Origin of the sequence: Nocardiopsis sp. MG754419 (assembly GCF_018207095.1) — a bacterium.
Lineage (GTDB): Bacteria > Actinomycetota > Actinomycetes > Streptosporangiales > Streptosporangiaceae > Nocardiopsis.
Genome location: NZ_QOCZ01000050.1, coordinates 15144 through 66741 on the forward strand (window position 1 = coordinate 15144; position 51598 = coordinate 66741).

Genomic DNA, 51598 nt, shown 5'->3' on the forward strand with positions numbered 1-51598 from the left:
GCCCGCACACCACGGGCGTCCGAGGTGCCCGCCGCACCGTGGGTGCCCGAACACGGGCCCAATCCGGAGCGGAGGCCCCAGAGGACACAGCGGGCCCCGGAACCCCCTACTCCTGCGCCGCCTCCCAGCGGGACCGGAGGTCGGCGGTGCCCCGGTCGGTGAGGGAACCGTAGACGTGGAGACGGGACAGGCCGCCGTCGGGGAACACGTCGGTGCGCACATGGGTCACGGTCACCGGCCTTTCCAGGACGAAGCGGTGCACGCTGTCGGGCTGCAGGCGGGTGCGACCGATGATCTCGAACCAGGCGTCCGGGTCTGCGGCGTGCGTGTCCCGACCCAGGACCGTCACCCAGCCGGCGGAGTTGCCCTTGAGGTAGGCGGTGTCCAGTTCGAGCGCGCGCACGGTGGCCTGCGCGGTCAGCCGGAAACGGACCCAGTCGTGGCCGGTGTCGCGGCGGCGCCGGTTCTCCCAGCCGTCGTCCATCTTGTGCGAACGGCCCGGCGTGATGATGTTCTCCGGTGCCGAGTAGAACCGGTCCGAGGCGTCCTCCACCGTGCCGCCGTTGAGCAGCGCCGCCACGTCGAACGCGCTCTGGGCGGCCAGCCAGCCGGGGTCGGCCACGGGCTCGCCGTACACGCGCAGCCGGGCCACGCCGCCGTCGGGGAACTGCTTGAGGCGCAGGTGCGTCCAGCGGCGGGTCGCGGTGACCTCGAAACCGTTGGCGGCGTGCCCGTACACGGGCGTACGGGGTACCAGTTCGGTCCAGTCGGCCGCGAGCAGCTCCTCGGTGGTGGGGGTGCCCTCCACCTGGGCGGCCTCGACCGCGATCTCGGTGGGGTGGTTGCCACGGAAGTGCGCGGTGTCGACGTTGAGCGCGCGGACCACGCCGGGCAGGGCCAGTCGGATCAACGCCCAGTCGTGGTCGTCGGTGGTGGGGTGCGGCCGGTCGGCGTCGACACCACGGCGGCGCCGGGTCTCCCAGCCGTCCATGACCTTGCCCTTGTGTCCGAACGCGTGCGGGTCGAACTCCGCCGGTCCCGGTTTGAGGAGGTTCTCGCGGTGGGCGAAGAACTCGTCGTTGGCGGCGAGCACGCCGCCGCCCAGACGCCGGTCGGCGAGGTCGACCAGGCCGGTGAAGTCGAGCCGGGTCTCCTTGTAGTCGGCGAAGGGGTGGCCGCCGCCGTAGGGCTGCGCGTTGTAGTCACGAGGGTCGAAGGTCCTGGCCCCGCTCATGGTGCTCCTGTCGCGTCGGGTGGTGGGACCTGTTCAGGTTGGCAGGAGCGACCGGTAACTTCCAGCGAAACTTTTTGACCTATATGTTCACTTGATCTGAACGGATGAGCTGCGCAGATCCGCGGCGATCCGGTTCAGTGCGCTCAGGGCCGCGTCGATCTGGGGACGTTGCCCCGACCCCGCGCGGACCGCCCAGACCACGTGCCTGCGGGGTCGGTCCGCCCGGGGCGTCCGCAGCACCACTCCGGGCGTCTGCCCGGCCGCGGCCAGCCGGGGGATGAGCGCCACCCCCAGCCCCGCCGCCACCATGTCCAGGATGGCGCGCCAGTCCGAGGCCACGTGCCCCTGGACCGGCACGAAACCGGCCTGGGCGCAGGCGGCCAGGGTGATGTCGCGCCAGGGCCCGGAGGCCCCGAAGATCCACTGCTCCTCGGCCAGGTCGCGCAGATGGGGCGCGGGGGCGTCGGCCGACCGATGGCCCGCGGGCAGCGCCACGTCCAACGGGTCGGTGAGCAGTTCTCCACGCTCGTAGCGTCCGTCCTGGTCACCGGGGACCTGGGCGGCCAGGGACAGGACGATGTCGACCTCGCCCGCCGCCAGCAGTTCGTACACCTCGGCGGCCTCCGCCTGGTGCACCCGGGTCCGCAGGTGCGGGTGGGTGCGGCGCAGCGCGTGCAACGCGGGCACCACCAGGGTCGGGATGGCGGTCGCGAAGGAACCCACGCGTACCCGCCCGGCCTCGCCCCGCACGAACCCGTCCAGCTCGGCCTCGGCCCGCTCCAGTTGGGCCAGGACCACGTCCGTGTGGCGCAGCAGCACGTGCGCGGCGTCGGTGAGCCGGACCCGGCGCCCGTGCGCCTCCAGCAGCGCCACGCCCACTTGGTGGGACAGCGACGACAGCTGCTGGGAGACGGCGGAGGGTGTCATGGACAGTGCCTCGGCGGTCGCCCGGACGGTGCCGAGTTCCTGGAGGGTGCGGAGCACACGGAGTTTGCGCAGGTCCCAGTCGGTCATCCTCACAGACATACCATTCACCTCCGCTGAACGGAATCGCGACCGCGCACGACTCGGGCGGGCGCACGGCGACCGTGCGCCCGCCCGAGCGGGGTCGGGGCGCCGGGGGTCACCCGACGCCGTCGGTCAGGTGCGTTCGGGCCGGTCGCCCCCGTCCGTGCGGTAGGCGGCCCCGGCCTGGTCGGTGTACTTGGCCTCACCCGGGCCGGCGCTGCCGATCTCCGCGTGGTCGATCTCGTCCGGGGGTGGCGCGACCGGGCGTCCGATCACGTTGAAGCAGAGGTTGAGCAGGATGGACACCAGGGCCGCCCCGATGATGCCCGAGTGGGCGACCAGCTCCACCGACTCCGGCAGGAACATGTAGAACGTGGGGTAGGCCAGGGGGATGATCGCCACGCCGATCGAGGCCGCCACCAGGATCAGGTTGAGGTTGTCGGTGAAGTCCACCTTGGTGAGGGTCTTGATGCCGCTCGCCGCGACACTGCCGAACAGCACCAGACCGGCGCCGCCCAGGACCGGCGTGGGGATGGCCGCCATGACCCCGCCCAGGACCGGGAACATGCCCAGGGTCAGCAGGAGGGCGGCCCCGGTGGCGACCACGTAGCGGCTGCGGATCCCGGTCAGGGCCAACAACCCGATGTTCTGCGCGAACGAACTGGTCGGGGTGGCGCCGAAGATCGGGCCGATGATGGACCCGCTCACGTCGGCGCGCAGGCCGGCGGAGATGCGTCGGGCGTCCACCTTGGACCCGGTGATCTCGCCGACGGCGATGATGTGCGAGGCGCCCTCGGTGAGCACCACCAGCATGATGATGCACATGGTGATGATCGCGGTGATCTCGAACTGCGGGGCGCCGAAGTAGAACACCGAGGAGGGGTCGAACACGAGGTCGGCCTCGCCGACCCGGCTGAAGTCGGCCATGCCCAGCGGGAGCGCCACGAGCGTGCCCACGACCAGGCCGAGCAGGATCGACAGGCGCCCCCAGATTCCCGGGAAGAGCCGCGATCCGACGAGGATGACGGTGAGGGTCAGCGCGGCCAGGCCCAGGTTCCCCAGGGGGGCCGCCGGCACCACGGAGCCGTCGTCCAGGGTGCGTGTGGCGTCGTCCATGATCCAACGGGCCGCCACCGGCATCAGGCTCACCCCGATGACCGTGATGATCGTGCCCGTGACGATGGGCGGGAAGAAGCGGATGAGCTGCCCGAAGAACGGGGTGAGCAGGAGCGCGAACACCCCGGCCGCCATGGAGGCGCCGAAGGCCACGGGCAGGTTCTCGCCGTTCTGGCCCGCGGCCAGGGCGGTGATGGCGCTGACGGGAACGAACGAACAGGCCACCACGATCGGCATCTGCGCGCCGATCCGTCGGTGGCCCACGGTCTGCAGGAGTGTGGCGATCCCCGCCACCAGGAGCGCGCCGCTGACGAGGATGCCCATGGCGGCCGGATCGTTCGCGAGTCCGGCGGCGGCTCCGATGACCAGGGCCGGTGCCACCGCACCGGCGTACATGGTGAGGATGTGCTGGAGTCCGTAGACGATCAGGAGCCGCGCGGGCAACCTCTCGTCCTCGGGACGGCGGGGGGTCGTGGCGGTTGTTGTGGCCGAGTCCTTCGCGGACGGACTGTTCGACATGGCCAGTTTCCAGCCTTTGCGATCGACGGTCGTGGATGACCTGGTTGCGGATCCGTGGATCCGGTGTGTCGCTTGCGGCCCGGGCGGCCCGTTTCCGGGCACGCCGAAGGCCGGTGGGGCCCACGGTGGGGTGGGCCAGGCGAGGGGTTCCTCGGGTGGTGTCCTCGGGCGGGCGAGGCGAGCGGGATCGCGGCTCGGTCGTGGGGAACGCCGGAGGATCCGGGGCCCGGCCGCACGCGCGGGCCCCGGAGGTAGGGAGGTGCCGAGGTCGGCACCGAGGTGGGGGAGGGCCTCGGTCACCGCGGCGTTCGGTCGGAGGGTGCGGGGCGGGACCGCCCGTCGCCGCGGTTCACGAACGCGGGAGCCGTGCGGGGCCCCGGCCCGGTCCCCTGGGTCCGACGTGCGCACCCCCCTCACGCGGGCGCGGTACGGGGAGGGGCGTGACCGAACGGCGTCCTCGGCGGGCCGCTAGACGAAGCCCGGGACGGACTTCCAGGCGTCCCCGGCCTCGGGTGCGTCGTCACGTTCGACGACGGCCTCGATCTTGCCGTAGGGACGGTCGGCGGCGAAGAAGACCTCGTTGGGGTTGTCCAGACCGAACGGGGACAGATCCACGAGGAAGTGGTGCTTGTTCGGCATGGAGAAGCGGATCTCCGCGATCTCCGGGTGGTTCTCCAGGACGGCCCGGCCCATCGCGTACAGCGTCTGCTGCAGGGCGAGGCTGTGCGTTTCGGCGAAGGCCTCCAGGCACAGGGCGCGGACGGAGGCGTAGGCCTTGTCGAAGTCGTGCTCGGCGCCGACGTAGCGCCAGCGGGCGGTGACGTCGGTGGCCAGGATGCGGTCGGTGGTCTCGGCCAGCGTGGTGTACCGCGTCCTCGGGTAGCCGTGGAACTCCGACCCGGTGGACTTCAGGACGGTCAGGCCCTCGAACCCGGAGACCACCCACTCCCGGTCGCCGTCCTTGGTCACGACGGTGGTGCGGGTCTCGGCACCGTTGCGGGAGAACGCGTGGTCGTGGGGGCCGCCGGAGGTGGTGATGCGGTCCCAGGAGTACTCGTGGATCTCCTGGCGGGCGCCGTGGACGTACTCGTGCTCGTCCACGAAGTGCCGGGCCAGCCGCAGGGCGAAGTCCTCGATCGCGCCGACACCGCCCCACTCGCGGGCCTTGGCGTAGACGGTGTTCTTCTGGGTGTCGGTGGGCAGGCACTTGGCGTTGTCGCCGACCGTGTGGACCTCCTCCAGGTCACCGCGCAGCTGGGAGGTGACGTTGACGTCCTTGATCCGGTGGACGTCGGTGTCGCGGTTGACGTGGACGAGGCGGACCTCCGCCTTGCCGTACTGGTTGTCTCCGAGTCTGATGCCCATCAGGGTGAACTCCATCCGTGTGGATCGGTTTCATCGCGTGCGCCGGTGCGCCGTGCGTATGAGGGAGGACCGCTGTGGTCATGCGGAAGGACCTGTCACGCATTCGAGGATCGAGGTGTCGCGGGTGGCGTGGGTCGGGCGGAGGGCCTCCTCGGGGCGTGGGTCGGGTGCGTCGGGGCGGACGGGTTCCGGTGCGGGGGCTCTCCCGCGGTCGGTGCCCTGACGTGGGACTAGGAGCCGCGGTAGGTCGAGTAGGAGAACGGGCTCAGCAGGAGCGGCACGTGGTAGTGGGCGTCCTCGTCGGCGAGGTCGAACACGATGGCGACCTCGGGATAGAAGCCCTTCTGCGCGGTCGCGGCGAAGTACGCCTCGGTGTCGAACACGACCCGGTAGTACCCGGCGGGCAACCGCTCGGGTCCGAAGTCGGGGACGCGTCCGTCGTCGTTCGTGCGCGCCTCGGTGACCGGCTTCCAGGAGGTGCGCGCGGCGTCGACCGCGGCCTCCAGCCGCACGGGCACGTTCCTCGCGGGCGATCCCAGCGCCGCGTCGAGGACGTGGGTGGTCACGTGGCTCATGTGGCCTCCAACAGTTTGACCAGTCGCAGTCCGGCGATCCCGCGCAGCTCGTCGCCGACCACGGCCAGTTCGGTCTCGGGGTCGTTGTCCAGGCGGGCGACCAGGTCGGCGAGGAGCTCACGACCGGTGCGTCCGCTGGCGCAGACCAGGTAGATCTGCCCGAAACGACCCTCGTACTCACCTTGTGCGTAGGTGAAGATCCGTTGGACGCGTGTGGAGGCGTCGTCGGTGTCGGCGGCGAACGCGGACTGTTCCCCCCGTGACCAGGACGCCTCGGTGTCCTCGCCCTCGGCCTTCTCTCCGATGCGCGGGTGGCGGGCCAGAGCGGTGGCCACCTCGTCGGCGGTGACGGCGCGGGCCAGCTCGTCGGCGCGGGCCAGCAGACGCGCGCGGTCGTCGAAGGGCGCCTCGTCGGCGAGGGTCCGCACCCAGCGGTCGACGTCGAGGCACTGCGCGAGTTCGGTGCGCAGTTCCTCCGGCGACAGACGGTTCAGGCGGGCCAGTCCCGGGTCGGGGATGCTCCCCGACGGGTCCGGGGTGGTCTCGGGCATGTGTTCTCCCTGGGCCGGTCCGGTGGTCCTCCCCGAGGCGGGGCGGCTGTCCCGCACCGTAGGAAGGTCTGCGGCATCGGCCTTGCTTTCGTAGAGCAGATAGCTGATTCCGTATTACGGATTGGAGGGACTCTAGTTGATGGCGGTGTGACCTTGTCAACACTGGCTGGGGGTAATCCGCGAAAATCTCCGCGATCCGTGCCCGCCCGGTAAGAGGCCCAGGAATTGCGTGGACTTCGATGGCGTGGGTGCGCCGGGAGTGCCCGGGGATCGCGCCCGGAGGTCGCGTTCGGTGGCCGGATGGTCGCCGAGTGGTCGTGGGCCGAGTGTTCGGGGAGGAGAGTGGTTGACAAGCCGCGGTGGAGCGCTGCACACTCAAATCATTCCTTAAAGCGAAAACTAGTTTCCGAAATGTGGAAGTAGCTTCTGGAGGTCGCACATGAGCCACACACTCGGGTACACGGTGAACTGCTCCCTGTTGTTCACCGAACTCCCCGTCAACGAACGCCCCCAGGCCGCCCGGGACGCGGGCTTCCACGCCGTCGAGTTCTGGTGGCCCTTCGAGACCGCCACCCCCGACCAGGCCGACGTCGACGCCTTCGTCGCCGCGATCGACACCGCCGGCGTGCGCCTGACCGGTCTCAACTTCTTCGCCGGCCGGTTGCCCGGCCCCGACCGCGGCGTGCTCTCCCACCCCGACCGCGCCGCCGAGTTCCGCGCCAACGTCGACGTGGTCGTCCAGATCGGTGAACGCACCGGGGCCACCGGCTTCAACGCCCTCTACGGGCTGCGTCAGGACGGCGTCGACCCGGCCGAGCAGGACCGCGTCGCCCTGGAGAACACCCTCGCCGCGGCCGAGGCCGTCGCCAAGGTCGGTGGCACCGTCCTGGTCGAACCCCTCAGCGGGTCCGAGGCCTATCCGCTCAGGACCGCGGCCGAGGGTCTGGCCTTCGTCGCGCGCGCCCGGGAGGCCGGCGCCGACAACGTCGCCCTCCTCGCCGACCTCTTCCACCTGGCCGTCAACGGCGACGACGTCTCCGCCGTGGTGCGCGACCACGCCGCCGCCTTCGGGCACGTCCAGATCGCCGACGCCCCCGGACGGGGTGAGCCGGGGACCGGCACCCTCCCGCTCGACGCACTCCTGACGGCCGCCCAGGCCGGCGGCTACCGGGGTCTGGTGGGATTGGAGTACAAGCCCACCGTTCCCACCACCGACAGCTTCGGCTGGCTCCACTAGCCGGCGACCGCAGCGACCGGTCGCGCTCCACCCGGACCACGTGCGCCGCGCGCCCCGGGCACCACCGACCCCGTGTCGGAGGGGCCGCACGGTCACCCGTCCGCCACCACAGCCTCCGCGCCCCACGAGTGACGCCACACCGGGCGCACCGACAGACAAGGACCCACCATGTCCGCCCAGAAGATCGCCTTCATCGGCCTCGGCATCATGGGCCTGCCGATGGCCGTCAACCTCGTCCGTGCCGGCCACACCGTCACCGGCCACAACCGCAGCCCACAGCGCGTCGACGCCCTGGTCGACCAGGGCGGCCTGCGCGGCGGCAGCGTCGCCGAGGCCGTCGCCGACGCCGACGTCGTCATCACGATGGTCCCCGACTCCCCGGACGTCGAGGCGGTTCTGACCGGTGAGGGCGGCGTGTACGACCACGCCAAGCCCGGCACCCTCGTCATCGACATGAGCACCATCCGGCCCGACGTCGCCCGCGCCCTGGCCGCCACCGGCGCCGAGCGCGGCCTCCGGGTCCTGGACGCCCCGGTCAGCGGCGGCGAGGCCGGTGCCGTGGAGGCCAAGCTGTCCATCATGGTCGGCGGCGCACCGGAGGACTTCGCGGCGGCCCGGCCGATCTTCGACGTCCTGGGCACCACCCCCGTCCTGGTCGGCCCCAGCGGTTCGGGACAGACCGTGAAGGCCGCCAACCAGCTCATCGTGGCCGGCAACATCCAGCTCCTGGCCGAGGCCCTGGTGTTCCTGGAGGCGCACGGCGTGGACACCGAGTCCGGCCTGGAGGTCCTGGGCGGCGGGCTGGCCGGCAGCACCGTCCTGCAGCGCAAGGGCCCGGCCATGCGCGAGAGGAACTTCGCCCCCGGCTTCCGTGTCGCCCTGCACGACAAGGACATGCGCATCATCACCGACTCCGCGAGCGCCGCCGGTGTGGCGATCCCCCTGGGGTCCCAGGTGGCGCAGTACGTCGCCGCGCTCAAGAACCAGGGGCACGGCGGCCTCGACCACTCCGCGCTGCTGAAGATCGTCGAGCAGCTCTCCGGCCGCGACGACTAGTCGTGTTCCCCGAGGGCCTCCGCCCGCGCCCGTGATCGGGCGCCCGACGACGAGCGGCGCGGTGGAGGCCCCGAGAACACGACCCCGACACCCCGCCCCATCCCGGCCCCCGGGACGGGTCGGGGACGCCCCACCGAGGAACCGTGGAACGCGGGCGACGCCGTCGCCCCCGGGTGTTGGCCCACCCGGGATCAGCGCGACGGCACCGCCCCGCCCCTGGCACTGCTCCGGCCCTCGGCACCGGGACCGCCCGCCCTCACCGGGCGGTCCCGGCACACCCCAGCCACCCCAGCACTGAAGGGTTCGCAATCATGGCGAAAATGCCCGCGATGAACGCCGTCGTGGAGGTTCTCAAGGACGAGGGCGTGGACACCGCCTTCGGCTGCCCCGGCGCGGCGATCCTCCCGCTCTACAAGGCCCTGGAGGAGGTGGGCGGGATCGAGCACCTGACCGTCCGCCACGAGGAGGGCGCCACCCACATGGCCGACGGATGGTCGCGCACCACCGGCAGGGTCGGTGTGGCCATCGGCACCTCCGGACCGGCCGGCACCAACATGATCACCGGCCTGTACACGGCCATCGCCGACTCCGTCCCGATCGTGTGCATCACCGGCCAGCAGCGCACCGACCTCCTCGACAAGGAAGGGTTCCAGGCGGTCGACATCGTCGAGATCGCCAAGCCCGTCACCAAGTGGGCCGTGCAGATCAAGGAGGCGGCCACCGCCCCCTGGATCTTCCGCGAGGCCTTCCGCGTCGCCCAGGAGGGGCGCCCGGGGCCCGTGCTCATCGACATCCCGGTGGACGTCGCCCAGAAGGTCATCGAATACGACCCGGCCCTGGACAGCGCGCTCAAGCTCACCACCGTCGAGCCGCACCAGCCGCGCGTGGAGAAGGCCCTGGACCTGTTGCTGGAGGCGGAACGTCCGCTCATCCTCGCGGGTGGGGGCGTGATCCTGGCCGAGGCCTCCGACGACCTCCGCCGGCTGGCCGAGTACCTCCAGGTGCCCGTCCAGGTCACGCTCATGGGCAAGGGCTCCTTCGACGAGGACTCCCCGCTGTACTCCGGGATGACCGGCGTGCAGACCTCCCAGCGGTACGGCAACGCCTCCTTCCTGGAGTCCGACCTGGTCCTGGCGGTGGGCGCGCGCTTCGCCGATCGCCACACCGGACAGATCGACGTGTACCGGGGCGAGCGCCGGTTCATCCACGTCGACATCGAGGCCACCCAGATCGGCCGGGTCTTCGAGCCCGACCTGGGCGTGGTCTCCGACGCGCGGCTCTTCCTCCGGGAACTGCTCAAGGCCGCCCAACGCCGAGAGGCGAGGGCACGGGTGGGGGAGTGGATCGCCCGCGTCGCCGAGCTCCGGAACACCCTGACCCGCCGTGAGGACTTCGACGCCGTCCCGGTCAAGGCACCGCGCGTCTACAAGGAGATCAACGAGGTCTTCGACGCCGACACCTACTTCGTCACCGCCATCGGCCTCTACCAGATCTGGGGCGGCCAGCACCAGAAGGCGTACAAGCCGCGCCGCTACCAGATCTGCGGCCAGGCCGGCCCGCTCGGCTGGGAGATCCCCGCCGCCATCGGCGTGAAGAAGGCGCTCAAGCACACCGCGCCCGACGCCGAGGTCGTCGGCATCGTCGGTGACTACGGCTTCCAGTACATGGTCGAGGAACTCGCCGTCGCCGCCCAGTACCACGTGCCGTACGTGATCATCATGCTGAACAACGAGTACCTGGGCCTGATCCGCCAGGCCTCCATCCCGTTCGACATGAACTACCAGGTGGACATCCACTACGACGAGTACGGCACCGACAACGTCAAGCTCATGGAGGCCTACGGGTGCTCCGGGCGGCGCGTGTGGGAACCGGGCGAGATCCGCGACTCCCTGGAGTGGGCCCGCAAGGAGGCCAAGGCGACCTCCCGTCCGGTCCTCGTGGAGATCATGATCGAGCGCGAGGCCAACACCCCGCACGGCCCGGCGATCGACGCGGTCAAGGAGTTCGAGCCGCTGCCGGGAGCCTGACCCACGGACCGCCTCGGACCGGAACCTGCACCCCGACCCGAGGCACGGCCCCCGCCGTGACCGGCCGGCGGGGGCCGATCATCTCGTCGCGAGCCGCGCCCCGGGCCGGCCCTGGTCGTGGAGGGCGCTCGGTGGGTGGATCGCCGGCCGCATGTGGCCGACTCGGCACACCCGGCCCCCGGTGGGGCCGGGGCCCGACCTCACGCGCGGCGGGCGCCCTCCGGCCAGATCACCTCGACCGGAAGACCCTGCCCCCGCGCCGCGACCACGGCGTCGGCGGTACCCCCGCGGCCGTCGGACGGGCACCCGTCCCAGACCGCGAAGAGCCGTTCCACCTCCGCCAGCACGGCACGGTTGGCGTCCTCGTAGGCGGCGCGGTCGGCGTGCATGTGGGGCATGTACCGCACGGTGGAGGCACGGATCAGGAGGCCGTCGAAGTTCGCGCGGTCGTGCGGCTTCACCTTGCTCTCGCGATAGTCCGCGGAGGGGAGCACGACCTCGACCCGGCCGCCGGCGCGCAGGACGGCCTCGGCGAACAGCTGGTCGGCCCCGCGTGCCAGACAGGAGATGCCGACCAGGGTCTCGTCCCGGTACGGAGCCAGGGCCGCACCGAGGGCGTGGACGACCGCCTCTCGGCTCTCCTCTGCCAGGTTGGAGTGCCCGGTGATCCCAATCCGTGTCATCATGCCCCTTTTGTCATCTATGGCGTTGGCAGCAGCGTAAGGGAGAGTTCGTCACGTATCGCCGCCGTGTCCGGCTGCCGGTGCAGCGCCGACGATTCGACGTACCAATCGCGCAGACGCCTTCGCACTCGTCCGGACGCCATCCCCGGCCCCGACTCCAGGGCCGCCCGGACCGCCCGTGCCGACTCCACCCCGTCGCCCAGGGCCGCGTACGTGCGACCCAGCCCGATGAGGTCGAAGGTCCGGCCGCGCCCCGACCGCCGACGCGCCAGCGCGGACGTGATGTACTCCGCCGACCTCAGGGCGAGACGTTCGGCCTCGCGCCCCTCCACCGTTCGGCTCAGGTCGCGGTAGCGCGCGCCCACCACGCCGGCCAGTTCGGCCTCGTCCAGCCCGTGGGACCACTCGGGTCGGGTCCCCTCGTCCCCGGCCAGGAGGTCCTCGGCCTGGCCGACCGTGCGCTCGAACGAGGCCGTGCGTCCCATGTGCGCGTACGACCACCCCTCGCGCGTGCGTAACAGGGCGCGTACCGCGGGCGGTGCCCCCAGGGAGGCCGCCTGGTCCAGGGCCAGGCGCGTGATGTCGAGCGCGTCCTCGGGGTGGTGGAGATCGAGCATCTGGCGGGCCATGTCGGCCAACACCCGGATGCCGAAGGGCGCGTGTTCGGGCCCCGCGTACCGGACCGCCCGCAGGGAGAGCGTGTAGTAACGCTGCGCGGTGCTGTGGTCGCCCGTGTCGAAGGACATCGCCGCCACGATCCGCGCCAGCTCGGCCATCACGGCGAACAGTCGCTGCTGCACGTCCGGGCTCTGCCGGTGCTCGACGAGCTCGGAGACCTCCGAGAGCTGGCCGATCACCGCCTTGCGGCGGGTGCCCATCCGCCAGCGGTCGTCCCAGTGCCGCAGACACACGGTCGCCGCCTCGATCCCTTCCAACTCCATCGCGCCGATCGTCGCCCCGCCCCAGGGGGCGCCCCGCGGCCCCGGGGCCGCCCACCGTTCCACGAGTTCCGTCAGCGCCGCCCCGGCCAGGATCGTGCCGCCGATCGCGAATGCATCTCTGCGTTTCATGAGGTCCCTCAGTGTGTTGTCGGCAATCTCCCGAGCCGTATCGGCCGAGGGGGATAAGTCGCCATTACGCACAGAGGATTCTGTCCAGGACATCTCTCTTTCATTCTCGGACTTCGAGGCGGCCAGCCCCAGAACGGTCCTGGCCTGAGTGGGCATGGCCAGACCGTCGGCCACGCGGAGCCAGGTGTCGAGCGCGGTGACCGATCGACGCCCGCTCATGATCGCGCTCACGTGAGGCTGGGCCATGTCGACCGCCGAGCCGATCGTCTGCTGGCTCGCTCCGGTGTACTGGCGCACGAGTCCGAACAGGGCGCCCGCGTCCCTTCGCGCCAGGCAGACGCGAACGTCATTTCGGTTCCAGAACGGACCCGGGGGGTGTGCCCTGGGCGAGAGCTGCGATTTCGCCATACATATCACCGGTGTATATCTGCGAAGGATTCCGCGCCGACGGGGAAACGGGGTTTGCTCACCCTGTTCATCCTTACCCGGATTCGGTGGCCGCGTAATGGACCGAAGACCCTGATCGGTCGCTGCACCGGCCACGCTCGGAGGCCTGCCATGTCCAGCGCACCGTCGTCAGTCGTCCGACCCACCGCCGAGCGGCCCAGACCGGTGTCCGCGGGCCCGGGCGGGCCGCCCACCCACGCGGGGGAGGTGGAGCCGTGAACCGGGCCCATCGGAGGATGGTCGACCGCCTCCGTGAGGAGGTGGGCGTGGGCCCCGCATGGGAGCTCGCCTTCACCGACATCCCACGCCACCTGTTCCTGCCCGGTCGCTTCGTCCTGGACGACGGTCGGGGCGAGGTCGACCGGTGGGACGACGAGGAGCGCTGGCTGGAGGCCGCCTACGCCGACGAGGGGGTCACGGTCGGACACCACCCCGGTGCCGGACGCGGCGGCGCCCGTGCGACCGGCCCCGTGTGTTCGCCCTCCCGGGCGGCCGATCTCCTGGTCCGCGCCGACCTCACGCGCGGCATGCAGGTGTTGGAGATCGGGACGGGGAGCGGTTACTGCACCGCCCTGCTCAGTGGATTCCTGGGCGAGGAGGCGGTGACCTCGGTCGAGATCGACATCGAACGCGCGGAGCACGCGCGCGTCAACCTCCTCGGGGCGGGCTTCGCCCCCTCGGTGGTGGGCGGCGACGGCGCGGTCGGCCGGGCGGCCCGGGCCCCCTTCGACCGGGTGCTCTCCTCGGTGCCGATCGTGCGCGTACCGAGCGCGTGGGCGGCCCAGTGTCTGCCCGGGGGGCGCATCCTCACCCGCTGGGGGTGGTCCTTCTCCCGGGACCTCGTGGCCGACCTCCGGGTGGGCGTCGACGGCCGGGCCCGGGGCCGCTTCGCGATCGCGCGACCGTGCGGGCCCACGCTCTCCGGCTACCACGAGGCCGCCCTCATCTCCCGGTTCGTGCGGCCGGGCACGGAGGAGCGGACCCGCACCTGCGCCCTCGACGCACGGGACCTGACGGACGAGTCGAGCGCGTTGTGCTGTGGACTCGCCCTGCCGGGCGTGCACCGCATCGTGCGGCCGGCCATGCTGGGGTCGGACCTGCGTGTGGCGGTCTACCTCATCGATCCGGTGTCCGGTTCCTGGGCCCTGGGGTCCACCGGCGCGGAGGCGCCCGGGGGGATCCTCACCAGGCAACGTGGTCCGCGCATGCTCTTCGACGAGTGGGAGCGCGTGCATCGTTGCTGGCAGGAGGCCGGACGGCCGGTGCTCTCGCGCTTCGGAGTGACGGCCACGCCGGTGGGCCAGACCATCTGGCTGGACGATGAGACGTCCGTGTGGGCGGTGACGGAATGACGCCGCGCGAAGGTACGACCGGGACACGCGGACACACGGGGCTCCCCCTGTTGCAGGTCCCGCGTCCGTCGGGCCCGTGCCCGCCCACGTCCCGCCGCTACCCCCAGGACGTCAGGGCCCTGGCCAGGGCCCGACACGAGTCGGCCCGCGATCTGCGAAGGGTCACCGACATCGGGCCCTCGCGACGGGCCGCCGTGATCCTCTGTGTGAGCGAGATGCTCGCGATGACCATGCGACGCGCGCTCAGCGGCGGACGTCGCACGGAAGTGGTGCGCGTGCTCTCCGTGGGGCGGGCCGGCGACGCGACCGTCCTGCGTCTCATCGTCACCGAACGGCCGTTGGGCGTAGACACGGACTCCGTGGCCCACCCGTGGACGGGTGAACACGACACCGACGGTCGGCGGCTGGAGATGGTCGACCAGCTCAGTGATCGTTGGGGCACGCGCAGACTGCGCTGGGAGCGCGGGGAACCGGTCACCATGCTCTGGGCCGAGTTCGTGCTCGCACCCGAACCGGAGGAGCGGTCCGCGCCGAGATGAAGAAGAAGGAGGTCCGTCGGCGGTACCGGCCTCGCGGTGGCAGGGCTCACCTGCCGACCGGAGCCTCGGGTGTTGGCCGCACCCTGGGTCCCGCCGACGGACTCCGTGTGACCCCCTAGCACTGAAGGGTTCCCTTCCAGGGTAACCGGCCACGTCTCTATCTTGAAGTCGAGGTACCCGATTTCGAAGATCGTCCGAAATCCACACAGGTCGCACGAGAACACACGGTTCACGGCGCTGGCATCTCAACATGTGAGCATCGGGTACCGGATTCTCGCGGCCGTCTGCTAGCGTGACCTTCGTTATGTTGCGCGAGCTGCTCCTCCTTAGTGGCCGCGGCGGGGATCGTTAAAAGGTCGGCCCCTCGCCGCGGGACTTCGGCATGCCGTGTCGGCCGTTACATCACGTGCCACGAGATCTCCCGAGGAGCAACACCACCATGGTGCCGCAGCAGAAGCCCAGCCCGATGCCGTTCCAGCGCTACCAGGCGTTCACGCCGGTGGACCTGCCGGACCGCACCTGGCCTTCCACGACCATCACCGAGGCGCCCCGCTGGCTGTCCACCGACCTGCGCGACGGCAACCAGGCGCTCATCGAGCCGATGGACCCCGCCCGCAAGCACGAGATCTTTCGGCTGCTGGTCGCGATGGGCTACAAGGAGATCGAGGTCGGCTTCCCGTCCGCCAGCCAGACCGACTTCGACTTCGTCCGGTCGCTGATCGAGGACGGCCTGATCCCGGACGACGTACAGATCTCCGTGCTGACCCAGGCCCGCGAGGACCTCATCGAGCGCACCGTGCAGAGCCTGGTCGGCGCCAAGCGCGCCACCGTGCACCTGTACAACGCCACCGCGCCCACCTTCCGCCGCGTCGTCTTCCGGGTCGACCGCGAGGCCTGCAAGAACATCGCGGTCGAGGGCACCCGCCACGTCATGCGCTTCGCCGAGCAGTACCTGGGCGAGACCGAGTACTTCGGCTACCAGTACTCGCCGGAGATCTTCGTCGACACCGAGCTGGACTTCGCCCTGGAGGTCTGTGAGGCCGTCATGGACGTCTGGCGACCCGGCCCGGGCCGCGAGATCATCCTGAACCTGCCCGCCACGGTCGAGCGCTCCACGCCCAACGTCTACGCCGACCAGATCGAGTGGATGAGCCGGAACCTGTCCCGGCGTGAGCACGTGGTCCTGTCCGTGCACCCGCACAACGACCGCGGCACCGGGGTGGCCTCCGCCGAACTGGCCGTCATGGGCGGCGCCGACCGCGTCGAGGGCTGCCTGTTCGGTCACGGCGAGCGCACCGGCAACGTCTGCCTGGTCACCCTGGGCATGAACCTGTTCAGCCAGGGCGTGGACCCCAAGATCGACTTCTCCGACATCGACGAGATCCGCCGCACGGTCGAGCACTGCACCCAGCTGCCGGTCGCGCCCCGCCACCCGTACGGCGGCGACCTGGTCTACACGGCCTTCTCCGGCTCCCACCAGGACGCCATCAAGAAGGGCTTCACCGACCTGGAGGCCCGCGCCGAGGAGGCGGGCACCCCGGTCGAGGAGTACCCCTGGGACGTGCCGTACCTGCCCATCGATCCCAAGGACGTGGGCCGCAACTACGAGGCGGTCATCCGGGTCAACAGCCAGTCCGGCAAGGGCGGCGTCTCCTACATCATGCAGCGCGACCACTCGCTGGACCTGCCGCGCCGCCTGCAGATCGAGTTCTCCCAGGTCATCCAGGGCTTCATGGACGCCGAGGGCGGCGAGTTCCCCGCCGACCGGATCTGGGACATCTTCTCCGAGACCTACCTGGCCGACACCGGCCCGGTGGCGGTCTTGGCGCACCGCTCCAGCACCGCCGAGGACGGCACCTACACGATCGAGGCCGACGCCCGGGTCAACGGTGAGATCCGCGAACTGCGGGGCACCGGCAACGGCCCCATCTCCGCCTTCGGCGACGCGCTGGCGGACGTGGACGTCAAGGTCCGCGTGACCGACTACATCGAGCACTCCATGGGCGAGGACGGCAACGCCCGCGCCGCCGCCTACGTGGAGGCCGAGATCGACGGCCGGACCGTGTGGGGCGTGGGCATTCACAGCAGCATCACCACGGCCTCGCTCAAGGCCATGTGCAGCGCCATCGCCCGCGCCTGACCCACCACGCCTCCGACGCACGGAATCGACACGCTCCCGGACGGGGCCCGCGACACACGTCGCGGGCCCCGTCCCGTTCACAGGTACGGGGAGAACCCGCCGCCCTCCCCGGGGCTGAAACCGCAGGAGCGGTAGAACGTGTGCGTGTAGGCGTCCTCGGCGGAGTAGAACCGGATCTTGTAGCGGCCCTCCCGCTCGGCGATGCGTCGGACCTCGGACAGGAGCAGGCGGCCGACGCCGCGGCGGCGGTGGTACCCGGAGACCATCAGGTTCTCCATGAGCGGGCGCGGACGCCCGGCCCGGCTCAGGTTCGGCGCGACCACGCAGTCGACCGTGCCCAGCAGTCCCGCGGCTCCGTCGTCCGCCACCAGCAGTGATCTTCCGGCCTGCGCCTCGACCTCCGCCCGGCCTCGGGCCGCCGGCACTTCCGAGAGCACGGGGTCCTCCGGGTACATCTCGCCGAGGAGACGCAGGACGCCGGGAAGGTCGGCGCCGGTCGCGGGCCGGATCCGGATGCTCACCCGTGGCACCCTCACGGACGCGGCGCGGTCGGACCAGGCCCCGCGCACCGCACGGGTCCGCTACGTGGGCCTGGAGCGCCCCGAAGGGCCGCCCGAGGGGTGGAGGTCGGCACCCAGGCGGATGTGCCCGGTCTCCTCGGCGATACCACCTCGGCTTCGGACCGGGCCTCGGTCTCGGACCGCGACCCGAGAAGCACGTGACCGCCCGGTGGAGGCGCGCCGGCCTCCTCCGTACGGGACGAGGCACCCCGGCGGTCTCCTTCTCCACCGCCGCTCCGGGGCGGAACCCTGATGACCGACCGTCGTACCCACCTCTCCCGGTGGGCACCGTTCCGGCTTCCTTCCGCCACCCGAAGCCATCAGCCGGAACACGCTCCCACCGGACGTGTTCGGCGAACGCGAACGGACCGCACCCCTCGGGGTGCGGCCCGTTCCCGTGTCCCGGTCGGTCCGTTCCGGCCATCGCCGAGGCCCGCGCCGGAGAGCTCTCCCCGGCTACTGGTAGCCGAACTTCTGCGTCCAGGCCCGGTCGGCCTCGCCGACACCGATGGCCTTCAGGTCGCAGTTGAGGATGTTCCTGCGGTGGCCGTCGCTGTTCATCCAGGCGTCCATCACCTGTGCGGCGGACTGCTGGCCCTTGGCGACGTTCTCCGCGCCCCAGGAGTCGTAGCCGTGGCGCGCGGCCCGATCACCCGGGCCCTCGCCCTCGGGGCTCTCGTGGGCCATGTAGTCGCGGGCGGCCATGTCCTCGCTGTGTTCCTGCGCCGCCGACGCCAGGCGGTCGTTCACCTGGACCGGATCGCATCCGTGCGAGGAACGTTCGCTGTTGACCAGGGTCACGACCTGGGTGGCCATCGGACCACCGATGGTGGGGGAGTCGCCTCCACCACTGCCACCGCCGCTGCCGCCGCCGGTCCCGCCACCACCTCCGCCCCCGCCGGTCCCGCCGTCCTCACGGTCGGTCTCCTCGGTGTCCTCCGGAGAGTAGGAGGCGGTGGCCTGGGCGGTGCGTGTACCGCTGTCCCCGGAGGGCTCGGCGGGCTCGCTCCGGTCGGTGGATTCGACGAAGAAGTCATCGTCCTCCTCGGCGTCGGGGATCAGGGAGTCGTCGGCGACGGCCCCCTCTCCGATCTGGCCGGCGGCGGACGTGCCGTCCGCGGCCTCGGAGGTGTTCCCCCCGGCCGTGTTCAGGACCAGGGCTCCGGCCAGGGTGAGCCCGACCGGGACGGCGGCCACACCGACCATGAGGGGCACGATGCGGCGCTTCCTCCGACCTTCGGAGCCACGTCCCTCGGACCGGGAGAACGCGTCCTCATCGGCGTACGTGTCGTCCGTGTCGTACTCGTCGTCGTATCGATCGTCGTACTCCGGAGGTCGGTTCCTGCGGAGCGAGCGCTGTTCGCGAGCGCTCATCCTGCGCCTGCCTCGGCGACCTCGCGCCATAATCGCGTACCTTCCGTGCCGGGATGGGGATCATGCGGGCACCCCCCGCGGGGTGGTCGGGTCCGGGACCCGCCGGGCTCCACCGCCCGGGGATGATCTTCCCCGGACCGGCTCTTCCCGTGCCCATGGCCACGTGTGCAAACGGTGGCCTGCCTCAGACGGAGCTCGTGGGACGCCTGGGCGGTACGGAGCCGCGAGGGATGGGCGGCACGCCCGGGAATCGAGCTCCCTAGCGCGTGAGAGTAGAGCAAATATCCGCAAAAGGGAATCCAAACCGTAATAAACCAGTTCAGGGTGGTCGGCGTCGTGGGGGTCGCCCCGAGAGTCGGACACATCCGCGACAATGGGTGTGTGAGCCTCTACCGAGACGAGGGTGTCGTCCTGCGCAACCAGAAGCTGGGCGAGGCCGACCGCATCATCACCCTCCTGACCCGACGCACCGGACTGGTGCGCGCCGTCGGCAAGGGCGTACGTCGCACCAAGTCGCGCTTCGGCGCCCGCCTGGAACCGTGCACCCACGTCGACGTCCAGTTGCACACCGGACGCACCCTCGACGTGATCACCCAGGCCGAGACCGTCCGTTCCTACGGCGCCGCGCTGGTCCACGACTACTCCCGCTACACCGCGGCCACGGCGATGCTGGAGACCGCGGAGAAGATCGTCGCGGTGGAGAAGGATCCGGCGCTGCGCCAGTTCCTCCTGCTCATCGGCGCACTGCGCACACTGGGTGAGGGAAGTCATGACTCCCGGCTCGTCCTGGACGCCTACCTTCTGCGGTCCCTGGCCGTGGCCGGGTACGCCCCGGCCCTGACCGAGTGCGCCCGATGCGGGACCCAGGGGGAGCACCGTGCGTTCGCGGTGCACGCCGGCGGTATGGTCTGCTCGGTGTGCCGTCCGCACGGCTCCGTGTACCCCGCACCCGAAACGGTCCGACTCATGTTCGACCTGCTCGGAGGCGACTGGGACAGCGCGGACGCCAGCGACGGCAGGCACCGCTCCGAGTGCAGTGGGATGGTCGCGGCCTACCTACAGTGGCACCTGGAGAACGGAATTCGATCACTGCGCCATGTGGAGCGTTCTTGAGTCTGTTCAGCTTCGACAACGGTGGGCGGAGCCGGCGGGAGTACACCGCGTCCGACCCGCACCCCAGTGGGGTACGCCCCCCACAGCTGCCCGCCGAACTGGTGCCCCGCCACGTCGCCGTGGTCATGGACGGCAACGGCCGTTGGGCCAAGGAACGCGGTCTGCCGCGCACCGAGGGCCACAAGGCCGGGGAGTCCTCCCTCTTCGACGTGATCGAGGGGGCCCTGGAGTTGGGCGTCCCCAACCTGTCCGCCTACGCCTTCTCCACCGAGAACTGGAAGCGTTCGCCCGACGAGGTGCGCTTCCTCATGGGCTTCAACCGCGACGTCATCCGCCGGCGCCGTGACGAGCTGCACGCCCGCGGTGTACGCGTCAAGTGGGCCGGGCGCTCCGGGATGCTCTGGAAGAGCGTCATCAAGGAGCTCCAAGAGGCCGAGGAGATGACCAAGGACAACACGGCGCTGACCCTGCAGTTCTGCGTGAACTACGGAGGCCAGGCCGAGATCGTCGACGCCGCCCGCGTGCTGGCCCGCCAGGCCGCCGAAGGGCTGATCTCCCCGGACAAGATCACCGAGGAGACCCTCGCCCGGCACCTGTACGCCCCGGACGTCCCCCCGGTGGACCTGTTCGTGCGGTCCTCGGGCGAGCAGCGACTGTCCAACTTCCTGCTCTGGCAGAGCGCCTACGCCGAGTTCGTCTTCCTGGAGACGCTCTGGCCCGACTTCGACCGCCGCGACCTGTGGCGGGCCTGTGAGATCTACGCGAGCCGGGACCGACGTTACGGCGGTGCGGTACCCAACCCGGTCGAGGGGGAGGCGAAGTGAAGAACGGCGAAGGTTCGTCGCTCAGGTCCGGGATGTCGCTGGTGGCGATGGGGGACAGCTTCACCGAGGGTGTCGGTGACCCCTATCCGGACGGCTCCGGGGTCTTCCGGGGTTGGTCGGACCGGTGGGCCGAGCACCTGGCCGACCACGTCGGTGAGATCCGGTACGCCAACCTTGCCGTGCGCGGCAAGCTCATCCGGCAGATCGTCACCGACCAGCTGCAGCCCACCCTGGACATGACCCCGGACGTGGTCACCCTGTGCGCGGGCGGCAACGACCTGCTGCGCCCCGCCGGCGACCCCGAGCGTCTGGCGCGCATCCTGGAGCACACCGTGTCCCGCCTGCGCGCGGGCGGCAGCGAGGTCGTCCTCTTCACCGGCGTGAACGTCGCGACCGGATACATGCGCGGTGCCATCGGCCTGTTCGCCCGGTACTACATGAACGTGCGCGCCATCGCCGACGCCCACGGCTGCCACCTGGTGGACCAGTGGTCCATGGACGTGCTCACCGACTCCCGCGCCTGGGACGAGGACCGACTGCACATGTCGCCAGAGGGGCACCGCCGTCTGGCGCTGCGCGTGGCCGAGGTCCTGGGCGTCCCCACCGCCGAGCGCTGGGACGAGCCCTGGCCCGAGGTCGAGCCGGTCGGGTGGGCCGAGGCGCGCCGTGAGGACCTGCACTGGGTGAAGGAGTCCCTGGGGCCCTGGATCGGTCGACGTCTGACCGGGCGGTCCTCGGGTGACACGGTGAGCGCCAAGCGGCCCGAGCTGACACCGCTGACCAAGGACCGCTGACCTCGGTCCGTCCGGAGCGACGACGGTCGCTCCGTGCGTCCTCCGGCACACCGCCCGTGGTGTGAGCTCCACCCCAAAACGTGACGAAGCATCAACCTACTGTCGCGTAACCCAGGGGTCGGGTTGCATCATCGAACACCATGAGCGGTGTGCCGACCGGATTCCCCGGTGACCTGATGAGCAAGGAAATCCTGTCCTACGTGGCCCTCGGCGACAGCTTCACCGAGGGCATGAGCGACCCCTACCCGGACAGCCGCGGCGCGCCCCACGGCCGCTATCGGGGCTGGGCCGATCGTGTGGCCGAGCACCTCGCCGAGCACGTGCCCGAGGTCCGCTACGCCAACCTGGCCATCCGTGGCCGCCTCATCGGCCGGATCCGGGAGGAGCAGGTGCCGCGCGCGGTCGAGATGAAGCCCGACCTCATCACGCTGTGCGCGGGCGGCAACGACATCATCCGCCCCGGAAGCGACCCCGACCAGGTCGTGGAGATCTTCGAGTCCATGGTGGCCGAGCTGCGCGCCACCGGTGCCCGCGTGGTCGTCTTCACCGGCTTCGACACCCACTGGCAGCCGGTCATGCGTCACCTGCGCGGCAAGATCGCCACGTACAACATGCACATGCGGGCCGTCGCCGACAAGTACGGCTGCGACGTCGTGGACGTGTGGAGCATGCGCGCCCTCGACGACAACCGCGCCTGGAACTGGGACCGACTGCACCTGTCCTCGGAGGGCCATCGTCGGCTGGCCCTGCGCGTGTGCGAGGTCCTGGACGTGCCGGTCGAGGGCGACTGGAACGAGCCGTGGCCGCCGCCGGAGCCCCGCGACTGGCGCACCGCCCGCCAGGAGGACCTGCACTGGGCGCGCGAGTTCCTCGTTCCCTGGATCCACCGCCGGCTGACCGGACGCTCCTCCGGCGACGGCGTGAGCGCCAAGCGCCCCAGCCTCCAACGGTGCGAACCCGCGCGCCACGGCGACTGACGCCGGAACCGGCGCGAAGCGCCGGGCGCGCGGCCTCCGACGGCGACCCACCGACATCGCGTGGTGCGACGGCCACGGCAACGCCCCATCGGCGCACTGGCCGGGACGGCGCCCCGTGGGCCCGAACGGCGTGCCCTCGCCATAAGCCCGGGCCCGGCGAGAGCGCCTCGGCGGGGCGCCCCTGGACACACGGCCGAAGGCAGGCTCCGTGAGCGTCGGCGGGCCCGGGTTCCGGTCACCGGGGGCCGTGCGCACCCTGCGCGACCGTGCTCACCGGCGGCCGGGAACCGGAGCCCGGCCGCACGGTCCCGACACGAAGAAACCCCGCCACGGGGGCGGGGTTCGGAAACGGTGCGCGGTCGGTCAGGCGCGGGAGCACTCGGCGCAGGTACCGAACACCTCGACGGTGTGCGTGACCCCGGTGAACCCGTGTTGGGCGCCGACCTCGGCGGCCCAGCGCTCCACGGTGGGACCTTCGATCTCCACGGCGGTGGAGCACACCCGGCACACCAGGTGATGGTGGTGGCTCTCGGTGTCGCACGCCCGGTAGACGGCCTCGCCCTCGTCGGTGCGCAGCACGTCCACCTCGCCCGCGTCGCTCAGCGCCTGGAGGGCGCGGTAGACGGTGGTCAGGCCGATCTTGGAGCCGTCGGCGCGCAGGTCCGCGTACAGGTCCTGGGCGCTGCGGAAACCGGAGGACGTCGTCAGTGCCTCTCGCACGGCCTCGCGTCGTGTACTCATGGTGTCACCTTCCCCCGATCGGTCTGGAGCATCGTATCCGTGGGGCCTGCCGACGCCGGTGGGCGGGGGGCGGCCCCTCTGCGTCTGGTGGCCCTGCGCAGCACGCTCCCCACGACCACCGCCACGCAGTACACCACCAGGGCCAGCAGGACGATGGTCGCGCCCGGTGCCAGGTCCGAGTAGAACGCCGTGGTCAGTCCGCCCAGTGAGGACACCAGGCCGATGAGCACGGCCAGTCCCATGGTCACACGGAAACTCCGGCTGAGTTGCTGCGCCGCGGCGACGGGAACGATCATCAGCGCGCTCACCATCAGCACGCCCACCACGCGCATCGCGATCACCACGGTCAGCGCCGCGGTCACGGCCAACAGGATGCTCAGGAAGCGGACCGGCAGGCCGTGGGCCCGCGCCACCTCCTCGTCCTGGCACAGCACGAACAGCTCCCGGCCGAACACCGCGAGAACGCCGAGCACGCCCAGGGCGAGGACACCGACGATCCAGATGTCCTCCTCGGCGACCGTGCTCACCGAACCGAACAGGAACGAGGTCAGGGTGGCGTTGCTCGCCCCCGGGGTCAACCCGATGAGGAGGACGCCGCCGGCGATGCCGCCGTAGAACAGCAGGGCCAGCGCCACGTCACCGCTCGTCCGTGTGCGCACCCGCACCAGTTCCATGAGGACGGCGCCCACGGTCGCCACCACCGCCGCGGTCACCACGGGGGAGGTGCTCGTGAGCAGGCCCAACGCCACACCGGTCAGCGCCACGTGGCCGATGCCATCGCCCAACAGCGCCAGACGCCGCTGGACGAGGAAGGTGCCGATCACCGGGGTGACCAGACCCACCAGCACCGCGGCGATCAGCGCGCGTCGCATGAACTCGTAGTGGAGCAGCTCAGTCACGGTGGGGCACCTCGAGTCGGACGATCTCCGCGTGCGCGTCGGTGGGGGCGACCCGCGGGTCGGGGTCGTTGGGGTCGGGATGGGGGTGCTGGTGCTCGTGCCCGGGGCGCGCGCAGTCCCCGGTGGCCTCGGGCGGCGCGCCGTCGTGCACCACACGGCCGTGCTCCAGCACCACCGCGCGTTCGATGACGGTCTCCAGCGGGCCGAGTTCGTGCAGGACCAGCACCACGGTGCTGCCCTGGTCGCGCAGACGGCCGATGGCGTGGGCCAACGCCCGCTGGTTCTCGGCGTCCACGCCCGCCATGGGCTCGTCCATGACGAAGGTGTCGGGACGTCCGGCCAGGGCCCGGGCGATGAGGACCCGCTGTTGCTGCCCGCCGGAGAGCTCCCGGACGGCGTCACCGGCCCGGTCGCTCAGGTCGACGGCGGCCAGGGCCTCGTCGACGGCGGCGCGGTCGGCGCGGGTGGGCAGGGACAGGCGGCGGCGTCGGGCGACCTGTCCGGAGGCGACGATCTCGCGGACCGTGGCGGGCACGGCGCCCCCGGCGGTGAGTCGCTGGGGCACGTAGCCGATGCGCTTCCAGTCGCGGAACCGACGCAGGGCCGTCCCGTGGACGCGGATCTCACCCGAGGTGAGGGGAACGATGCCGAGCATCGCGCGCATGAGCGTCGACTTGCCCGAACCGTTGGGGCCGAGGACGGCCATGGTCTGACCCGAGGGAATGCGAAGGTCCACGCCGTCGAGGACGGGGACGCCGTCGTAGGCGGCGTGCGCGCCGATGGCCTGGAAGGCGGGTGGGGTGTCGGGGGTCGGTTCCCCCGCCCCGGTGAACTGGGCAGACACCCCCACATTATGGCGAAAACGAAAATGGTTGTCAAAATTCTGAAGGGTGTCCGTCCGGGGGCGCCCGTGCCCCCTCAGTAGCCCAGGGCCCGCGCCACCGCCAACACCAGCACCACCAGGATCATCACCACGCGAGGCGTCCGTTGCCGCCGGTCCAGCGTCGGCCAGGTCAGGAACGCCAACCACGTGAAGAACACCGCCACCAGGGCCAGGCACAGGGCGCCCACCACACCCGGGGCCAGCAGACCCGCGATGAACAGCGCGCCCAGCACGACCGGGGCCAGGGCTCGCGGGCGACGGTGCAACCACACCAGGGGGACCGCGCTGCGCCGCTCCACCTCCCGGCGCCACCGCCCCGCGCCCGGGGTGAACAGAGAGTCCCCCGGCGGAAGCGGTCGTCTCGATCCGCCCGGGTCGCCCCGACCCCGGCCGCTCCGCCGCCGCTCGTCCTCGTGTTCGGGAGAGGCCATCGCCGCCCGTTCCCCCTTCGTCCGTGTCCGGCTACCGCCCGAGGCCCCGTACACCCGTGTCCGCCGGGACGTCTCGTCCCGAGCCCCTGGTAGATTCGCTGATGTTCGAGGCAGGCGAACGGACACGCGCGGGAAGGCGATCCGTGCCTGCCGTGCTCCGCTGCGAGAACATGGTGAAGCCTCGCAGTCGGGGCGTGCGGCCTCAGGGCCACCATGTCAGTCAAGCAGGAACCGACCGCCGCCGCGAGGCGTGCGGCGCCACCCGAACCACTCCGGGTGCAGACCCCGGCGAGGGAGGAAAGCCGAGATCGTGGGTCAGACCCTGCTCAAGGGCACCGCGGCGTAGGGACGGGCATCGTCGCCCGCCCACGCAGCCCCTCTCCCCCCGGTTCCGGCTGTCCGGGGCTCGGTGCACGAAGGGTCGAGTACCTTCTACATTCAGTCATCGACCGCCTGATCAGCGCGGACCGTCCGCACTACGGTGCCCGCACGTCGTTCAGCGACGAACCCTCCGGAGGGTGTCAACTTCCGTGCCCGAACCCACAGTCATCGTGACGTTCGACGTCACCGAGCCTCATCTGCAGAACTGTCTCGACTCCCTGGCCCGTCAACGCGACGACAGCCACGTCGAGGTCGCGCCGAGCGAGGGCTCCGTCCGGCCCGACACCGAGGTCGTCCTCGTGCCGGTCCGCAACGGTGCCGCCGCCGCGTCCCGGCCCACCGATCCGGAGGCCCCCGAGGGGCGGACCACCGAACCGGACGCCAACGGGGAGAACGGCGACGACGAGTCCACCGAGGCCGTCCCCGACGAAACGGGTCCCGACGAACCGGGCCCCGAGGAGAACGACCAGGGCGACGAGGCCGTCGCGCCCGTCCGCGAGGACGGGCTCGCCGTGGCCCGCGCCTTCGCCAAGGCACCGCCCGCGGGTCTGCGCGTGCGTTTCCTGGACGGCGACCCGGCCCCGCACCACCCCGAGGCCCGCGCCCGCGGCGCGGCCGCGGCGGCGGGCAGCCACCTGCTCTTCCTTTCCGGCTCCGACGCTCTGACCGGCTACGCCGTCGCCCACCTGACCCACAGCGCCGCCGACACGCGCTCGGACCTGGTCATCGGCAACGTTCACCGGTTCAACGAGCTGGGCGCCGCACCCTCCAAGGCGCACCGGAAACTGTGCGGCCACGTCCGCCTCGCCGAGGACCCCCGGAACATCCCCGGCCTGGCCTCCGACGCCACCCTGGGCAACCGGCTCTGGCGCAAGGAGTTCTGGCTCTCGCAGGCCGTGCCCGAGACCGACCCCGAGGACGACGACCTCGCCATCCGACGGCTGAGCCTGCGCGCCGACGCGGTCGACGTGCTGCCGGCCCCCGTCCTGCTCATGCGTGAACGCACCCGGGTCCGGCTCCCGCTGGAGGAGGACGCCCTCACCCGGCGACTGACGACGATGCGTCGGATCGCCGAGGACCTGACCGTCGCCGACCGGGAACTGTGGGACCGCACGCTCCTCGCCGGGGAGCTCCACGGTCTCCTCCTGCGCCTGGACGACGCCGACGCCCCGGTACGCGACACCGCCATCGACCTGCTCAACGCCTACCTGGACCACGTCGACGGGGCGCTCCTGCGCGCCCTGCCGGTCCTGGACCGCCTGCTCTACCACCTGGTGCGCAAGCGCCGGGTCGACGACGTGCTGGAGGTCGCCACCTTCGCCAAGAGCGTCGAGATCAAGAAGGCGACCGCCGTCCGGCAGGGGCTGGGTTACTACATCCGCTACCCGTTCTTCGAGACCGACGACCCGGCCAAGGCCGTCCCACGCGAGCTCTACCGGCTCGAGGACGAGATCAAGGTCCGTCAGAAGACCGAGGCCGTGCACTGGGAGGACGGCCGGCTGCACATCGGCGGTCGCGTCGGCATCCGGCACCTGCGCGCCCACAAGCGCTGGCACCAGCACATCGTCGCCTTCGCGGTGAACACCGTCACCAAGCGGCGCATTCGCGTGCCCGTCCAGGTGCGCCTGGCCGCCGAGTACCGCCTGCCCGACCTGCCCGACGCCGCACGCCACGACTACGGCGGCTTCACGGCGATCCTGGACCCGCGCCGCCTGCGCTCGGCGCGCACCTGGGAACCCGGCGACTGGAGGATCGAGCTCGTCGTCTTCAACCGCGGCCTGACCCGGCGCAAGTTCCTCTCCAACCCCCTGTCGGGGCAGCCGGAACGGCCCGGCTATCACAACGTCGACGACGACGTGTGGATCCGGCCGCACTGGAACAAGGACCGGCACCTGGTCGTCAGCGTCGAACCGGCGCGGGCGCGGGTGACCGAACATCGGTTCGACGCGCACACCGCCGAACTCCTCGTCGGGGGCGAGCTGCTGTCGCCGCCCGCCGCGGAGGCCACCGAGCTCCGGCTGATCCGGCGTCCCGGCACCGCCCGCCTGTCCTACCCCGTGCGGATCGAGGGCGGCCGTTTCAGCGCCCGCGTGCGCGCCGAGGAACTCTTCGCCCGGGGTCTCAGCGAGTGCGGGGGAGTGATCCGCCAGGAGGAGTGGGACGCCGAACTGGTCACCCGCGACGGGGCACGCGTGCCCCTGATCCTCCCGGACGAGGTGCCCGGCAGCCCCTACAACTCCGACGGCGCCCAACAGGAACTGGTGGTCCTGCGCACGGCCACCGGACACCTGAAGCTGCGCGCCGGCCGGGCGCGGCCCGTGGTCGACAGCGCCGAGTGGAACGAACGCACCCTGGTCCTGGGCGGCGAGTTCCCCACCGGGGTGGACCTGCGGATCGTGGCCAAGGCCCGCGGGCGGGACGAGGAGCACGAACTCGTCGTCGAACGCGACGGCGGGCGCTTCACCACCCGCTTCGACCCCTCCCGCATCACCACCCTGTCCGGGGAGATCTCCCTGCCCGCCGGCTCCTACCAACTGTGGGGTCGTATCGGCGAGGAGATCGCGGACGAGGCCCCCGGGGCCGCGACCGAGGTCGAGAGCGTCGACGTGGGCGTGGAGTTCGCCGACGCCCTCATCGGCCGGCTGCCGTCGGAGACCCGGAGCCCCGAACGCACCTACACGTTGACCTACCAGAACCGCGGGATCCCCGTGATCCAGGTCGGCAGCGACCTGCGCCCCGTCGAGCGGGGCGCCTTCGCCCAGCGTCGGCTGCGGGAGGTCTTCTACCCGGCTCAGCGGGAACTGCCCGTCACCGAGGGCGTCCTGTTCGACACCTACACCGGGCGCCAGTACTCGGACAGCCCCCAGAGCATCTACGCCGAGCTGCGCGGACGCGGACAGTGGGCCGACTATCCGATGTCGTGGCTGGTCGCCGACGGTCAGGTGCGCCTGCCCGAGGACCTCACCCCGGTGCGGCACAAGGGCGAGGAGTACCACCGTGAGCTGGCGCGCAGCCGCTACCTGGTGACCAACTCCCGCCAGCCCAACTGGTTCCACCGCCACCCCGACCAGACGGTCGTGCAGACCTGGCACGGGTCGATGCTCAAGCGCATCGGCTTCGACGTGGACAACATCCGCGGCAAGTCGCGCGACTACTTCGACAAGCTGGCCTGGGAGACACGGCAGTGGGACTACCTGGTCTCGCCCAGCCCGTGGGCGACGCCCATCCTGCGCAGCGCCTTCCGCTTCGAGGGCGAGATCCTGGAGACCGGCTACCCGCGCAACGACATCTTCTTCGCCGCCGACCGGGAACGCGTCGCCGAACGCACCCGTCGTCTCCTCGGTCTGCCCGAGGGCAAGAAGGTCGTGCTGTACGCGCCCACCTGGCGCGACGACAAGTACTACACGCGCGGCAAGCACAAGCTGGACCTGCACCTGGACCTGCGCCGGATGTACGAGAAGCTCGGTGACGACCACGTGCTGTTGGTGCGGCGTCATCCCCGCGTGGTGGACAGCGTGCCGATCGTCGGCGAGGACTTCGTCTACGACGTGTCCCTGTACCCGGAGATCATGGAGCTGTTCCTGATCACCGACGTGCTCATCACCGACTACTCGTCGATGATGTTCGACTTCGCCAACACCGGTCGCCCCATGCTCTTCTTCACCTACGACCTGGAGGGCTACCGGGACAACCTGCGCGGGTTCTACTTCGACTTCGAGGAGACCGCGCCCGGACCGTTGCTGACCGAATCCGACGACGTCATCGCGGCCCTGCTCGACATCGACGAGGTGGCCGAGCGCTCCGGTGCCTCCTATCGGGCGTTCGTGGAACAGTTCTGCCCCCTGGACGACGGCCACGCCGCCGCCAGGGTCGTGGACCGCGTCTTCGGCGCCTGACCTCGGGTGGAGCCGGCGGACCATCGCCGGTCCCGCCCACCACCCGCGCGGAGCGCGCGACCCACGGCCGTGCGAGCGGGCCGCCCCGGGACCCCCGGGGCGGCCCGCTCGCCGTCTGCGCCACAATGGAGCGGTGATCGTCATCACCCGTTACTCCGTGCCCGAGGCCGAGACCGAGGCCTTCCGCAACGACGCCGACGCCGCCGTGGCGGTCCTGTCCCGGCGCCCCGGCTTCCGGTGGCACCGCATCGGCCGCGCCGCCGACGACCCCACGCTGTGGACCGTCGTGACCGAGTGGGACGGCGCCGGGTTCTACCGCCGGGCCCTGTCCGACTTCGAGGTCAAGGTCACCGCCGTGCCGTTGCTGTCCCGCGCCATCGACGAACCCAGCGCCTTCGAGATCCTCGGGACCGACGACACCCCTTGACCTCATATGCGGGGAATCGGCGGTGTGCGGCCGTGGTGAAGGGGTACGCGAGCGTTCCACGATTGCTCTAGCCTGGGGTGACGCGGTCGCCCGGAGCGCCACATCCGTGGTCCCGCGCGTGATCCGCGTTTCCACACACGACGATGTATCGCGAACAGCGATCCACCGACCGCCAGCCGGATGGAGAGTCACCCATGGCCGCCAAGTCAGAGGCAATGGACGCACTGGTCAACCTCGCCAAGCGCCGAGGTCTGGTCTACCCCTCCAGCGAGATCTACGGAGGTCTGCGCGCCGCCTGGGACTACGGCCCCCTGGGCGTGGAGCTGAAGAACAACGTCAAGCGCCAGTGGTGGCGTTCGATGGTGCAGGAGCGCGACGACATCGTGGGCCTGGACTCCAGCGTGATCCTGGCCCGTGAGGTCTGGGAGGCCTCCGGCCACGTCAAGGAGTTCGTCGACCCGCTCACCGAGTGCCAGTCCTGCCACAAGCGCTTCCGCGCGGACCACCTCATCGAGGCCTACGAGGAGAAGCACGGGCACGAGCCCGCCGAGGGCCTGGCCGCCATCGCCTGCCCCAACTGCGGCGCCAAGGCCTCCTTCACCGAGCCGCGCATGTTCAACGGTCTGCTCCGCACCTTCCTGGGCCCGGTCCAGGACGAGAAGGGCCTCGCCTACCTCCGCCCGGAGACCGCGCAGGGCATCTTCATCAACTACAAGAACGTCGAGCAGAGCGCCCGCCGCAAGGTCCCCTTCGGCATCGGCCAGATCGGCAAGTCCTTCCGCAACGAGATCACCCCGGGCAACTTCATCTTCCGGACCCGCGAGTTCGAGCAGATGGAGATGGAGTTCTTCTGCAAGCCCGGCAGTGACGAGGAATGGCACCAGTACTGGATCGACCAGCGTCACCAGTGGTACCTGGACCTCGGCATCGCCAAGGACAACCTGCGCCTGTACGAGCACCCCGCGGACAAGCTGTCCCACTACTCCAAGCGGACCGTGGACATCGAGTACCGGTTCAACTTCCAGGGCAGCGAGTGGGGTGAGCTGGAGGGCGTCGCCAACCGCACCGACTTCGACCTCAAGACCCACGCCGAGGCCTCCGGCGTCGACCTCTCCTACTTCGACCAGGAGAACAACGAGCGCTACATCCCCTACGTCATCGAGCCGGCGGCCGGTGTCGACCGGGCGGTGCTCACGTTCATGCTCGACGCCTACAACGTCGACGAGGCGCCCAACGCCAAGGGCAAGCTGGAGAAGCGCGCCGTCATGCGTCTGGACCCGCGCCTGTCCCCGGTCAAGGCCGCCGTGCTGCCGCTGTCGCGCAACACCGACCTGTCGCCCAAGGCCCGGGACCTGGCTGCCGCGCTGCGCAAGCGGTGGAACGTGGAGTTCGACGACGCCGGCGCCATCGGTCGCCGTTACCGTCGCCAGGACGAGATCGGTACCCCGTTCTGCGTCACGGTGGACTTCGACACCCTTGAGGACAACGCCGTGACCGTGCGTGAGCGCGACACCATGTCGCAGGAGCGCGTCTCCCTGGACAACGTCGAGATGTACCTGCTGGAGCGTCTGCCCGGCTGCTGATCGACCGGGTTCGCGCGGGGACCCGCGCTTCTCGGGCCCTGTCGCCTCGCTCGCGCGAGACGACAGGGCCTCGTCGTGTCCCGGGACCGTCCGAGGGTTCGGTGGCCGGGGCCCGATCGTGCCCACGCGTGCCGGCGACCCCGACCCCGACCCCGACCCCGACCTGTACCTCTCCCACCGGCGGTTGTACGCGCACAGGTGATCGGTGGAGGCCGACGCCGGAACGGGGGGTGTTTCATGGGGCGGGTCACGACACGACAGCGGGTCCTGAGGATCAGGGACGGCGTCGTGAGCGAGCGCGCCGACACCCTGGTGGCCGAGGAGCCCCTGGAGGTGCGGATCGACGGTGCACCGCTCACGGTCACCATGCGCACCCCCGGACACGACTTCGACCTGGCGGCAGGGTTCCTGGTGGGGGAGGGCGTGCTGCGGCACGCCGACGACCTCACGGCGATCCGGTACTGCGCCGGTGCGACCGAGGACGGCTCCAACACCTTCAACGTGCTGGACGTGACCCTGGCCCCGCACGTGCCGGCGCCCGACACCTCCCTGGAGCGCAACTTCTACACGACTTCGTCCTGTGGGCTGTGCGGTAAGGCCAGCCTGGACGCGGTGCGCACCCAGGCGACGTGGTCGGTGGCCGAGGACGACTCCCGGATCGCGCTGTCCACCCTGACGACACTGCCGGACCGGCTGCGCGAGGCCCAGCGGGTGTTCGACCGCACCGGGGGACTCCACGCGGCGGGCCTGTTCACCGCCGAGGGCGAACTGCTGGTGGCCCGTGAGGACGTGGGCCGGCACAACGCCGTCGACAAGGTCGTGGGCTGGGCCCTGCGCGAGGGACGCACACCGCTGCGCGGGAGCGTGCTGATGGTCTCCGGCCGGGCCTCCTTCGAGTTGGTCCAGAAGGCCTGGATGGCGGGGATCCCCACGCTGGCCGCGGTGTCCGCGCCCTCCTCGCTCGCGGTCGACCTGGCCGCGGAGGCCGGGATGACCCTGGTCGGTTTCCTGCGCGGGGCGTCCATGAACGTCTACGCGGGCCGGGAACGGGTGCTGCTGGAGGAGACCGCCGGTCGGCTCTGACGGTCCCGTCGCACTCCTTTCCTCCCGCGCCCCGGTCCGGGTGTGCGGGTCCTCGCCCCATCGCGGTGACCCGGGCACCGAGGAGGGGCGGCCGTCGGTCCCCTCACGGCGTCGACCGGTCGCCCGGTGACGGCGGTGCCTCCAGGACGAAGAAGAGGAAGCCGATCCGGGTCGAGAGCGCCTGGAAGCCGTCGGGGAACACCTCTCGAGCGGCCGGGTCGGGCTGCGGCTCGCTGATGGCCGAGAGACGGAGACCGGCGGCGGTGAAGGCGTCGGTCATCGCGTGCAGTGGTCGGCGCCAGAACCTCAGTGGGACGGACCGTTCGCCGAACGTGAACGTGTCGGAGTAGGCGGTGACCGCGAAGTAGTCGGGCCGTGGGTCCCGCATCGCGTAGTCCGTGAACGGGTGCTGCACGGAAGCGAGCAGACGGCCACCCGGTCTGAGCACACGGCGTATCTCGGTCAGGGTGGGTCCCCAGTCCTCCAGGTAGTGCAGCACCAGCGAGGCCACCACGTCGTCGAACGCGCCATCGGCGAACGGCAGGGGGTCGCGCAGGTCGACCTCGCGCAGGTCCGTGTCGTCCCCGAGCCGCCGGCGGGCCAGGTCCAGCATGGCGGCGCTGCCGTCGATCCCTGTGACCTCGGCCCCGCGGTCGCGCAGGGCCGCGGCCAGGGGACCCGCGCCGCAGCCGGCGTCCAGGATCCGGTGGCCGGTCACGTCCCCGGCGAGGGCCACCATCGCGGGCCGCTCGTAGTAGGCGTTCTGGAGGTTGCTCTCGTTGTCCGCCGCGTACGCCTCGGCGAAGCCGTCGTAGGCGTTCACCCCGGCCGGCTCCGGGTACCGGGCGGGGGTCTGGGGCGGGTCGGTTCCTCGGTCCATGCGCGGATCCTCGTGCGCACCCGCCCCGACGCACAGGCCCTGACGCTGGCGCGAGGGGGAGGACGTGGGCCCTGGGGCGCGTGACCACAGTGGTCGGGGACGACCGTGGGCGATCGCGGGCACAGCAGAGACGACCGGACCCGGGGGGATGTGGTTTCCGGTCGCCTCCTGGAACCCTTGGCCGCACACGACCGCGGGAACCGACTCCAACGTAGCGGTTGGGCTCGGGGGGTTCCGGGGAGTTTCGGTACCGGTGTCCTGCTGCGTAAGCGAATCGTGACGAATCGGTCGCCGGTGACGCTCGCGGCGTTCCCTGGGGGACCCGTTCCGCCGGTCCGGTGACGGGCGCGGCGGTGGGCGGTCAGCCGGTGGTGTACACGACGAAGGACACCGCGATGTAGTGGCACACGAACGCCGCGATGGTCAGCGAGTGGAAGATCTCGTGGAAACCGAACCAGCGGGGCGCGGGGTCGGGACGCTTGAGCCCGTAGACCACGGCGCCCACGCTGTAGAGCACGCCGCCGACCAGGATGAGGATCCACGTGGCCGGGTGCGTGCCGTTCACCAGGTCGGGGATGAACAGCACCGCGACCCAGCCGATGGCCAGGTACAGGGCCGTGGACAACCAGCGCGGCGCGTTCAGCCACAGCAGCTTGAACGTCACGCCCGCGATCGCCCCGCCCCACACCAGCGCGAGCATGGCGGCGCGCAGCGTGCCGTCCAGGACGAGCACGATGAACGGCGTGTAGGTGCCGGCGATGATGAGGTAGATGTTCGAGTGGTCCAAGCGGCGCAGGACCCGTTGGGCGCGTGGCGACCAGCGGCCCACGTGGTACACGGCCGAGGTGCTGAACAACAGGACCGAACTGAGGGCGTAGACCGCCGCGGCGAGCATGGCGGGCACGGTGGGGGAGAGCGCCACCAGGACCACGCCCGCGGCCAGGGCGAGCGGGGCGGTGCCCAGGTGCAGCCAACCGCGCAGACGGGGCTTGACGGCCTCCAGCAGGTCCCCGGCGGCCGCGGCGGCCCGTTCGGGCACGGAGGAGGCCTCCCGGTCGACGTCCTCTTCGGTCCGGTCCGGGGCGGCCTGTGTTCGGTCGTCCTGTCGCCGGGTCCCGGTCCTCTCGCCCGCCTCCGACCCCTGCTTCTTCGCCACAGCGCGCCTACCCTTTCCGGTCCGTCCCCGCCCTCTGGCGGGTTCCCCCACAGCCTAACTTACGGATGCGTAGGTTACCTTCCGGTAATCCTGTGTCGCCCCGCACAGTGGAGCCTCCGAGGCCCGGTGCGGTGGGCGAGTGCCCGGCCGTGACACCCACATCATGGCGGACCTTGGGGCGTGGATCGGACCGGTCGCGCCGACCGGGGTCGGCGTGCCGTGCGGTCCCCGCCCGCCGAGCCCCGGTCGGTGCGCGGGGACGCGCCTCGCCCCCGTCGGTGGCGGCCGTCCGCCGCCCGTGGACGGTCTCCCCACCGGAGACGAGCCTCGTCGTGCGACGGCCCCTGTCATAAAAGAGCGCTCCCTGGAGGGTCGCTTGGGTCGAATGTGGAAAGGGTCGCGCCCAGATCCAGGGGTGAACCGTCACCTCCGGTTCGCCGAGAGAGCGAGGGAGCACCCCCGTGACCAAGTACGTCTACACCTTCACCGAGGGCGACAAGGACCTGAAGGACCTTCTCGGCGGCAAGGGGGCCAACCTCGCCGAGATGACCAACATCGGTCTCCCCGTTCCTCCCGGATTCACCATCACCACCGAGGCGTGCCGTCACTACCTCGACCACCGCACCATGCCCGAGGGGCTGGACGCCGAGATCGAGGCGCACCTCGTCGCACTGGAGGCCACCCTGGGGCGCGGCCTCGGCCAGGCCGACGACCCCCTGCTGGTGAGCGTGCGTTCGGGCGCCCCGTTCTCCATGCCCGGAATGATGGAGACCGTTCTCAACGTCGGGCTCAACGACGACTCCGTCCTCGGCCTCGCGACCCGCGGCGGCGACGAGCGCTTCGCCTGGGACTCCTACCGCCGACTCATCCAGATGTTCGGCAGGACCGTCCTGGACCTCGACGGCGCCCTCTTCGAGGACGTCATCGACGCGCTCAAGGCAGAGAAGGGCGTCACCGACGACCCCGACCTCGACGCCGCGGACCTCCGCCGGCTCGTCGCGCGGTTCAAGGAGATCGTCGCCGAACAGACCGGGCGTCCCTTCCCGAGCGATCCGCGCGAACAGATGAGACAGGCCATCAGGGCCGTCTTCGACTCCTGGAACGCGCCCCGCGCCGTCCTCTACCGGCGCCGGGAGCGCATCCCGGCCGATCTCGGCACCGCCGTCACCGTGTGCTCCATGGTGTTCGGCAACCTCGGTGCGGACTCCGGGACCGGCGTCGCCTTCACCCGCGACCCGGCGACCGGATGGCCCGGTGTCTACGGTGACTACCTGCAGAACGCCCAGGGCGAGGACGTGGTGGCGGGCACCCGCAACACGGTGCCCCTCGCCGAGCTCGCGACCATCGACGCCCGCAGCCACGCGGAGCTCATGGACATCATGGACACGCTGGAACGCCACTACCGCGACCTGTGCGACATCGAGTTCACCATCGAACGGGGCCGGCTCTGGATGCTCCAGACCCGGGTGGGCAAGCGCACCGCCGCGGCCGCGTTCCGGATCGCCGAACAGCTCGTCGACCAGGGCATGATCGGACTCGACGAGGCCGTCCAACGGGTCACCGGGGACCAGCTCGCACAGCTGATGTTCCCGCGCTTCGACGACCGGGCCGTGGCCGGGGACGACGTCCACCCGCTGGGCCACGGCATGAACGCCTCGCCCGGGGCCGCCGTGGGCAAGGCCGTCTTCGACTCCTACACGGCCCTCAAGTGGTCCCGGAGCGGGGAGCGGGTCATCCTCTGTCGCCGCGAGACCAACCCCGACGACCTCGAGGGCATGATCGCCGCCGAGGGCATCCTCACCAGCCGTGGCGGCAAGACCTCGCACGCGGCCGTCGTCGCCCGCGGAATGGGCAAGACCTGCGTCTGCGGCGCCGAGGAGCTGGACATCGACACCAAGAACCGGCGCATGTCGGCACCGGGCGGCGAGGTGGTCGAGGAGGGCGACGTCCTCTCCATCGACGGCACCAGCGGCCGGGTCTTCCTGGGTGAGGTACCCGTCGTGGACTCACCGGTCGTCCGCTACTTCGAGGGCGAGATCGACCCCGCCTCCGACCAGGCCGACGATCTCGTGCGCTCCGTTGACCGGATGATGCACTACGTCGACGCCGCCCGTCACCTGTACGTGCGCGCCAACGCCGACACCCCCGAGGACGCCGCCCGCGCGCGGCGCATGGGGGCCCAGGGCATCGGCCTGTGCCGCACCGAGCACATGTTCCTCGGTGACCGCCGTCGGCTGGTGGAGCACCTCATCCTCGCCGACACCCCCGAGGAACGGCGGGAGTCGTTGGAGGCCCTGCTGCCCCTGCAACGCGAGGACTTCGACGGCATCCTCGACGCGATGGACGGCCTGCCCGTCACGGTGCGTCTGCTCGACCCACCGCTGCACGAGTTCCTGCCCGACATCACCGAGCTGTCGGTGCGCGTGGCCGTGGCCGAGGCCCGCGGCGAGAGTCACGAGAACGACCTGCGCGTCCTCCAGGCGGTGCACCGGCTGCACGAACAGAACCCGATGCTGGGCCTGCGCGGCGTACGCCTGGGCCTGGTCGTCCCGGGCCTGTTCACCATGCAGGTCCGCGCCATCGCCGAGGCGGCCGTCGACCGGATCCGTGCGGGCGGCAGGCCACGCCCCGAGATCATGATCCCGTTGGTGGGCACGGTCCAGGAGTTGGAGATCATCCGCGAGGACGCCCTGACCGTGCTGCGCCGGGTCGGCGAGGAGAACGGGATGGAGCTCGACCTTCCCGTCGGAACCATGATCGAGCTGCCCCGCGCCGCGCTCACCGCCGGCCGGATCGCCGAGAACGCCGCGTTCTTCTCCTTCGGTACCAACGACCTGACCCAGACCGTCTGGGGCTTCTCCCGCGACGACGTCGAGGCGTCCTTCTTCTCCGCCTACCTGGAGAAGGGTGTGTTCGGTGTCTCCCCGTTCGAGTCCCTGGACGTGGACGGGGTGGGGCGCCTCATCCGCATCGCCGTCGACGAGGGGCGGGCGGCCCGCCCGGACATCACCCTCGGGGTGTGCGGTGAACACGGTGGTGATCCGGCGTCGGTGCACTTCTTCCACGACGTCGGGCTCGACTACGTGTCCTGTTCGCCGTTCCGGATCCCCGTGGCCCGTCTGGAGGCCGGTCGCGCCGCCGGGCGGGGGCCCGGCCACGTCCACTGACACGAGCGGATCCCCGGTCCGTGCGGGTGCCCGCGCGAGGGCGCCCGCACGGGCGCTTTCGGGCCCCGAGGACACTAGACTCATCCCGTGCGGCCACCCTGACCGAACCGGCCATCGTGACCTGTTCGTGATATGTTCGGGCCCCCGAGACGGTCGCCCCGCCGACGGCCCACCGCCGCTCCACGAGCGGACACGCCGGGCCGGTCCGACCACCACCCCACATACTTCCCGCGTACCCGGGTGCGGACAGCGAACCGGTGGGGGCCGGAGGACATCCCAGTGGGGGCAGGAATCCCTGAGACGATTGTGCGGAGGTGTGCCGGTGCGAACGGCCAGCGGCGATCGCGGAGACGAGGCCTGGGACGGTGCCAGGCCGACGTCGGCCGACGACGAGGCCACCCGGGTCTTCTCCCGAGGCGACCTCACCGACCCCTCCTCCGGGAGCGAGGCCACCCGCGCCTTTTCCCGTGACCCCGACGCCACCCGGGCCTTCGCCCGGGACGAGCTCGCCGACCGTACCCGTCGGTTCGATCACGTGGCCGACGAGGACAGGGAGGTGGCTGCGGACGGGGGGAGCGCGTTCACCCGCAGGTTCGTCCGCGAACGTCCCCTGCCGCGCGTCCACGACGACCGTGAACCGCGACCGGCCGCGCCCCCCACCGCCGACCTCGATCCCGTCGAGGACGTCCCCGACGCCCCCGCCGAACGCCGACGCGGCGACTCCGGAGGCGGCCGTGGCCGTGGCGGCGGACCCGGCCGCGGCTCGGGCGACGACGGTGCCCGCCCGCCGCGCGGCCCCCGGCGTCGCAGGCCGCGACGCTTCCGTGTGCGCTGGGTCATCACCCTCGTCCTGCTCGTGGCCCTGGCCGTCCCTCCCGGTACCTGGGGCTGGGTCTGGTACACCGCCCGTCAGGACGACCGCATGGCCTCCGACGCGATCATCGTGCTCGGCGCCAGCCAGTACAACGGCGTTCCCTCACCCGTCTTCGAGGCGCGCCTGCGCCAGGCCCAGGTCCTGTACCTGGAAGGCGTCGCCCCCATGATCGTGACCGTCGGCGGCAAGCAGCCCGACGACAACTTCACCGAGGCCGCCGCCGGGCGGAACTGGCTGATGGAGGTCGGAATCCCGGCCGACCACGTCGTCGCCGTGGAGGAGGGCAGCGACACCCTCCAGAGCTTCCAGGCCGTCGCCGAGGTGTTCGAATCCCGCCAGTGGGAGACCGCCATCCTCGTCTCCGACCCCTGGCACAGTCTGCGCTCGAAGGTCATGGCCGCCGATCACGGGATCGAGGCGGGCACCTCGCCGGCGCGCTCCGGACCCGCCGTCATCGAACGCCGCACCCAGCTCTGGTACATCACCAGGGAGACCGCCTCCCTTTGGTACTACTGGATCTTCAACGACAGCAGCGACATCCGCGTCAACGCCGCCTGATCCCGGACGCTCCGCTCCGACCAGGCGAAACGGCGCGCACCTGGCCCATTCGGTCGCCCTCGGCGAGTAAGGTCACCAGCATGACGACCACTCCGGGCGAGACCTCGGCGCGGGGCTACCGCGCCGACGACACCGAACGCTTCGCCCTCGAGTCCCGCAAGAGTCACCGACGCGGGCCCTTCGAGCGTGACCGCGCGCGCGTCCTGCACAGCTCCGCGCTGCGCCGGCTCTCCGCCAAGACGCAGGTCGTCCAACCCGGTGTCAGCGACTTCCCGCGCACCCGGCTCACCCACTCCCTGGAGTGCGCCCAGATCGGACGCGAGCTCGGCCGGGCGCTCGGCTGCGACCCCGACCTGGTCGAGGCCGCCTGCCTGTCCCACGACCTCGGACACCCGCCCTTCGGGCACAACGGCGAACGCGCCCTCGACGAGGCGGCCGCGGTCTGCGGCGGGTTCGAGGGCAACGCCCAGAGCCTGCGCCTGCTCGTCCGCCTCGAGGGCAAGGTCATCGACCCCGAGGGCCGCAGTGCCGGACTCAACCTCACCCGCGCCACCCTGGACGCCACCGTCAAGTACCCCTGGCGGCGCGGAGAGGGCGGTGCCACCCACAAGTTCAACTGCTACCCCGACGACACCGAGGTCTTCACCTGGCTGCGCAAGGGCGCGCCCGCGGGCCGCACCTGCTTCGAGGCACAGGTCATGGACTGGGCCGACGACGTCGCCTACTCCGTGCACGACGTCGAGGACGCCCTGCACGCCGGCCTGGTGCGCATGGCGGCCCTGCGCGACCCGGACGAACGCGCCGAGGTCGTCCGCATCGCCGCCGCCCACTACTGCGACGCCGAGCCGGCCGAACTCCAGGACGCCTACGTCGCCCTGCTCGCCGAACCGGGCTGGCCCGGCGAATTCACCGGGGACCTCGCCTCCCTGGCCGCGCTCAAGAACCTCACCAGCGAACTCATCGGCCGGTTCTGCCGCGCCGCGGAACAGGCCACCCGCGAGGTCCACGGTGGGGGGCGGCTCACCCGGTACGGGGCCGACCTCATCGTGCCCCGCCGCACCCGCCTGGAGTGCGCCCTGCTCAAGGCGGTGGCCGCGCACTTCGTGATGGGCCGTGAGGAGGCGCGCCGGTACCAGGTCGAGGAACGTCGGATGCTCACCGAGCTGGTCGACCTCCTCTGGCACGGCGCCCCCGGCGCCCTCGAACCCCAGTTCCGGTCCTCCTACGAGCACGCCGCCGACGACGCGGCGGCGCTGAGGGTGATCATCGACCAGGTCGCCTCGCTCACCGACACCTCCGCCTCCGCGCTGCACGCCAAGTCGTCCGGCTAGGACCTCGGCGACCCGCCACCACGGGTGTTCCCGGCTTCGGGCGCCGGAGGACGGCCCTGCCGCGACCCGGGGAGAGCGGCGGGCCACGGGCCGTCACACCGTGGAGGCCGACGTCTCCCGCCGTGCGGTGCGGCGCCCCGGCACGCACCGAAGCCCCGGCGCGGGCCCCGAACAGCGGGAACGACGGCGGGCCCCACCGGACTCCGGCCTCCTCGCGGCCCGCGCTCGGCCGCCCATGTGAAGGGCGGGAGTCCCCGGCACCTCCCGGACCCGCCGAGGCACGGCCCGCCGACCGCCCCACCGGCGGCGGCTCGGGTCACTGGTACCCGCGGATCTCCCGGAAGACCTCCTCCAACTCCAGTTCGCGGGCGTCGAAGACCCGCCCCCCGGTGCGCGAGGACAACCGCTCCAGCTCCCCGGCGTCCGCCTCCCCGAACAACACGGTGAACACCGGAGCCGCCGCGACGTGCGCGGGCAGCCCGTCCAGGGAACCGAACAGCTCCTCCAGGCCCATGCCCTGGTTGACCTCACCGTCGGTCATCAGCACCACCGACAACAGGTGGTCGTCCTCCCCGGCCTCCTCCAAGAGCCCGTAGGCCCGGTCCACGGCGTCGTAGGCGGCGGTCTCGCCACCGGTCTCCAGCCGCGCGATCCGCTCGGACAGGTCCGCGCGCACCTCCTCCGAACCCTCCGGCTCCACCACGAACGTCCGCGGCTCCTCGGGCCGGTCCGCGAAGGGCAACAGAGTCACCTCCTCCCGCTCCTGGAAGGCCTGACCCCGGGAGGACAGCGGTCCCTCGTCCGCGCCGCTCAGCGCGGTCAGCGCACCGCGCAGGTCATCGATCCGGTCCCCGGCCATCGACCCCGACACGTCCAGCACGTACACGGTGCGGGCGGGGCGGCGCAGTTCGGCGAAGTAGGTCGCCACCAGGTCCTCGACCACCTCCCGTTGGGCGGGGAACGGGAGCTCCACCACCGGTGGCGGGTCCCGGTCCGCGGCCCCGGCGACGACCGGCCGCCGGAACGTGGTCGCGGCGATCTCCGCCTGGACCTCCTCCGAGAGCAGGTCCGCCACGATCCGCTCGTAGGCGTCCACCGCCCCCTCCGAGGCGCCCGCCAGCAGGGTCAGCGGATAGTCGGCGGTCACCACCCCGTCTTCCGGGTACACCAGGGCCAGATCGTCCCCGGCCACATCCGTCCCGCGCGAGAGCAGCACCGACTCGTAGTTGAGCACCCCGTCCAGCGCCGAGTGCTCCGATTCGGCCTCGGAGTCGCGCCGCGCCACGAACGCGTCCATCAACCATCCCGACGAACCGGCGGTGAGCCCCTGACCCGAGAAGAACTCCCGCAGACGGTCCTCCACGTCGGCCACGTCCTCACGCTCCAGGGCCGCGCCGGTGTCCGCCATCGCCGCGGTCGCACCGACCAGCGCGGAGAACCCCGAGTTCGAGGCGGCCGGACTCGACATCCCGTAGGTCAGCCCGTCCTCCACGACCGCATCGGTGATGTCCTCCCAGGTCAAGTGGGGCAGCGCCCCGTCCTCCACGGTCCAGCCGAACGCCTCGGCCCGCGACTCCCACACCCCCATCACCACGGGGGAGAGCATCACCGACGTCTCGGTGTGGATCGCCGAACGCTCCTCGTCGACCAGGTGGAGGTAGCGGTTGGAGGGGAACCACACCGCGTCGAAGTCCGCACCGCGCCCGGCCACCACGCGCTCGGTCCCGTCCAGGGTCCCCGCGTACTCCAGCTCCAGCCGCACCCCGGTCCGCTCCGTCGCCGCCGCCAGCAACGGCTCCATGTCGGCCACCTCGCTGCCGGCCAGTACCCGCAGCGTCGCGGTCCCGTCCTCGGCCGTGCAGGCGGTCGAGGCCAGCAACCCCAGCGCCACGGCCATCGCTCCCACGCGCCGCCTCACGACCGACCACCCCCGGCGCGACCCGCGTCCGCCTCGTCCACCGCGGGGACCGCCCCCGTGTCCTCGTAGGCCGTCTCTATGGCGTTCAGCAGGGCCTCCAGAGCCTCGTGCGCGGGGGTGTTGACCACGTCGTCGATCCGTGGACGCACGGGCAGTCCGTGCGCGTCCACCAGGTCCTGGAAGAGCGCGGTGTCGTCGGTGCGGTACCCGTGCTCGGACACCAGCTCCCGCAGTTCCGGGTCCTCCGTCAGCGACCGACCGACCTCGTCGCCCGCCGTGGTGAACGGGACGACGGTGTGCGTGGAGTACACCGTCGGCTCCGGGTACATGAGCACCGCGTCCTCGGGGAGCGCGGGGCCGAGCACCGCCGCGTGCACGTACTGGGACTCATAGGCCCACAACAGCGGCGTGTGCCCCGGCCCCAGGTCCCGGAACTGTTCGAAGGGCTGCTGGGAGGACTCCGGAGGCTGACCCTGGGCCAGGAACAACCGGGCCAGGGTGTCGGTGAGTTCCTCGTCCACGGCACCGGGAGAGACGACCTCCTCGCCGTTGAGCAGGTAGGACAGCACCGCCACGTGCATCGCCGCCGAGTTCGAGGTGCGCGGGTCCGTGGTGCGCGCCAGGACCTCGTTGCGGTTGCCCGTGCCCACCGAGTCCCCGGGAAGGTCCCGCCAGCGGGTGCGCTCCTCGGTCAGCTCCAGATAGGCGGCCAGGTCGAAGGACCACGAACCGTCCTCGGCCACCCGCGCCACCTCGGCCTCCCGCAGCGCCTCCGCCAGAGGGGCGTGGGTGAGCATCACCATGGGCGTGCTGAAGGGCCGGTACTCGGTGGTCACGCCGTGCAGGTCCCGCACGTGCTCGGACGCGGCCGTGGAACCGGGGGAGACGAAGTCCGACGCGTCGGCGCCCTCGGCCATCGACCGCGACCCCCGCGGCCGGACACGGACGTCGTACCCGAGCTCGGCGAACCGCGCGCGCACCCGCTCGTCCTCGAACAGGGCCACCTTCTCCGAGCCCACCACCCCCTCGACCACCACGGGCGGGGCGGCGAACCGATCGAGGGCCACGAACCCCAGCGCCACGACCAGCATGACGACCAGGGCCCCGCCCACGAGGACGACCCATCTTCGAAGCCGGTCCGACCGGGACACCGGATCACGCACCTGGGCGGGCCTCTCTGGGGGGAACGCGGGGGGACCCTCCCACTCTCGCGCCCCGTTCCGTCGCGTGCCCCACGCCCGGATGACACCCCGGTGGCGCCCGGGCGAACCCACGGCGGTGGTCCGAGCGTGCCCGGAGCGAACTACGCTGACAACCGTGGCCGGACGGATCAAGGACGAAGACATCGCACTCGTGCGCGAGCGCACGCCCATCGCCGACGTCATCGGCGAGTACCTCCAGTTGCGCAACGCCGGAGGCGGATCCCTGAAGGGACTGTGTCCCTTCCACGACGAGAAGTCGCCCTCCTTCAACGTCACCCCGGCCAAGAACCTCTACTACTGTTTCGGCTGCGGCGAGGGCGGCGACGTCATCTCGTTCGTGCAGAAGATGGACAGTCTGAGCTTCGTCGAGGCCGTCGAGGCCCTGGCACGCCAGACCGGCATCACCCTGCGGTACGAGGAGGGTGGACGCAGCACCCCCCGGCGCGACGAGGGCAAACGCCAGCGGCTGCTCAACGCCCACAGGGCCGCCGCCGAGTTCTACGCCGAACAGCTCCTCTCCCCGGGGGCCGTGACCGCCCGACAGTTCCTCGACGAACGCGGATTCAACCGCGTCCACGCCGAACAGTTCGGTCTGGGCTTCGCCCCCGCCGGCTGGCAGAACCTCGTGGACCACCTCCGCCGCCAGGGCTTCACCGACGCCGAACTCATCGAGGGCGGCCTGGCCAGCCAGGGCCGCCGTGGAGCCTACGACCGCTTCCGCAACCGCCTGCTGTGGCCGGTCCGCGAGGTCACCGGCGAGGTCGTCGGGTTCGGCGCGCGCAAACTCGACGCGAGCGAGGACGGCCCCAAGTACCTCAACTCCCCGGAGAGCCCCATCTTCCACAAGGGGCGGCTGCTCTACGGGCTGGACCTGGCCAAACGTGAGATCTCCCGCAAGGGCGAGGCGGTCATCGTCGAGGGCTACACCGACGTCATGGCCTGCCACGAGGCCGGCGTGACCACCGCCGTGGCCACCTGCGGCACCTCCTTCGGCGAGGACCACCTCAAGATCCTGCGCCGTATGCTGCTGGGCCGCTCCAACCAGGGCGGTCGCGTCGTGTTCACCTTCGACGGCGACAAAGCAGGGCAGAAGGCGGCCGTGCGCGCCTTCGCCGAGGAGCACGGGTTCACCTCGGAGACCTTCGTGGCCGTCCAACCCGACGGTCTCGACCCCTGCGACCTGCGTCTCCAACACGGCCCCCAGGCGGTGGTCGACCTCGTCGGCGGCGCCAGCCCGCTGTACGAGTTCATGATCCGCACCATCGTCGAGGGCTACGACCTGTCCACCGCCGAGAGCCGCATCGCCGCTTTGGACGCCGCCGCGCCCGTGGTCGCCAGCATCCGGGACGAGGGCGTGCGCCGCACCTACGGAAAGAACCTGGACCGTTGGCTGGGGCTGATGGACGAGGCGTTCGTGCTGCGCAGGGTCCGTCAGCACATGGGGCAGGGACGTGGTCGCCCCGGCGCCCCGAACCCCAACGCCGCGGCCCCGGCGTCGACGCCGGACGCCCGGGAGGCCCCCTACGACCTCCGCGACCCGTCGGTGCAGCGGGAACGTCAGGCGCTCAAACTCGCCATCCAACAGCCGAACCTGGCCGCGGGCTTCGACGCGCTGGGGGAGGAGGACTTCACCGTCCCCCAACACCAGGCGGTGCTGCGCATCATCCGGGACCGCGGCGGGGTGTCCTCGGTGGCCGACCCCCAGCACTGGCCGATCTCCCTGCGGGAGGCGGCACCGAACGAACTCCAACGCGATTTCGTCACGCGCCTGGGTGTGGAGGAGATCGAGTTCTACGGAGAACTCGACGGGCATTACACCCGGGAATTGTTGAGCACAATCAAGACTCATTCCATCAATCGGCGCGAGTCAAACCTAAAATCCGAGCTGCACCGTCTCGACCCCGCCTCTCAGGCCGAGGAGCACAACCGCGTCTTCACCGAGCTCATGCAGCTCAACCAGCAAAAACGCGCGCTCAAAGAGTCCGGGATCGAGGGCATGTAGCACGAGGGTGACAATAATAGTTCTCCCTATCGCGCTAGCCTTGTGCGCACAATGGGATGGTGTCTCCCACGGTTGTGACCCAGGAAATACCGCCCATTCGGCAGGTGGTCCGTCTCCTTCCCGACGAAGGCCGGGGAACGGTCAGTCGAGGGGAGGTCGCCTCGGCGTTGGAACGCCTCGACGCGCCCCCCGACTCCCTGGAGCGGACCATCTCCGGTCTGTCCCGGGCCGGGGTCGAGGTGGCCGAACCGGAGGAGGTCCCCGTCCTCCTGGACCAGGGCCGCCGCTCCGGCTCCGACCTGGTCCGGATGTACCTGCGGGAGATCGGTCGGGTGCCCCTGCTCACGGCGCGGGAGGAGGTGGAGCTGGCCAAGGCGATCGAGGCGGGACTGTATGCGCAGCGCAGGGAGCCCGATGAGGGCCTCTGCGACGCTGAGGAGCTCACCGACCTGGTCGAGGAGGGGCGGCGGGCCAAACGACGCCTCATCGAGTCGAACCTGCGGCTGGTGGTGTCGATCGCCAAGCGGTACATGGGGCGCGGCCTGATGTTCCTCGACCTCATCCAGGAGGGCAACCTGGGCCTGATCCGCGCGGTGGAGAAGTTCGACTACACCAAGGGCTTCAAGTTCTCCACCTACGCCACCTGGTGGATCCGCCAGGCCATCACCCGCGCCATCGCCGACCAGGCCCGCACCATTCGCATCCCGGTGCACATGGTCGAGACCATCAACAAGCTGGTCCGGGTCCAGCACCAGCTCCACCAGCAACTGGGCCGCGAACCCAGCGTCGCCGAGATCTCCTCCGTCGCCGGTTGCGGCGGTGAACGGGTCCTGGAGATCCAGCGCATGGCCCGCGAACCCGTCTCCCTCCAGGCGCCCATCGGCGACGAGGAGTCCGACTTCGGCGACTTCATCGAGGACTCCGACGCCGTGGTCCCGGTCGAGGCGGCCGCCTTCACCCTGCTGCAGGAGCAGCTGCGGGTGCTCCTGGGTGACCTGTCCGAACGCGAACGGCGCATCATCCGGCTGCGGTTCGGCCTGGCCGACGGTGACCCGCACACCCTGGAGGAGGTCGGCCGGGAGTTCGGGGTGACCCGGGAACGCATCCGGCAGATCGAGGCCAAGACGCTCGCCAAGCTCCGCCACCCCTCACGGGCCGGCACACTCAAGGACTTCCTGCGCAGCGGCTGAGCCTCGCGGCGCCCGCGAACGCGCTACAACGTTCGGGCCCCGCCCCGGGTTCCCCGCGTCAGGGGAACGGCCTCATGTGGCCGACCTGGGACGAACCACCACCCCGCCCCCGCCGTTCCCCCTACGGTCGTGGTGTGAACGCCCTGCCGACACCCTCCAGGACCCGACCGGCCCCGGGCCGGCGCCCGCTGCTGGTGCTGGGAGCGGCCACCGTCGCCGTCGTGCTCCTCGTGGGGACCATCGTGCTCCTGAACAAACGACCGCTCGAACGCATCGGCTACTTCGCCGACTGGAACGTGGCCAACCGGGGCTACACCGTCGAACGGCTCCGACAGAGCGGAGCACCCGAACACCTCACCCGGCTCATGTGGGCCTTCGGTGACATCGACCCCCAGGGCTCGTGCCACATCCCGCGAGACAGTCACGACCAACCCTGGGAGCTCTACCAGCGCCGTTACCAGGCCCACGAGAGCGTCAGCGGCGAGGCCGACGACTACGAGCAGGAACTGGCCGGAAGCCTCAACCAACTCCGCCAACTGCGCGAGCTCCACTCGGGCCTGGGCGCCAGCCTGTCCCTGGGCGGATGGAACTGGTCGGTGCACTTCTCCACCGCAGCGCGCACCGAGGAGTCACGTCGCGCCTTCGTCACCTCCTGCCTGGACCTGTGGCTACGCGGAAACCTGCCGGTCCGGGGCGAGGAACCCCAGGGCGGCGACGGCGTCGCCGCGGGGGTCTTCGACGGCATCGACCTGGACTGGGAGTGGCCCGGAGGCCAGGGCAACCCCGCCAACGTGGAACACCCCGACGACCCGGCCGCCTTCACCCTCCTGGTCGCCGAGTTCCGCCGCCAGATGGACGAACTCTCCGCGGAGACCGGACGCGAGTACGTCCTCTCGGTGTCCCTGCCCGGCGGCGCGCAGCACGCCGAGGCCTACGAGCCGGAGATCTTCGACCACGTCGACTTCGCCACCGTGCAGGGCTACGACTTCTCCGGCCCCTGGAACGAGCACACCGCCCACCACTCCAACCTCTACCTCCCCGGCGACGACGGAGGGAGCAACAGCGTCGACCAGGCCGTCCAGCGCTACCTCGACCTGGGGGCCGACGCCGACCGACTGGTCATGGGCATCCCCGCCTTCGGCCGCGGCTGGCAGGGGGTCCCCGGCGCGGAGAACGGCCGCCACCAGGCCGCCGAGGCGCCCGCCGACGACGACTACGACGGCCCCACCCGGAGCTTCACCGACCTGGAGGCCATGGACGGACGCCGGTTCCTCGACGAGGAGGCCGGCTCCTATTGGGTCTACGACGGCGACGAGTGGTGGACCTACGACAACCCCGAGGTGATCGCCCTCAAAGGCGACTACGTGCTCGAACGCGGCCTGGCCGGAATGATGGTCTGGAACCTCGACATGGACGCCGACGGGGCACTGGTGCGCGCCATGGACGACGCCCTGGGCTGAGACGGCCCCCGCGTCGCCGCGCGGCGTGGTTGCCAGGACGACGGACACCACGCCACGCTGTGGGCATGGCCGACCCGCACAGCACCACCGCACGTCCGGATCTCGCCGCCCTGCGCAGGGACCTGGAGGACTCCGTCCACGGGACCGTCGCCCTGGACGCCGGAACGCTCGCCCTGTACACATCCGACGCCTCCAACCACCGCCGAGTGCCCCTGGCCGTGGTGATCCCCGAGACGATCGAGGACTGCGTCGCCGCGGTCCGCGCCTGCGCCGCGCACGGGGTGCCCGTGATCCCTCGCGGGGGCGGGACCTCCATCGCGGGCAACGCGATCGGCACCGGCGTGGTCATCGACACCTCACGCCACCTGCGCACCATCGTCGAGGTCGATCCCGCCGCGCGCACCGCCACGGTCCAACCCGGGGTGATCCTCGACGACCTGCGCGCCGCGGCGGCCGAACACGGCCTCACCTTCGCGCCCGACCCCTCCACGCACAGCCGATGCACCATCGGCGGCATGGTCGGTAACAACGCCTGCGGATCGCACTCCGTGGCCTGGGGCACCACCGCCGACAACATCGTCGCCCTCGACGTGCTGTTGTCCGACGGCACCCGGATGACGGTCGGCTCCGGCCACAGCGCCGAGGAGTACGCGGCCCTGGCGCGGCGTCCCGGGCGCGAGGGCGAGATCCACGCCGCCTTGGGCCGCCTCGTCGAGGCCCACCGCGCGGAGATGCGCACCGCCATGCCCGAGTTCCGCCGTCGCGTCTCCGGCTACGCGTTGGACCGTCTGTTGCCGGAGAAGGGGCGTGACGTGGCCGCCGCGCTCGTGGGCACCGAGGGGACCTGCGTGATGGTCCTGGGCGCCACCGTCCGCCTGGTGGAGGCCCCGGCCGCCCGGGCCCTGGCCGTCCTGGGATACGAGAACGCCCCGGCCGCCGCCGACGCCGTCCCCCACCTGCTCGAACACTCCCCGCTCACCGTGGAGGGCATCAACGACCGCATGGTCGCGGCCCTGGACCGCAAGGGCTCCCGCTCCCGCGTACCGCTGCCGCTGGGCGGGGCGTGGCTGCTGGTGGAGATCGCCGGGCAGGACCCGAACGACGCGGCGGCGGCCGCCGAGGCGATGCTCGCCGACCTGGAGCACGACGGTCGGCCCCGGGACGCCACGGTGGTGGTCGACCCCGCTCACCAGAAGGCGCTGTGGCGTATCCGTGAGGAGGGCGCCGGGCTCACCTCGCGTACGCCCACGGGCGCCGAGGCCTGGTCCGGCTGGGAGGACGCCGCGGTGCCCCCGCAGAACCTGGGCGCCTACCTGCGCGACTTCGAGGACCTCATGGCGCGCCACGACCGCTACGGCGTGGTCTACGGCCACTTCGGCGACGGCTGCCTGCACGTGCGCATCGACTTCGAGCTCACCCACGAGGAGGGCCGCCGCGCGTACCGGGCGTTCATGGAGGAGGCCGCCGCGATCGTCGTCCGCCACGGCGGTTCCCTGTCCGGTGAGCACGGTGACGGCCAGGCCCGCTCGGAGCTGCTCGCCCGCATGTACCCGCCGGGTCTGATCGAGGCCTTCGCCGAGTTCAAGCGGATCTGGGACCCGGCCGGGCTGATGAACCCCGGCATCATCGTCGATCCCCTCCCGTTGGACGCCGACATGCGGGTCGCCACCGACCTGCGCCCCGAACTGCCCCTGGTCTCCCGGACCACCCTGGCCTACACGGAGGACGACGGCGACTTCGTCAAGGCGCTGCGACGCTGCTCGGGCGTGGGCAAGTGCCGTCGCCAGAGCGGCCCCGGTGTGATGTGCCCCAGCTACCAGGTCACCCAGGAGGAGAAGCACTCCACCCGCGGACGCGCCCACCTGCTGTTCGAGATGGCCAATGGTGAGGTGATCACCGACGGGTGGCGCTCGGAGGAGGTGCGCGAGTCACTCGACCTGTGCCTGTCCTGCAAGGGCTGTCTGAGCGACTGCCCGGTCAACGTGGACATGGCCTCCTACAAGGCCGAGTTCCTGCACCAGCACTACCGGGGGCGGCTGCGCCCCGCCGCGCACTACTCCATGGGCTGGTTGCCGGCCCTGGCCCGCGTGGCGGCGCTCGCGCCCACCGAGACCAACCGGCTGATGCGCCTTCCCGGAATCTCCACCCTGGCGAAGAAGGCCGCCGGCGTGGCCGCCCGCCGCGAACTGCCGGCCTTCGCCCCCACGACCTTCACCCGGGCCTTCCGGCGGCGTCTGAACCGCGGTGAGGGGCGCCAGGGAGGCCCCCGGGTCGTCCTGTGGCCGGACACCTTCGGGAACCTCCTCAACCCCGGGGTGCTCACGAGCGCGGTCCGGGTCCTGGAGGACGCCGGCTTCACCGTGGTCCTGCCCAAGGGACAGGTGTGCTGTGGACTGACCTGGGTGTCCACCGGGCAGCTGGACGTGGCCCGCGCGGTCATGCGCCGGGCGGTGGCGTCCCTGGAACCCCTCGTGTCCCAGGGGCTGCCGGTGGTGGGGCTGGAACCCAGCTGCACGGCGGCGCTCCAACACGATCTCGTGGAGTTGCTGCCGGGCGAGGAGAGCCGCAGGATCGCCGGGGCCGTCCACACCTTCGCGGGGTTCCTCAACGAGCACGCCCCCGACTGGACCCCGCCCCGGGTCGACGCCTCCGCGCTGGCCCAGGTGCACTGCCACCAGCACGCGGTGAACGGGTTCGACGCCGACCGCGAGCTCATCGCCCGCGCCGGGATCGACGGCGAGGTCCTGGACTCGGGCTGCTGCGGACTGGCCGGCGACTTCGGTTTCACCGAGGGGCACTACGAGATCTCCAGTGCCATCGGTGAGCGCGAACTGTTGCCGCGGGTGCGGGCGGCGGCGAGCGACACCCTCGTGCTGGCCGACGGCTACAGCTGCCGCACCCAGATCGAACAGGGGGCCGGGCGCAGGGCCCTGCACCTGGCCGAGGTGCTCGCCGCGGCGCTGGACCGGCGGGGG

General features: G+C 71.2%; 38 protein-coding genes and 1 pseudogene. 21 read left to right on the plus strand and 18 right to left on the minus strand.

Annotated features, from left to right (window positions below; translation table 11 throughout):
• Window positions 1-106: 106 nt before the first annotated feature.
• The 6 genes from alc to DSY14_RS12080 all read right to left on the minus strand — a co-directional run bounded on the left by alc (window position 107) and on the right by DSY14_RS12080 (window position 6368).
• The gene (alc, locus tag DSY14_RS12055) at window positions 107-1234 is read right to left on the minus strand and encodes an allantoicase (protein ID WP_211716605.1); all 1128 of its coding nucleotides are present in this window, start codon (window positions 1232-1234) and stop codon (window positions 107-109) included.
• An 87-nt stretch (window positions 1235-1321) separates the two neighbouring features.
• Window positions 1322-2248: a LysR family transcriptional regulator gene (locus tag DSY14_RS12060; protein ID WP_211716640.1), complete on the minus strand. Its 927-nt coding sequence runs from the start codon at window positions 2246-2248 to the stop codon at window positions 1322-1324.
• 126 nt (window positions 2249-2374) lie between these two features.
• On the minus strand, window positions 2375-3877 hold the full coding sequence (locus DSY14_RS12065; protein WP_211716606.1) for a nucleobase:cation symporter-2 family protein: 1503 nt from the start codon (window positions 3875-3877) through the stop codon (window positions 2375-2377).
• 468 nt (window positions 3878-4345) lie between these two features.
• On the minus strand, window positions 4346-5242 hold the full coding sequence (gene pucL, locus DSY14_RS12070; RefSeq protein ID WP_211716607.1) for a factor-independent urate hydroxylase: 897 nt from the start codon (window positions 5240-5242) through the stop codon (window positions 4346-4348).
• A 230-nt stretch (window positions 5243-5472) separates the two neighbouring features.
• Window positions 5473-5817 carry a hydroxyisourate hydrolase gene (uraH, locus tag DSY14_RS12075; RefSeq protein ID WP_211716608.1) on the minus strand — a complete coding sequence of 115 codons (345 nt, stop codon included), beginning with the start codon at window positions 5815-5817 and terminating at the stop codon, window positions 5473-5475.
• Window positions 5814-6368, minus strand: coding sequence for a 2-oxo-4-hydroxy-4-carboxy-5-ureidoimidazoline decarboxylase (locus DSY14_RS12080; RefSeq protein ID WP_211716609.1), 555 nt, complete (start codon window positions 6366-6368; stop codon window positions 5814-5816). The genes uraH and DSY14_RS12080 overlap by 4 nt, the downstream gene beginning before the upstream one ends.
• A 439-nt stretch (window positions 6369-6807) precedes the next feature.
• Here DSY14_RS12080 and DSY14_RS12085 point away from each other — a divergent pair, with 439 nt between their 5' ends.
• The 3 genes and pseudogenes from DSY14_RS12085 to gcl all read left to right on the plus strand — a co-directional run bounded on the left by DSY14_RS12085 (window position 6808) and on the right by gcl (window position 10688).
• Complete coding sequence (locus DSY14_RS12085) at window positions 6808-7605, plus strand: hydroxypyruvate isomerase family protein (protein WP_211716610.1); 798 nt, start codon at window positions 6808-6810, stop codon at window positions 7603-7605.
• A gap of 156 nt (window positions 7606-7761) precedes the next feature.
• Window positions 7762-8661, plus strand: a pseudogene (locus DSY14_RS12090) (2-hydroxy-3-oxopropionate reductase); the annotation flags it as partial.
• Window positions 8662-8972: 311 nt separating this feature from the next.
• A complete protein-coding gene (gcl, locus tag DSY14_RS12095) occupies window positions 8973-10688 on the plus strand; it encodes a glyoxylate carboligase (protein WP_211716612.1) in 1716 nt (571 codons plus the stop codon).
• Window positions 10689-10888: 200 nt separating this feature from the next.
• On the opposite strand, the gene DSY14_RS12100 is transcribed toward gcl, so the two are convergent.
• Window positions 10889-11371 carry a hypothetical protein gene (locus DSY14_RS12100; protein WP_211716641.1) on the minus strand — a complete coding sequence of 161 codons (483 nt, stop codon included), beginning with the start codon at window positions 11369-11371 and terminating at the stop codon, window positions 10889-10891.
• A gap of 17 nt (window positions 11372-11388) precedes the next feature.
• A complete protein-coding gene (locus tag DSY14_RS12105; protein WP_249187744.1) occupies window positions 11389-12441 on the minus strand; it encodes a hypothetical protein in 1053 nt (350 codons plus the stop codon).
• A gap of 683 nt (window positions 12442-13124) precedes the next feature.
• On the opposite strand from DSY14_RS12105, the gene DSY14_RS12110 reads away from it, so the two are divergent.
• From DSY14_RS12110 to leuA, 3 genes are all read left to right on the plus strand, one after another.
• Entirely contained in the window at window positions 13125-14240 is a 1116-nt protein-coding gene (locus DSY14_RS12110) for a protein-L-isoaspartate(D-aspartate) O-methyltransferase (protein ID WP_211716614.1), read from the plus strand.
• Window positions 14241-14446: 206 nt separating this feature from the next.
• The gene (locus tag DSY14_RS12115; RefSeq protein ID WP_211716615.1) at window positions 14447-14779 is read left to right on the plus strand and encodes a hypothetical protein; all 333 of its coding nucleotides are present in this window, start codon (window positions 14447-14449) and stop codon (window positions 14777-14779) included.
• A gap of 439 nt (window positions 14780-15218) precedes the next feature.
• Complete coding sequence (gene leuA, locus DSY14_RS12120) at window positions 15219-16919, plus strand: 2-isopropylmalate synthase (protein ID WP_211716616.1); 1701 nt, start codon at window positions 15219-15221, stop codon at window positions 16917-16919.
• Between the two features lie 77 nt (window positions 16920-16996).
• Here leuA and DSY14_RS12125 read toward each other — a convergent pair whose 3' ends face one another.
• Both DSY14_RS12125 and DSY14_RS12130 read right to left on the minus strand, forming a co-directional pair.
• A complete protein-coding gene (locus tag DSY14_RS12125; protein ID WP_211716617.1) occupies window positions 16997-17440 on the minus strand; it encodes a GNAT family N-acetyltransferase in 444 nt (147 codons plus the stop codon).
• Window positions 17441-17935: 495 nt separating this feature from the next.
• Window positions 17936-18853: a CAP domain-containing protein gene (locus DSY14_RS12130; RefSeq protein WP_211716618.1), complete on the minus strand. Its 918-nt coding sequence runs from the start codon at window positions 18851-18853 to the stop codon at window positions 17936-17938.
• A gap of 381 nt (window positions 18854-19234) precedes the next feature.
• Between DSY14_RS12130 and recO the strand changes: the two genes are divergently transcribed.
• The 4 genes from recO to DSY14_RS12150 all read left to right on the plus strand — a co-directional run bounded on the left by recO (window position 19235) and on the right by DSY14_RS12150 (window position 22561).
• The gene (gene recO / locus DSY14_RS12135) at window positions 19235-19966 is read left to right on the plus strand and encodes a DNA repair protein RecO (RefSeq protein ID WP_211716619.1); all 732 of its coding nucleotides are present in this window, start codon (window positions 19235-19237) and stop codon (window positions 19964-19966) included.
• The gene (locus DSY14_RS12140; protein WP_211716620.1) at window positions 19963-20790 is read left to right on the plus strand and encodes an isoprenyl transferase; all 828 of its coding nucleotides are present in this window, start codon (window positions 19963-19965) and stop codon (window positions 20788-20790) included. Before recO ends, DSY14_RS12140 begins: the two co-directional genes overlap by 4 nt.
• Before the next feature lie 32 nt (window positions 20791-20822).
• Window positions 20823-21584 (plus strand): SGNH/GDSL hydrolase family protein, encoded by a 762-nt coding sequence (locus tag DSY14_RS12145; RefSeq protein WP_211716642.1) that lies wholly within the window; start codon window positions 20823-20825, stop codon window positions 21582-21584.
• 140 nt (window positions 21585-21724) lie between these two features.
• Window positions 21725-22561: an SGNH/GDSL hydrolase family protein gene (locus DSY14_RS12150; protein WP_211716621.1), complete on the plus strand. Its 837-nt coding sequence runs from the start codon at window positions 21725-21727 to the stop codon at window positions 22559-22561.
• Between the two features lie 363 nt (window positions 22562-22924).
• Here the strand turns inward: DSY14_RS12150 and DSY14_RS12155 are convergent, their stop codons facing one another.
• From DSY14_RS12155 to DSY14_RS12170, 4 genes are all read right to left on the minus strand, one after another.
• Window positions 22925-23302, minus strand: a complete 378-nt coding sequence (locus DSY14_RS12155; protein WP_211716622.1) for a Fur family transcriptional regulator — start codon at window positions 23300-23302, stop codon at window positions 22925-22927.
• Window positions 23299-24201 (minus strand): metal ABC transporter permease, encoded by a 903-nt coding sequence (locus tag DSY14_RS12160; protein WP_211716623.1) that lies wholly within the window; start codon window positions 24199-24201, stop codon window positions 23299-23301. Before DSY14_RS12160 ends, DSY14_RS12155 begins: the two co-directional genes overlap by 4 nt.
• Window positions 24194-25045 (minus strand): metal ABC transporter ATP-binding protein, encoded by an 852-nt coding sequence (locus tag DSY14_RS12165; protein ID WP_211716624.1) that lies wholly within the window; start codon window positions 25043-25045, stop codon window positions 24194-24196. The genes DSY14_RS12160 and DSY14_RS12165 overlap by 8 nt, the downstream gene beginning before the upstream one ends.
• A 74-nt stretch (window positions 25046-25119) precedes the next feature.
• Window positions 25120-25515: a DUF6703 family protein gene (locus DSY14_RS12170; protein WP_211716625.1), complete on the minus strand. Its 396-nt coding sequence runs from the start codon at window positions 25513-25515 to the stop codon at window positions 25120-25122.
• 530 nt (window positions 25516-26045) lie between these two features.
• Here DSY14_RS12170 and DSY14_RS12175 point away from each other — a divergent pair.
• The 4 genes from DSY14_RS12175 (at window position 26046) to fdhD (ending at window position 32885) form a co-directional block, all read left to right on the plus strand.
• Window positions 26046-29792 carry a CDP-glycerol glycerophosphotransferase family protein gene (locus DSY14_RS12175; protein ID WP_211716626.1) on the plus strand — a complete coding sequence of 1249 codons (3747 nt, stop codon included), beginning with the start codon at window positions 26046-26048 and terminating at the stop codon, window positions 29790-29792.
• 133 nt (window positions 29793-29925) lie between these two features.
• On the plus strand, window positions 29926-30219 hold the full coding sequence (locus tag DSY14_RS12180) for an antibiotic biosynthesis monooxygenase family protein (RefSeq protein ID WP_211716627.1): 294 nt from the start codon (window positions 29926-29928) through the stop codon (window positions 30217-30219).
• A gap of 194 nt (window positions 30220-30413) precedes the next feature.
• A complete protein-coding gene (locus DSY14_RS12185; RefSeq protein WP_211716628.1) occupies window positions 30414-31802 on the plus strand; it encodes a glycine--tRNA ligase in 1389 nt (462 codons plus the stop codon).
• 237 nt (window positions 31803-32039) lie between these two features.
• Window positions 32040-32885 (plus strand): formate dehydrogenase accessory sulfurtransferase FdhD, encoded by an 846-nt coding sequence (gene fdhD, locus DSY14_RS12190; RefSeq protein ID WP_211716629.1) that lies wholly within the window; start codon window positions 32040-32042, stop codon window positions 32883-32885.
• Window positions 32886-32988: 103 nt separating this feature from the next.
• Here the strand turns inward: fdhD and DSY14_RS12195 are convergent, their stop codons facing one another.
• Window positions 32989-33765 carry a class I SAM-dependent methyltransferase gene (locus DSY14_RS12195; RefSeq protein ID WP_211716630.1) on the minus strand — a complete coding sequence of 259 codons (777 nt, stop codon included), beginning with the start codon at window positions 33763-33765 and terminating at the stop codon, window positions 32989-32991.
• A gap of 361 nt (window positions 33766-34126) precedes the next feature.
• Window positions 34127-34804 (minus strand): hemolysin III family protein, encoded by a 678-nt coding sequence (locus tag DSY14_RS12200; RefSeq protein WP_211716643.1) that lies wholly within the window; start codon window positions 34802-34804, stop codon window positions 34127-34129.
• A 578-nt stretch (window positions 34805-35382) separates the two neighbouring features.
• Here DSY14_RS12200 and ppdK point away from each other — a divergent pair.
• From ppdK to DSY14_RS12215, 3 genes are all read left to right on the plus strand, one after another.
• Window positions 35383-38088 carry a pyruvate, phosphate dikinase gene (gene ppdK, locus DSY14_RS12205; protein ID WP_211716631.1) on the plus strand — a complete coding sequence of 902 codons (2706 nt, stop codon included), beginning with the start codon at window positions 35383-35385 and terminating at the stop codon, window positions 38086-38088.
• Window positions 38089-38410: 322 nt separating this feature from the next.
• The gene (locus DSY14_RS12210; RefSeq protein WP_211716632.1) at window positions 38411-39520 is read left to right on the plus strand and encodes a YdcF family protein; all 1110 of its coding nucleotides are present in this window, start codon (window positions 38411-38413) and stop codon (window positions 39518-39520) included.
• Between the two features lie 80 nt (window positions 39521-39600).
• On the plus strand, window positions 39601-40851 hold the full coding sequence (locus tag DSY14_RS12215; protein ID WP_211716633.1) for a deoxyguanosinetriphosphate triphosphohydrolase: 1251 nt from the start codon (window positions 39601-39603) through the stop codon (window positions 40849-40851).
• Window positions 40852-41167: 316 nt separating this feature from the next.
• Here DSY14_RS12215 and DSY14_RS12220 read toward each other — a convergent pair whose 3' ends face one another.
• Both DSY14_RS12220 and DSY14_RS12225 read right to left on the minus strand, forming a co-directional pair.
• Window positions 41168-42748 carry a VWA domain-containing protein gene (locus DSY14_RS12220; RefSeq protein ID WP_211716644.1) on the minus strand — a complete coding sequence of 527 codons (1581 nt, stop codon included), beginning with the start codon at window positions 42746-42748 and terminating at the stop codon, window positions 41168-41170.
• Between the two features lie 17 nt (window positions 42749-42765).
• The gene (locus DSY14_RS12225) at window positions 42766-43932 is read right to left on the minus strand and encodes a hypothetical protein (protein ID WP_211716634.1); all 1167 of its coding nucleotides are present in this window, start codon (window positions 43930-43932) and stop codon (window positions 42766-42768) included.
• 154 nt (window positions 43933-44086) lie between these two features.
• Here DSY14_RS12225 and dnaG point away from each other — a divergent pair, with 154 nt between their 5' ends.
• The 4 genes from dnaG to DSY14_RS12245 all read left to right on the plus strand — a co-directional run.
• Window positions 44087-45973: a DNA primase gene (dnaG, locus tag DSY14_RS12230; RefSeq protein WP_211716635.1), complete on the plus strand. Its 1887-nt coding sequence runs from the start codon at window positions 44087-44089 to the stop codon at window positions 45971-45973.
• A gap of 104 nt (window positions 45974-46077) precedes the next feature.
• Window positions 46078-47163 carry an RNA polymerase sigma factor RpoD gene (gene rpoD / locus DSY14_RS12235; RefSeq protein ID WP_211716636.1) on the plus strand — a complete coding sequence of 362 codons (1086 nt, stop codon included), beginning with the start codon at window positions 46078-46080 and terminating at the stop codon, window positions 47161-47163.
• A 134-nt stretch (window positions 47164-47297) separates the two neighbouring features.
• A complete protein-coding gene (locus DSY14_RS12240) occupies window positions 47298-48623 on the plus strand; it encodes a glycoside hydrolase family 18 protein (protein WP_307851198.1) in 1326 nt (441 codons plus the stop codon).
• A gap of 65 nt (window positions 48624-48688) precedes the next feature.
• Window positions 48689-51598: FAD-binding and (Fe-S)-binding domain-containing protein (locus DSY14_RS12245; RefSeq protein ID WP_211716638.1), on the plus strand; the 2910-nt coding region annotated here is incomplete at its 3' end.

What these genes read in the sequence shown, in the direction of transcription:
- DSY14_RS12100 (WP_211716641.1), bottom strand. Translation starts at nt 11,371, where the DNA reads ATGACACGGATTGGGATCACCGGGCACTCCAACCTGGCAGAGGAGAGC.
- DSY14_RS12080 (WP_211716609.1), bottom strand. Translation starts at nt 6,368, where the DNA reads ATGCCCGAGACCACCCCGGACCCGTCGGGGAGCATCCCCGACCCGGGA.
- DSY14_RS12220 (WP_211716644.1), bottom strand. Translation starts at nt 42,748, where the DNA reads ATGGCCGTGGCGCTGGGGTTGCTGGCCTCGACCGCCTGCACGGCCGAG.
- DSY14_RS12105 (WP_249187744.1), bottom strand. Translation starts at nt 12,441, where the DNA reads ATGAAACGCAGAGATGCATTCGCGATCGGCGGCACGATCCTGGCCGGG.
- fdhD (WP_211716629.1), top strand. Translation starts at nt 32,040, where the DNA reads ATGGGGCGGGTCACGACACGACAGCGGGTCCTGAGGATCAGGGACGGC.
- DSY14_RS12185 (WP_211716628.1), top strand. Translation starts at nt 30,414, where the DNA reads ATGGCCGCCAAGTCAGAGGCAATGGACGCACTGGTCAACCTCGCCAAG.
- DSY14_RS12110 (WP_211716614.1), top strand. Translation starts at nt 13,125, where the DNA reads ATGGTCGACCGCCTCCGTGAGGAGGTGGGCGTGGGCCCCGCATGGGAG.
- DSY14_RS12065 (WP_211716606.1), bottom strand. Translation starts at nt 3,877, where the DNA reads ATGTCGAACAGTCCGTCCGCGAAGGACTCGGCCACAACAACCGCCACG.
- DSY14_RS12150 (WP_211716621.1), top strand. Translation starts at nt 21,725, where the DNA reads ATGAGCGGTGTGCCGACCGGATTCCCCGGTGACCTGATGAGCAAGGAA.
- pucL (WP_211716607.1), bottom strand. Translation starts at nt 5,242, where the DNA reads ATGGGCATCAGACTCGGAGACAACCAGTACGGCAAGGCGGAGGTCCGC.
- gcl (WP_211716612.1), top strand. Translation starts at nt 8,973, where the DNA reads ATGGCGAAAATGCCCGCGATGAACGCCGTCGTGGAGGTTCTCAAGGAC.
- DSY14_RS12060 (WP_211716640.1), bottom strand. Translation starts at nt 2,248, where the DNA reads ATGACCGACTGGGACCTGCGCAAACTCCGTGTGCTCCGCACCCTCCAG.
- alc (WP_211716605.1), bottom strand. Translation starts at nt 1,234, where the DNA reads ATGAGCGGGGCCAGGACCTTCGACCCTCGTGACTACAACGCGCAGCCC.
- DSY14_RS12085 (WP_211716610.1), top strand. Translation starts at nt 6,808, where the DNA reads ATGAGCCACACACTCGGGTACACGGTGAACTGCTCCCTGTTGTTCACC.
- DSY14_RS12130 (WP_211716618.1), bottom strand. Translation starts at nt 18,853, where the DNA reads ATGAGCGCTCGCGAACAGCGCTCGCTCCGCAGGAACCGACCTCCGGAG.
- DSY14_RS12170 (WP_211716625.1), bottom strand. Translation starts at nt 25,515, where the DNA reads ATGGCCTCTCCCGAACACGAGGACGAGCGGCGGCGGAGCGGCCGGGGT.
- DSY14_RS12195 (WP_211716630.1), bottom strand. Translation starts at nt 33,765, where the DNA reads ATGGACCGAGGAACCGACCCGCCCCAGACCCCCGCCCGGTACCCGGAG.
- uraH (WP_211716608.1), bottom strand. Translation starts at nt 5,817, where the DNA reads ATGAGCCACGTGACCACCCACGTCCTCGACGCGGCGCTGGGATCGCCC.
- DSY14_RS12215 (WP_211716633.1), top strand. Translation starts at nt 39,601, where the DNA reads ATGACGACCACTCCGGGCGAGACCTCGGCGCGGGGCTACCGCGCCGAC.
- leuA (WP_211716616.1), top strand. Translation starts at nt 15,219, where the DNA reads ATGGTGCCGCAGCAGAAGCCCAGCCCGATGCCGTTCCAGCGCTACCAG.
- DSY14_RS12155 (WP_211716622.1), bottom strand. Translation starts at nt 23,302, where the DNA reads ATGAGTACACGACGCGAGGCCGTGCGAGAGGCACTGACGACGTCCTCC.
- DSY14_RS12145 (WP_211716642.1), top strand. Translation starts at nt 20,823, where the DNA reads ATGTCGCTGGTGGCGATGGGGGACAGCTTCACCGAGGGTGTCGGTGAC.